General features: G+C 71.4%; 51 protein-coding genes and 1 tRNA gene (1 of these 52 only partly in view). 22 read left to right on the top strand and 30 right to left on the bottom strand.

Annotated features, from left to right (window positions below; translation table 11 throughout):
- From VLF38_RS10425 to VLF38_RS10415, 3 genes are all read right to left on the bottom strand, one after another.
- Window positions 1-79: transfer RNA gene (locus tag VLF38_RS10425), tRNA-Ser, on the bottom strand (it extends 11 nt beyond the left edge of the window).
- A gap of 38 nt (window positions 80-117) precedes the next feature.
- The gene (locus VLF38_RS10420) at window positions 118-552 is read right to left on the bottom strand and encodes a nucleoside deaminase (RefSeq protein WP_325271213.1); all 435 of its coding nucleotides are present in this window, start codon (window positions 550-552) and stop codon (window positions 118-120) included.
- 26 nt (window positions 553-578) lie between these two features.
- Window positions 579-1,061 (bottom strand): tRNA adenosine deaminase-associated protein, encoded by a 483-nt coding sequence (locus VLF38_RS10415; protein WP_325271195.1) that lies wholly within the window; start codon window positions 1,059-1,061, stop codon window positions 579-581.
- A 71-nt stretch (window positions 1,062-1,132) separates the two neighbouring features.
- Here VLF38_RS10415 and upp point away from each other — a divergent pair, with 71 nt between their 5' ends.
- On the top strand, window positions 1,133-1,774 hold the full coding sequence (upp, locus tag VLF38_RS10410) for a uracil phosphoribosyltransferase (RefSeq protein ID WP_325271194.1): 642 nt from the start codon (window positions 1,133-1,135) through the stop codon (window positions 1,772-1,774).
- Window positions 1,775-1,784: 10 nt separating this feature from the next.
- Here upp and VLF38_RS10405 read toward each other — a convergent pair whose 3' ends face one another.
- Both VLF38_RS10405 and VLF38_RS10400 read right to left on the bottom strand, forming a co-directional pair.
- A complete protein-coding gene (locus VLF38_RS10405) occupies window positions 1,785-3,956 on the bottom strand; it encodes a HelD family protein (RefSeq protein ID WP_325271193.1) in 2,172 nt (723 codons plus the stop codon).
- Between the two features lie 192 nt (window positions 3,957-4,148).
- Window positions 4,149-4,910 (bottom strand): enoyl-CoA hydratase family protein, encoded by a 762-nt coding sequence (locus tag VLF38_RS10400; RefSeq protein ID WP_325271192.1) that lies wholly within the window; start codon window positions 4,908-4,910, stop codon window positions 4,149-4,151.
- 125 nt (window positions 4,911-5,035) lie between these two features.
- Between VLF38_RS10400 and VLF38_RS10395 the strand changes: the two genes are divergently transcribed.
- The 9 genes from VLF38_RS10395 (at window position 5,036) to VLF38_RS10355 (ending at window position 14,590) form a co-directional block, all read left to right on the top strand.
- Window positions 5,036-6,655, top strand: coding sequence for a molybdopterin-dependent oxidoreductase (locus VLF38_RS10395; protein WP_325271191.1), 1,620 nt, complete (start codon window positions 5,036-5,038; stop codon window positions 6,653-6,655).
- Between the two features lie 83 nt (window positions 6,656-6,738).
- A complete protein-coding gene (locus VLF38_RS10390; protein ID WP_325271190.1) occupies window positions 6,739-7,353 on the top strand; it encodes a fasciclin domain-containing protein in 615 nt (204 codons plus the stop codon).
- Window positions 7,354-7,381: 28 nt separating this feature from the next.
- Complete coding sequence (sigK, locus tag VLF38_RS10385; RefSeq protein WP_325271189.1) at window positions 7,382-7,981, top strand: ECF RNA polymerase sigma factor SigK; 600 nt, start codon at window positions 7,382-7,384, stop codon at window positions 7,979-7,981.
- Window positions 7,978-8,685, top strand: a complete 708-nt coding sequence (locus VLF38_RS10380) for an anti-sigma factor (RefSeq protein ID WP_325271188.1) — start codon at window positions 7,978-7,980, stop codon at window positions 8,683-8,685. Before sigK ends, VLF38_RS10380 begins: the two co-directional genes overlap by 4 nt.
- Window positions 8,685-10,685, top strand: coding sequence for an FAD-dependent oxidoreductase (locus tag VLF38_RS10375; RefSeq protein ID WP_325271187.1), 2,001 nt, complete (start codon window positions 8,685-8,687; stop codon window positions 10,683-10,685). The genes VLF38_RS10380 and VLF38_RS10375 overlap by 1 nt, the downstream gene beginning before the upstream one ends.
- Window positions 10,682-11,998, top strand: coding sequence for a cyclopropane-fatty-acyl-phospholipid synthase family protein (locus VLF38_RS10370; RefSeq protein ID WP_325271186.1), 1,317 nt, complete (start codon window positions 10,682-10,684; stop codon window positions 11,996-11,998). The genes VLF38_RS10375 and VLF38_RS10370 overlap by 4 nt, the downstream gene beginning before the upstream one ends.
- Window positions 11,995-13,290 carry a cyclopropane-fatty-acyl-phospholipid synthase family protein gene (locus tag VLF38_RS10365; protein ID WP_325271185.1) on the top strand — a complete coding sequence of 432 codons (1,296 nt, stop codon included), beginning with the start codon at window positions 11,995-11,997 and terminating at the stop codon, window positions 13,288-13,290. The genes VLF38_RS10370 and VLF38_RS10365 overlap by 4 nt, the downstream gene beginning before the upstream one ends.
- Before the next feature lie 2 nt (window positions 13,291-13,292).
- Entirely contained in the window at window positions 13,293-14,099 is an 807-nt protein-coding gene (locus VLF38_RS10360; protein ID WP_325271184.1) for a DUF1295 domain-containing protein, read from the top strand.
- The gene (locus VLF38_RS10355) at window positions 14,096-14,590 is read left to right on the top strand and encodes a glutathione peroxidase (RefSeq protein WP_325271183.1); all 495 of its coding nucleotides are present in this window, start codon (window positions 14,096-14,098) and stop codon (window positions 14,588-14,590) included. Before VLF38_RS10360 ends, VLF38_RS10355 begins: the two co-directional genes overlap by 4 nt.
- A gap of 63 nt (window positions 14,591-14,653) precedes the next feature.
- On the opposite strand, the gene VLF38_RS10350 is transcribed toward VLF38_RS10355, so the two are convergent.
- Complete coding sequence (locus VLF38_RS10350) at window positions 14,654-15,127, bottom strand: GNAT family N-acetyltransferase (RefSeq protein ID WP_325271182.1); 474 nt, start codon at window positions 15,125-15,127, stop codon at window positions 14,654-14,656.
- 137 nt (window positions 15,128-15,264) lie between these two features.
- On the opposite strand from VLF38_RS10350, the gene VLF38_RS10345 reads away from it, so the two are divergent.
- Entirely contained in the window at window positions 15,265-15,597 is a 333-nt protein-coding gene (locus tag VLF38_RS10345; protein ID WP_325271181.1) for a hypothetical protein, read from the top strand.
- Window positions 15,598-15,703: 106 nt separating this feature from the next.
- Here VLF38_RS10345 and VLF38_RS10340 read toward each other — a convergent pair whose 3' ends face one another.
- Genes VLF38_RS10340 through VLF38_RS10310 form a run of 7 tightly spaced genes read right to left on the bottom strand, consistent with a single transcriptional unit; the run spans window position 15,704 to window position 24,913 of the window.
- On the bottom strand, window positions 15,704-16,870 hold the full coding sequence (locus VLF38_RS10340) for an acyl-CoA dehydrogenase family protein (RefSeq protein WP_325271180.1): 1,167 nt from the start codon (window positions 16,868-16,870) through the stop codon (window positions 15,704-15,706).
- On the bottom strand, window positions 16,870-18,909 hold the full coding sequence (locus VLF38_RS10335) for an acetyl/propionyl/methylcrotonyl-CoA carboxylase subunit alpha (RefSeq protein ID WP_325271179.1): 2,040 nt from the start codon (window positions 18,907-18,909) through the stop codon (window positions 16,870-16,872). The genes VLF38_RS10340 and VLF38_RS10335 overlap by 1 nt, the downstream gene beginning before the upstream one ends.
- Before the next feature lie 11 nt (window positions 18,910-18,920).
- Window positions 18,921-20,546 (bottom strand): acyl-CoA carboxylase subunit beta, encoded by a 1,626-nt coding sequence (locus VLF38_RS10330; RefSeq protein ID WP_414689385.1) that lies wholly within the window; start codon window positions 20,544-20,546, stop codon window positions 18,921-18,923.
- Window positions 20,543-21,712 carry an acyl-CoA dehydrogenase family protein gene (locus VLF38_RS10325; protein WP_325271178.1) on the bottom strand — a complete coding sequence of 390 codons (1,170 nt, stop codon included), beginning with the start codon at window positions 21,710-21,712 and terminating at the stop codon, window positions 20,543-20,545. Before VLF38_RS10325 ends, VLF38_RS10330 begins: the two co-directional genes overlap by 4 nt.
- Window positions 21,709-23,457, bottom strand: a complete 1,749-nt coding sequence (locus VLF38_RS10320; RefSeq protein WP_325271177.1) for an acyclic terpene utilization AtuA family protein — start codon at window positions 23,455-23,457, stop codon at window positions 21,709-21,711. The genes VLF38_RS10325 and VLF38_RS10320 overlap by 4 nt, the downstream gene beginning before the upstream one ends.
- Entirely contained in the window at window positions 23,454-24,305 is an 852-nt protein-coding gene (locus tag VLF38_RS10315) for a TIGR03084 family metal-binding protein (RefSeq protein ID WP_325271176.1), read from the bottom strand. The genes VLF38_RS10320 and VLF38_RS10315 overlap by 4 nt, the downstream gene beginning before the upstream one ends.
- Window positions 24,302-24,913: a TetR/AcrR family transcriptional regulator gene (locus VLF38_RS10310; RefSeq protein WP_325271175.1), complete on the bottom strand. Its 612-nt coding sequence runs from the start codon at window positions 24,911-24,913 to the stop codon at window positions 24,302-24,304. The genes VLF38_RS10315 and VLF38_RS10310 overlap by 4 nt, the downstream gene beginning before the upstream one ends.
- Window positions 24,914-25,110: 197 nt before the next feature.
- On the opposite strand from VLF38_RS10310, the gene VLF38_RS10305 reads away from it, so the two are divergent.
- The 3 genes from VLF38_RS10305 (at window position 25,111) to VLF38_RS10295 (ending at window position 27,283) form a co-directional block, all read left to right on the top strand.
- Entirely contained in the window at window positions 25,111-25,623 is a 513-nt protein-coding gene (locus VLF38_RS10305; protein WP_325271174.1) for an RDD family protein, read from the top strand.
- A 125-nt stretch (window positions 25,624-25,748) separates the two neighbouring features.
- Window positions 25,749-26,348: an RNA polymerase sigma factor gene (locus VLF38_RS10300; RefSeq protein ID WP_325271173.1), complete on the top strand. Its 600-nt coding sequence runs from the start codon at window positions 25,749-25,751 to the stop codon at window positions 26,346-26,348.
- Window positions 26,345-27,283 (top strand): hypothetical protein, encoded by a 939-nt coding sequence (locus VLF38_RS10295; protein WP_325271172.1) that lies wholly within the window; start codon window positions 26,345-26,347, stop codon window positions 27,281-27,283. The genes VLF38_RS10300 and VLF38_RS10295 overlap by 4 nt, the downstream gene beginning before the upstream one ends.
- Before the next feature lie 174 nt (window positions 27,284-27,457).
- Here VLF38_RS10295 and VLF38_RS10290 read toward each other — a convergent pair whose 3' ends face one another.
- The 3 genes from VLF38_RS10290 to VLF38_RS10280 are packed head-to-tail and all read right to left on the bottom strand — an operon-like array spanning window position 27,458 to window position 31,466.
- Complete coding sequence (locus VLF38_RS10290) at window positions 27,458-30,151, bottom strand: ABC transporter permease (RefSeq protein WP_325271171.1); 2,694 nt, start codon at window positions 30,149-30,151, stop codon at window positions 27,458-27,460.
- Window positions 30,148-30,876 carry an ABC transporter ATP-binding protein gene (locus tag VLF38_RS10285; protein ID WP_325271170.1) on the bottom strand — a complete coding sequence of 243 codons (729 nt, stop codon included), beginning with the start codon at window positions 30,874-30,876 and terminating at the stop codon, window positions 30,148-30,150. The genes VLF38_RS10290 and VLF38_RS10285 overlap by 4 nt, the downstream gene beginning before the upstream one ends.
- Complete coding sequence (locus tag VLF38_RS10280; RefSeq protein ID WP_325271169.1) at window positions 30,873-31,466, bottom strand: PadR family transcriptional regulator; 594 nt, start codon at window positions 31,464-31,466, stop codon at window positions 30,873-30,875. Before VLF38_RS10280 ends, VLF38_RS10285 begins: the two co-directional genes overlap by 4 nt.
- A 53-nt stretch (window positions 31,467-31,519) precedes the next feature.
- Here VLF38_RS10280 and VLF38_RS10275 point away from each other — a divergent pair, with 53 nt between their 5' ends.
- From VLF38_RS10275 to VLF38_RS10265, 3 genes are all read left to right on the top strand, one after another.
- Window positions 31,520-31,696 (top strand): hypothetical protein, encoded by a 177-nt coding sequence (locus VLF38_RS10275; RefSeq protein WP_325271168.1) that lies wholly within the window; start codon window positions 31,520-31,522, stop codon window positions 31,694-31,696.
- Window positions 31,668-32,582: a serine protein kinase RIO gene (locus VLF38_RS10270; RefSeq protein ID WP_325271167.1), complete on the top strand. Its 915-nt coding sequence runs from the start codon at window positions 31,668-31,670 to the stop codon at window positions 32,580-32,582. Before VLF38_RS10275 ends, VLF38_RS10270 begins: the two co-directional genes overlap by 29 nt.
- A 99-nt stretch (window positions 32,583-32,681) precedes the next feature.
- The gene (locus VLF38_RS10265; RefSeq protein ID WP_325271166.1) at window positions 32,682-33,191 is read left to right on the top strand and encodes a hypothetical protein; all 510 of its coding nucleotides are present in this window, start codon (window positions 32,682-32,684) and stop codon (window positions 33,189-33,191) included.
- Window positions 33,192-33,273: 82 nt separating this feature from the next.
- On the opposite strand, the gene VLF38_RS10260 is transcribed toward VLF38_RS10265, so the two are convergent.
- From VLF38_RS10260 to VLF38_RS10240, 5 genes are all read right to left on the bottom strand, one after another.
- A complete protein-coding gene (locus VLF38_RS10260; protein ID WP_325271165.1) occupies window positions 33,274-35,451 on the bottom strand; it encodes a 3-hydroxyacyl-CoA dehydrogenase NAD-binding domain-containing protein in 2,178 nt (725 codons plus the stop codon).
- Between the two features lie 29 nt (window positions 35,452-35,480).
- Window positions 35,481-36,692: an acetyl-CoA C-acetyltransferase gene (locus tag VLF38_RS10255; protein ID WP_349255579.1), complete on the bottom strand. Its 1,212-nt coding sequence runs from the start codon at window positions 36,690-36,692 to the stop codon at window positions 35,481-35,483.
- A 211-nt stretch (window positions 36,693-36,903) separates the two neighbouring features.
- Window positions 36,904-38,487, bottom strand: coding sequence for an acyl-CoA carboxylase subunit beta (locus VLF38_RS10250; protein WP_325271164.1), 1,584 nt, complete (start codon window positions 38,485-38,487; stop codon window positions 36,904-36,906).
- Window positions 38,484-39,089, bottom strand: coding sequence for a TetR/AcrR family transcriptional regulator (locus VLF38_RS10245; RefSeq protein WP_325271163.1), 606 nt, complete (start codon window positions 39,087-39,089; stop codon window positions 38,484-38,486). The genes VLF38_RS10250 and VLF38_RS10245 overlap by 4 nt, the downstream gene beginning before the upstream one ends.
- 46 nt (window positions 39,090-39,135) lie before the next feature.
- The gene (locus VLF38_RS10240) at window positions 39,136-39,684 is read right to left on the bottom strand and encodes a TIGR03086 family metal-binding protein (protein ID WP_325271162.1); all 549 of its coding nucleotides are present in this window, start codon (window positions 39,682-39,684) and stop codon (window positions 39,136-39,138) included.
- Between the two features lie 46 nt (window positions 39,685-39,730).
- Between VLF38_RS10240 and VLF38_RS10235 the strand changes: the two genes are divergently transcribed.
- Window positions 39,731-40,627: an NAD(P)H-binding protein gene (locus tag VLF38_RS10235; RefSeq protein WP_325271161.1), complete on the top strand. Its 897-nt coding sequence runs from the start codon at window positions 39,731-39,733 to the stop codon at window positions 40,625-40,627.
- A gap of 57 nt (window positions 40,628-40,684) precedes the next feature.
- Here VLF38_RS10235 and VLF38_RS10230 read toward each other — a convergent pair whose 3' ends face one another.
- Window positions 40,685-41,371 carry a type II CAAX prenyl endopeptidase Rce1 family protein gene (locus tag VLF38_RS10230; RefSeq protein WP_325271160.1) on the bottom strand — a complete coding sequence of 229 codons (687 nt, stop codon included), beginning with the start codon at window positions 41,369-41,371 and terminating at the stop codon, window positions 40,685-40,687.
- 31 nt (window positions 41,372-41,402) lie between these two features.
- Here VLF38_RS10230 and VLF38_RS10225 point away from each other — a divergent pair, with 31 nt between their 5' ends.
- Window positions 41,403-42,269, top strand: a complete 867-nt coding sequence (locus VLF38_RS10225; RefSeq protein ID WP_325271159.1) for a prephenate dehydratase — start codon at window positions 41,403-41,405, stop codon at window positions 42,267-42,269.
- 141 nt (window positions 42,270-42,410) lie between these two features.
- Here the strand turns inward: VLF38_RS10225 and VLF38_RS10220 are convergent, their stop codons facing one another.
- The 7 genes from VLF38_RS10220 to VLF38_RS10190 all read right to left on the bottom strand — a co-directional run bounded on the left by VLF38_RS10220 (window position 42,411) and on the right by VLF38_RS10190 (window position 50,967).
- Window positions 42,411-43,892: a DEAD/DEAH box helicase gene (locus VLF38_RS10220; protein ID WP_325271158.1), complete on the bottom strand. Its 1,482-nt coding sequence runs from the start codon at window positions 43,890-43,892 to the stop codon at window positions 42,411-42,413.
- 291 nt (window positions 43,893-44,183) lie between these two features.
- Window positions 44,184-45,146 (bottom strand): family 43 glycosylhydrolase, encoded by a 963-nt coding sequence (locus VLF38_RS10215; RefSeq protein WP_325271157.1) that lies wholly within the window; start codon window positions 45,144-45,146, stop codon window positions 44,184-44,186.
- A gap of 235 nt (window positions 45,147-45,381) precedes the next feature.
- A complete protein-coding gene (locus VLF38_RS10210; protein WP_325271156.1) occupies window positions 45,382-46,944 on the bottom strand; it encodes a flotillin family protein in 1,563 nt (520 codons plus the stop codon).
- A 39-nt stretch (window positions 46,945-46,983) separates the two neighbouring features.
- Window positions 46,984-47,496, bottom strand: a complete 513-nt coding sequence (locus VLF38_RS10205; protein ID WP_325271155.1) for a hypothetical protein — start codon at window positions 47,494-47,496, stop codon at window positions 46,984-46,986.
- A gap of 59 nt (window positions 47,497-47,555) precedes the next feature.
- The gene (locus tag VLF38_RS10200) at window positions 47,556-48,350 is read right to left on the bottom strand and encodes a crotonase/enoyl-CoA hydratase family protein (protein WP_325271154.1); all 795 of its coding nucleotides are present in this window, start codon (window positions 48,348-48,350) and stop codon (window positions 47,556-47,558) included.
- A 165-nt stretch (window positions 48,351-48,515) separates the two neighbouring features.
- The gene (locus tag VLF38_RS10195) at window positions 48,516-49,754 is read right to left on the bottom strand and encodes an acyl-CoA desaturase (protein WP_325271153.1); all 1,239 of its coding nucleotides are present in this window, start codon (window positions 49,752-49,754) and stop codon (window positions 48,516-48,518) included.
- 19 nt (window positions 49,755-49,773) lie between these two features.
- On the bottom strand, window positions 49,774-50,967 hold the full coding sequence (locus VLF38_RS10190) for a ferredoxin reductase (protein WP_325271152.1): 1,194 nt from the start codon (window positions 50,965-50,967) through the stop codon (window positions 49,774-49,776).
- 98 nt (window positions 50,968-51,065) lie between these two features.
- On the opposite strand from VLF38_RS10190, the gene VLF38_RS10185 reads away from it, so the two are divergent.
- Both VLF38_RS10185 and VLF38_RS10180 read left to right on the top strand, forming a co-directional pair.
- Window positions 51,066-52,250: a helix-turn-helix domain-containing protein gene (locus tag VLF38_RS10185; protein WP_325271151.1), complete on the top strand. Its 1,185-nt coding sequence runs from the start codon at window positions 51,066-51,068 to the stop codon at window positions 52,248-52,250.
- 162 nt (window positions 52,251-52,412) lie between these two features.
- Window positions 52,413-53,591 carry a hypothetical protein gene (locus tag VLF38_RS10180; RefSeq protein WP_325271150.1) on the top strand — a complete coding sequence of 393 codons (1,179 nt, stop codon included), beginning with the start codon at window positions 52,413-52,415 and terminating at the stop codon, window positions 53,589-53,591.
- Window positions 53,592-53,629: 38 nt separating this feature from the next.
- On the opposite strand, the gene VLF38_RS10175 is transcribed toward VLF38_RS10180, so the two are convergent.
- Window positions 53,630-54,472 (bottom strand): DUF72 domain-containing protein, encoded by an 843-nt coding sequence (locus VLF38_RS10175; protein ID WP_325271149.1) that lies wholly within the window; start codon window positions 54,470-54,472, stop codon window positions 53,630-53,632.
- Between the two features lie 33 nt (window positions 54,473-54,505).
- Here VLF38_RS10175 and VLF38_RS10170 point away from each other — a divergent pair.
- On the top strand, window positions 54,506-55,851 hold a 1,346-nt coding region (locus VLF38_RS10170), incomplete at its 3' end, for an NAD(P)/FAD-dependent oxidoreductase (protein ID WP_325271148.1).

Raw genomic sequence — 55,851 nt, 5'->3', positions numbered from 1 at the left:
GAGGGATTTGAACCCTCGGTGGGCTCACACCCACAAACGCTTTCGAGGCGTTCTCCTTAGGCCGCTCGGACACGGCACCGTGCGGAACCTTACCGGAGGCGCGCCGCGGGTCGAAAATCAGGTCCGCTGTGCGCGGAAGAAGTCGTCGAGCAGGCCGGAGGCCTCGCGCGCGAGCACGCCGGCCACGACCTCGGGCCGGTGGTTGAGGCGACGGTCGCGGACGACGTCCCAGAGGGAGCCGACGGCGCCGGCCTTGTCGTCGTACGCCGCGAAGACGAGGCGCGAGAGCCGGGAGAGGACGATCGCGCCGGCGCACATGGTGCAGGGCTCGAGGGTGACCAGGAGGGTGCAACCGGAGAGCCGCCACTCCCCCACGGCCGCGGCGGCCTCGCGGAGCGCGACGACCTCGGCGTGGCCCGTGGGGTCACCGGTCGCCTCGCGGATGTTGCGCCCGCGCCCGATCACCTCGCCGTCGGGTGCGAGCACCACCGCGCCGATCGGGACGTCGCCGGTGACCAGCGCCCCCCGCGCCTCGTCGAGGGCCAACCGCATCGGCTCGACCCACTGCTGGTGCGGGATCACGCGCTGGCCAGCCCCACGAGGTCGTCGAACCGCCCACCGAAGCCGAGCCGGTCGGCGATCTCCGACAGCATCTCGTCGGGGTAGAGCTCCATGTCGTCGATGAGCTCACCCAGCGCGTCGGCGTGCATGCCGAGATCCGCCACGATGCCGAGGTCACCGGCGGGCACGGGCTCGTCGTCCTCCTCGGGATAGGGCAGTGCCAGGAGCTCGATCGCCTCCCGCGCGAGGTCGAAGATGTCGGCGGCGGTGACGTCGGAGAGCAGCAGCCGGACGCGGGGACCGATCACGCGGACCAGCAGGAAGACGTCCTCGTCGAGCGCGAGCAGCCCGAGCGCGCCGCCATCGCCCGGGAAGCGGCGCAGCCCTGCGATCACCGTGTCGAGGCTCGTGAGCACCGGGTCCGCCAGCTCCTCGAGCTGCCAGACCCCCTCCTCGCGGTAGGCCGCGAGGGCGATGTCGACGTCGTCGGGGCTCGCCATGGGCCCAGCGTGACAGGTTCGTGACCGGTGACCAACCCTGTTTGTGTTACGACCATGGGAAAGTTCCGTGCATGCAGACCGTCGTCGTCGACCACCCGCTCGTCGCCCACAAGCTGACCACCCTCCGCGATGTCGGCACCGACTCGCCGACCTTCCGGCGCCTCGCCGACGAGCTGGTCACGCTGCTCGCCTACGAGGCCACCCGTGAGGTGCGGGTCGTGCCGCGCGAGATCGTCACGCCCGTGGCCCCGACCACCGGCACCGCGCTCGCCTCGCCGAAGCCCCTCGTCGTCCCGATCCTGCGCGCCGGTCTCGGCATGCTCGACGGGATGATGCGGCTCCTGCCCACGGCCGAGGTCGGCTTCCTCGGGATGGTGCGCGACGAGGAGACGCTCGAGGCCACGACGTACGCCGAGCGGCTGCCCGCCGACCTCTCCGGTCGGCAGGTCTACGTGCTCGACCCGATGCTCGCGACGGGCGGCACGCTCGCGGCGGCCATCAGGTTCCTCGTCGATCGCGGTGCCGACCACATCACCTGCGTCGTCCTGCTCGCCGCGCCCGAGGGGTGCGACGCGCTCGAGGCGGGGCTGGAGGGGGTGGCGGTGCCGGTCACGATCGTCACCGCCGCGATGGACGAGAAGCTCAACGAGAACGGCTACATCGTCCCCGGCCTCGGTGACGCCGGCGACCGGCTCTACGGCCTCGCCCACTGAGCGCGAGTGGTCAGGAGACGACGGAGAGCAGCTGCGTCGCACGGGTCAGGACGACGTAGAGCGTCGCCTTGCCGGTCGATGCCTCGTCCTCGATCTCCTGCGGGCGCACGACGACGATGCCGTCGAACTCGAGGCCCTTCGTGTCGAGGCCGGTGAGGACGACGATCCGGTCGTTGGAGGTGTCGCGACCGGTGCCGGCGTTGGGCGCCTCGTCGGCGACCTCGGACCAGCCGGCCAGCCAGCGCTCGACCTCCCCCCGACGCGCGGCTGGCACCACGATGCCGACGGTGCCCTCGACCTCGCCGGCGAGGCGCACGACCTCGGCGCGCACACCCGCCTCCAGGTCGTCCACGCGCACCTGCACGGGCTCGACACCGGTCGACCGCACGGCCGTGGGGAGGTCGGCGTCAAGGCCGACCCGGGCGGCGTAGGCGGCGGCGTACGCGTAGATCTCGGAGGAGTTGCGGTAGTTGGTCGAGAGGTGGAACTCGTGCAGCTCCTTGCCCGAAAGGGCTTCGCGGCGGGCCTCGTCGGCCTCGGCGCGGATCGGCCACGAGGACTGCGCCGGGTCGCCGACGATCGTCCACGAGGCGGTGCGACCGCGCCGGCCGACCATGCGCCACTGCATCGGGGTGAGGTCCTGGCACTCGTCGATGAGGACGTGGGCGAACGGGTCGTCCTCGATCCGGTGGGTGGGCGCGGTCCAGGCGCGGGCCGAGCGGTACTCACGCTCACCGGCCGTGGTCAGCTCCTGGATGTCGGAGCCGACGAAGTCGCCATAGCCGGAGTCCTCGTCGCTTGCCTGGGGCACGTCGCCGATGGCGTAGCGGAGCTCGTCGAGCAGCGGCACGTCCTCGATGCTCAGGTCGGCCGCGACGGACCACGACTTCACCAGCAGCGCCTGCTCGTCGGCGCTGAGGATGCCGTCGGCCACCCGCGCCAGGAAGTCGGGCTCACGGAGCCAGCCGAGCACCGTCCGCGCCTCGAGCGGCGGCCACCAGGCGTTCGCGAACTCGAGGAAGGCGTGGTCGTCGAGCAGGTCGTCCTCGAAGGCCTTCCGCCCGCGCTCCTTGCCTCGCTCGCTGCGCACCTGGCGCCACAGGGCGTCGAGCAGCGTCGAGGCAACGCGCGGGATCTGCTTGTTGCGGCGGCCCTGGGAGAGCATCTGCCGGCGCAGCTGGCCGAGGATCCGGTTGTCGAGCAGCAGCACGTTGTCGCGGTAGAACATCCGGAACTCACGCGGCGCCCCGGGCACGGACTGGCGCGCGGCCCGGCGGAGCACCTCGGCCATCCGGATGCTGCCCTTGACGTCCGCGAACGCCGGGTCGTCGTGGCGCGAGGCCTTCACGCCGTCGACGACCTCACCGAGCGAGCGCAGCGCGATCGCGGTCTCGCCGAGCGACGGGAGCACACGCTCGATGTACCGCATGAAGACGCCGGAAGGGCCGACGATCAGCACGCCGCCGGTCTCGTAGCGACGGCGGTCGTTGTAGAGGAGGTACGCCGCACGGTGCAGCGCGACGACCGTCTTGCCGACGCCCGGGCCACCGGAGATCGAGGTGACGCCCTTGCCGGGTGCGCGGATCGCCTTGTCCTGCTCGGCCTGGATGGTCGCGACGATCGAGTGCATCCGCCGGTCACGGGCGCGGGAGAGCTGCGCCATGAGCGCCCCCTCGCCGACGATCGGCAGCTCGGTCGCGCGGGGGTCCTCGGCGTCGATCAGCTCGTCCTCGACGCCGAGGACCGTGGTCGCCTTCGAGCGCAGCACCCGGCGGCGTACGACGCCCTTCGGGTCGGCGGCCGTGGCCTGGTAGAAGACCGCGGCTGCGGGGGCGCGCCAGTCGATGAGGAGGGAGTCACGGTTCTCGTCGCGCAGACCGATGCGGCCGACGTAGCGCGGCTCGGGGTCGAGCTCGGCCGAGAGGTCCAGGCGGCCGAAGACGAGGCCCTCGGCGGCGGCGTCGAGCTGCGCGATCCGCTTGGCGGCCTGGTAGACCATCGCATCACGCTCGACGAGCCCTCCCTCGTGGCCGAGGGCACCGCGGCCACGGCCCTCCTCCGCGAGGGCAGCGGCCTGGGCCTGCGAGGCCGACAGCTGGGCCTGCACGCGGTCGACGAACGCCTGCTCCGCCGCGATCTCGGCGGCGGCGATCTCTTCGGCGGACTGGGCGTCAGTCGACACGTGAACCCCTGCGGTGACTCAGAAAACGGAAGCCCCCAAGACTACGGGCACCACACGGGAACGTCGTCACCGGGCCATGCTCCGGCGTCGTCGGTCCGCCCTGCTCGCCCCGGGCCGGCTGTAAACCCCGTTTACCTCCGCGAGGCCCGCGTTGCAGGACACACCTCGCGCCAGTAAACGGGGTTTACAGCTCTACTTCCCGCGGGTCAGGAACGCCATCATCGCCTCGCGCGCCTCGTCGGTGCCGAAGAGGCGGGCGGAGAGCTGGGCGAGCTCCTCGCCGCGGGCGTCGATGTCGGCCAGCAGAGCGCGATTGAGCAGCTTCTTCGTCTCGCGCAGGCCCTGCGGGTGGCCGGTCGCCAGGCTCGCGCAGACAGCCTCTACCCGCGCGTCCACCTGGTCGGCCGGAACGGCCTCCGTCACCAGCCCGTACGCCGCCGCCTCAGCAGCGCTGAACTTCTCACCGCCGAGGCAGGTCAGGGCGGCCGCGCGGTCGTTCAGCCGCGGCAGGACCGTGAGTGAGATGACCGCCGGAGTGACGCCGAGCTTCACCTCCGTGAGCGCGAAGTGAGCGTCCTCGCTGGCGATGGCCACATCGGCGGCCGCGACGATGCCGGTGCCGCCCGCACGGACCGGGCCGTCGAGCCGCACGACGACCGGCTTCTCCGCCGCGACGATGCGGCGCTGCAGCTCGACGATCGCGCGTGCCCCCTCCTCCATCGAGGTGGTGGCGGCCTCGGAGAGGTCGGCACCGGAGCAGAAGACCCGGTCGGCGCTCCGCAGCAGGATCACCCGGACGGCGTCATCGGCCTCCGCGCGCGCGAGCCCGTCGAAGAGCTCGGTCACCAGCTTGCGCGACAGCGCGTTGCGGTTGTGCGGCGAGTCGAGGGTGAGGGTCGCGACGGCACCGTCGACGGAGTAGCGGACGAACGGGGTCTCTGCCTGGTCGGTCATGGGCCCATCATGTCGGGGACAGTGCGTACCCGGAAGGGTCGTCCGCCCGCGTGTCACCACGAGGTGACGTCGGCGCGGACGTCCTCGACTCCAATCCGCGCGGGCGGCCGCGACGAACCACCCGCATGGCCACCCTCCTGGAACCGACCTCCCGCGCGGCGTACGCCGGCGCGGGCCTGCTCGCGACCACCGCCGGCATCGCCTTCGGCCACCTCGCCGCCGCGCTGACCAACCCGGCCGCGTCCCCCGTCCTGGCAGTCGGCTCGACCGTCATCGACCTGACCCCGACCCCGCTGAAGGAGTGGGCGGTCCGCGAGCTCGGCAACGCCGACAAGCCGATCCTGCTCGCCTCCGTCGCCGTCGGCACGCTGGTGCTCGCGGGTGGCGCGGGTGTGCTCGTCCGTCGCTCGTTCGCGCTCGGCGCGGCGCTGTTGATCGGCCTGGTCGCGCTCGCCGGTGTCCTCGCGGTGACCCGCCCCGCGGCCGGAGCCACCGAGGCGATCCCCGCCGTGGTCGCTGGGCTCGTGGGCGTCGCCGTCCTCGCCTTCGTCACCACTCGGCTGCACGCGCTCGCCGGAGCACGCCCGACCGGCGCACCCACGGCGGACACCTCGCCGGCGACCGAAGCCGTCGACAGCGCACCCCTGCCCGGCACCGCCCAGGCCGTCCTCGGCGCCCGCCACGCCCGCACTGGCCGCCGCGGGCTCCTCGTCGGCGTCGGAGCAGTGGCCGCACTGAGTGGCGCGGCTGCCGCGACCGGCCAGTGGCTGGTCCGCACCGGGACCCGGATCGCCGACGTCGTCCTGCCCCGACCGACCGAGTCCCTCCCGCCGCTCCCGGCCGGCCTCGAGGTGAAGCACGACGGGATCAGCGCGTTCCGCACCGCCAACCGCGACTTCTACCGCGTCGACACCAACCTGGTCGTGCCGCGCGTCGACGTCGACCGCTGGTCGCTGACCATCGACGGTGACGTCAGGGAGCGGCTCGAGCTCAGCTTCGACGACCTGCTCGCGATGCCCCTGGTCGAGCGCGACATCACCCTGACCTGCGTCTCCAACGAGGTCGGCGGCAAGTACGTCGGCGCCGCGCGCTGGCTCGGCGTACCGCTGAAGGACCTGCTGGACCGCGCCGGCGTGGGGACCAAGGCCGACCAGCTGCTCAGCACCGCGGTCGACGGCTTCACGATCAGCACCCCGCTCGACGTGGTCCGCGACGGACGCGACGTCCTCGTCGCCGTCGGCATGAACGGCGAGCCCCTGCCCGCCGACCACGGCTTCCCGGCCCGGCTCGTCACCCCCGGCGTCTACGGCTTCGTGGGCGCGACCAAGTGGCTCGAGCGGCTCACCCTGACGACGTACGCCGCCAAGAAGTCCTACTGGACCAAGCGCGGCTGGGCGACCGATGCGCCGATCAAGGTGTCGGCCCGGATCGACACCCCCAAGCCGTTCTCCACCGTCGACGCGGGCACGACCGTCATCGGCGGCGTGGCCTGGGCGCAGCACCGCGGCATCGCCCGCGTGGAGGTGCGCATCAACGGAGGCGCCTGGCAGGTCGCCCGGCTCGGACCGGACGCCGGCCTCGACTACTGGCGCCAGTGGTACCTGCCCTGGGACGCGCCCAAGGGGCGCCACCTCGTCGCGGTCCGCGCCATCACGAAGGACGGCGACGTCCAGACCCCCGTGCGCCGTACGCCGTTCCCCGACGGCTCCAGCGGCATCCAGGAAGTCGTCGTGAACGTGTCGTGACCCAGGCCACGAAAAAGATCCAATCCGGTCTTCCCGCCGCTCCGAATCACCGTCACAAGCTCACCCACCAGAAAGGCACCACCATGAACCTCCGTCGCACCGGCTCCGCCGCCGTCCTGCTCGGCACGCTCTCCCTCTCCCTGATGGCGTGTGGCTCCGACAGCAACAACGACGACGCCGCTCCGTCCGCCCCCGAGACCACCGCCTCCGACACCATGAACGCCGGCGCGGACACCTTCGGTCCCGGCTGCTCGGCGATCCCGAAGGAGGGCGCCGGCTCGTTCAACGGCATGGCCACCGCTCCGGTCGCCACCGCCGCCAGCGCCAACCCGCTGCTCGAGACCCTGGTCGCCGCCGTGGGCGCCGCCGAGCTCGGCGACACGCTCAACAGCGCCGACGGCATCACCGTCTTCGCGCCGACGAACGACGCCTTCGGCAAGATCCCGAAGAAGGACCTCGACGGCGTGCTCGCCGACAAGGCGCTGCTGACCAAGATCCTCACGCACCACGTCGTCGCCGGCCAGCTGTCGCCGGACGAGGTCGCGGGCACCCACGAGACCCTCGCGGGCGACAAGATCACCGTGAAGGGCTCCGGCGAGGAGTTCACCGTCGCCAAGGAGAACGCCGCCGTCCTCTGCGGCAACATCCCGACCGCCAACGCCACGGTGTACGTCATCGACACCGTTCTGATGCCCTGATCCTCACGGATCGGCAAGGATGAAGCACATGAGTGGGCTTCGCTCCGTCCCCTCCGGCGACTCGTCGCCGGAGGGGACGGCCTCCCCCGACCTGGCAGGACTGCTGCGCCTCTCCGCCCGCGGAGACGAGGCAGCGTTCGCCACGCTGTACGACGCCATGTCCGCTCGCGTCTACGGCCTCCTGCTCCGCGTGGTGCGCGATCCCGCGCAAGCGGAGGAGGTGACCCAGGAGACCTTCCTGGAGATCTGGCGCACGGCCTCCCGGTTCGACCCGAGCCGCGGCAGCGCGGTGGCCTGGATGCTGACCATCACGCACCGCAAGGGCGTGGACCGGGTCCGCTCTGCAGAGGCGGCCTCGCGCCGCGACGCGACGTACCACCGCGAGACCGAGCCCGTCGAGCGTGACGTCACCGCCGAGGCGGCGACCGCCTCGCTCGAGGCCGGCCGGGTCCGGCAGGCCCTCGAGACCCTCACCCCGACCCAGCGCGAAGCCGTCGAGCTGGCCTACCTCGGGGGTTACACGCACACGGAGGTGGCATCCATGCTGGAGCTGCCACTCGGCACAGCCAAGACACGAATCCGAGACGGACTGATCCGTCTCCGCGACACGATGGGAGTCGGACAATGAGCGAGATCCATGCCCTGTCCGGGGCCTATGCGGTCGACGCCCTCGACGAGCACGAGCGTGCCCAATTCGAGCGCCACCTGGCCGAGTGCGCGGAGTGCCGCGCCGAGGTCGACAGCCTGCGCGGTGCCGCCGCCTCCCTCGCCGAGACCACCGAGGCCGTACCTCCGGCCCACCTCCGCGCCGACGTCCTCAGCGCCATCAAGACGGTCCGCCCACTCCCGCCGCTTCCCCGACAGGACCCGGCCGCCGGCCGTACCGCAGGAAGAGGGCGCCGATTTCGCGGACTCCTCGTGGCAGCAGCGGCGGTGGCCGTGGTCGGCACCGGGACGCTGGTGACCCAGCCCTGGGAGGACCAGCCGAGCACGTTCGACCAGGTCCTCGCCGCCTCCGACGTGGACACCGCGTCGGTGCCGATGAACGGTGGCAAGGTCACCGTCTACCGCTCGGAGTCCGTCGGCCGCGCGGCCCTCAAGGCCGACGACATGCCGGCACCGCCCGAGGGCAAGGTCTACGAGCTCTGGCTCCAGGTCGACGGCGAGATGGTCCCCGCGGGCCTGATCGACGCGTCCGGAGACCAGGAGCTCGTCCTCACCGGCGACGCCTCCCAGGCCACGGCCGCCGGCATCACCGTCGAGCCCGACGGTGGCTCACCGCAGCCGACGACGACCCCGATCGCCCTCTTCGATCTGACCCAGGAGACCTGATGTCAGCCTCCTCACCGGCCCGGGAAACCCCGCGCCGGGTGGCTGTCGTCGGCTCAGGCGTCGCCGGACTGACCGCTGCACACGTGATCGCGAAGTCCGCCGACGTCACGCTCTTCGAGGCCGACGACCGCCTCGGCGGCCACGCCGACACCCATCGGGTCCGCGACGCCGACGGTCGCGAGCTGGCCATCGACACCGGCTTCATCGTCCACAACGAGCGCACCTACCCGACCCTGCTCCGGCTCTTCCGGGAGCTCGGCGTGGAGACGCAGCCGTCGGAGATGTCCATGTCGGTGCGCGACGACGCCACCGGCCTGGAGTACGCCGGCGCGCTGGGCCTCCGCGGCCTCTTCCCGACCCGCGCCAACCTGGGCCGGGCGGCGTACCTGCGGATGCTGGGCGAGATCCCACGCTTCCACCGGGCCGCCCGGCGCCTGCTCGCGTCGCCCGCGGACGGCGATGACGAGACGCTGGCTCTCTTCCTCGAGCGCAACGGCTTCTCGGCGTACTTCCGCCAGCACTTCATGGAGCCGATGGTCGCCGCGGTCTGGTCCTGCGACCCCGACACCGCGCTGGCCTACCCGGCGCGCTACCTCTTCACCTTCCTGCAGCACCACGGCATGCTCCAGATCTGGGGCTCGCCGCAGTGGCGCACCGTGACCGGCGGCTCGCACACGTACGTCGAGCGCGTCGCCGCCCGGCTGCACGACGTGCGGACCAGCACCAAGGTGACGGCCCTGCAGGAGGTCGCGGGCGGGGTGGAGGTCACCGACGGCAACGGCCGCACCGAGCTCTTCGACGCAGTCGTCGTGGCCACGCACCCCCACCAGGCGCTGGCGATGCTCGCCGAGCCGTCCGCGGAGCAGTCCGAGGTGCTGCGGGCGATCGAGTACTCGCCCAACACCGCACAGCTGCACACCGACAGCTCCCTGCTGCCGCACGCCCGCCGGGCGCGGGGCTCATGGAACTTCCGGCGGCGGACCGATGCTGCGGGTCGGGTCACGGTCACCTACGACCTGACCCGGCTGCAGCGGCTCGAGACGGAGACCGCCTACCTGGTGACCCTCGGCGGCACCGACCTCGTCGACCCGGCCACGGTCATCGCCACCCGGGAGTACGAGCACCCGCTCTACACACCGGAGTCGGTCGCCGCCCAGCGCCGACTGCGCGCGTGCGACACCGACCGGATCGTCTTCGCCGGCGCCTGGCACGGGTGGGGCTTCCACGAGGACGGCGCGCGCTCGGGCGCGCACGCGGCGGAGCGGCTCGGGTTCACGTGGGCGGCACCCGTGGCGCTGCCCAAGGGCGGACGGGTCTACACGACGACGATCCGCCACGCGCGTCGCGCGCCGCGGCGTACGTTCAGCTACCGCTCGCGGACCTGGCTCGTCGACCTCGACGCCCTGCCGCCGGCCCGGGTCCACCGCGAGTTCCGGGCCGCGGACCACCTCGGCGATCCCGACCGCACGATCCGGGAGAACGTCGTCGCCTTCCTGGCCGGACGTGACATCGCCGTCGACGGGACGATCCTGATGCTCGCGCACCCGCGGGCATTCGGTCACTGCTTCAACCCGATCTCGGTCTTCTGGTGCCACCGCGCGAGCGGCGAGCTGGCCTGCGTCCTGATCGAGGTGCACAACACCTACGGCGACCGGCACGCGTACGTCGTCCACCCGGACGCCGCAGGACGCGCCACGGCCCCGAAGCAGATGTACGTCTCGCCGTTCCACGACGTCTCGGGCGACTACCAGATCAGCGTGCCCACCCCGGGCGAGCAGGTCGCGGTCGGCATCACCCTGCAGCCGCACGGCTTCGCCGCCACGTTGACCGGTACGGCGTTGCCCCCCGGCCGGCGCGCTGCGCTCGGCACCCTCGTCCGCACCCCCTGGCCAGCACTGCTGGGCCGGCTCCGCATCCAGTTCCAGGGCCTCCTGCTCTGGCTGCGCCGCGTGCCGATCCAGCCCCGGCCCGACCACGACTCCCAGGAGGGAATCCGATGACCGTCACCTCCAGCCGTTCCGTCGGCCGCGCGCCACGTCCCGACACCGAGCTCTGGCCGGACCTGGCCACCGTGCCCTCCGGCACCCGTCCCCGTGTCTCGGCGGCCATCGCCAGCAGCCTGCTCGGCGCCGTCTGCCGACGCCTCGAGATCCAGCTGGTGGGCGCTGACACCGCCGTCCTCCCGGACCGTCCCGCGATCGTCGTCCACGACGAGGACGAGTTCCTCAAGCGGGTGGGCACCGACGGCCTGATCGGCTTCGGCGAGGCCTACCTGACCGGCGCGTGGGACTCCCCCGACATCGCGCTCCTGGTGACGACGCTGGCGGCCCGGGTCGACCAGCTGGTCCCCCAGTGGATGCAGCGGCTGCGCCGCGTGCACGTACGCCGCGAGCCGCGCCGCCACCGCAACACCGTGGACCAGAGCCGGTCCAACATCTCGCACCACTACGACCTCTCCAACGACCTCTTCACGCTCTTCCTCGACCGGACGTTGAGCTACTCCTCCGCGCTCTTCCCCACGGAGCTGGTGTGCTCGGGCGATCACCTGGTCGCCGTCGCACCGGTCCCCACGGGCGCCGACGTGGCGGGCGCGGAGCTGGAGGCTGCCCAGCAGCGGAAGATCGACCGCCTCCTCGACGAGGCCGGCGTCGGCGACGGCACCCGCCTGCTCGAGATCGGCACCGGCTGGGGCGAGCTCGCCCTGCGTGCGGCCGCCCGTGGAGCAACGGTCCGCACGGTCACGCTCTCCCAGGAGCAGCTGGAGCTCGCGCAGCAGCGGATCGCGGCGGCCGGACTGGCTGACCGGGTCTCCGTCGAGCTGCTCGACTACCGGCTCGTCGAGGGCGAATACGACGCGGTCGTCTCGGTCGAGATGATCGAGGCGGTCGGCGACGAGTACTGGTCGACGTACTTCCGCAAGGTCGACGAGCTCCTGGTGCCCGGTGGACGGTTCGCCCTCCAGGCGATCACCATGCCGCACCAGCGGATGCTCGACACCCGTGACGACTTCACCTGGATCAAGAAGTACATCTTCCCCGGCGGCCTCCTGCCCTCGGTCGAGGCGATCGAGAAGATCACCCGTCGCGAGACGCGGCTCCGCGTCACGGAGCGGCTCTCGATGGGCGCGCACTACGCCGAGACGCTGCGCCTGTGGGACGAGACCTTCCGCGCCAACATCGACGAGGTCCGCGCCCTCGGCTTCGACCCGACGTTCGTGCGGATGTGGCACTTCTACCTCGCCTACTGCCAGGGCGGCTTCGCCGCCGGCTACACCGACGTCCAGCAGATGACGTTCGTCAAGGAGATCCGATGACCACCACGCTGCACCCCGTCACGGCCCCCGCCGGTGCCGGCATCGCCGCGGAGCTCGCACGCGGACTCGAGCCCGTCGTCGGCGGCGAGCTGCCCGTCCGGCTGCGGGCCTGGGACGGCTCCGAGGCCGGCCCTGCGGACGCTCCGCTGGTGGAGATCCGCAGCGCCGATGCACTCCGCCGGATCTTCTGGCACCCCGGTGAGCTCGGCGCCGCCCAGGCCTATGTCACCGGCGAGCTCGAGGTCCACCACGATCTCGACGCGGCGCTGACCCACGTGTGGGAGGTGGTCCGCCAGCGCGGCCTCGAGGGCCGACCGACGCTCGCCGCGCTGGCCCGCGCCCTCGGCGCCGCCGCCCGGGCCGGTGCGCTCGGCCGCCCGCCGGCACCGCCCGCCACGCAGGCCCGCGTGCGCGGCCGGCTGCACAGCAAGCTCCGCGACCGCGCCGCGATCAGCCACCACTACGACCTCTCCAACGAGTTCTACGGCCTGATCCTCGACGAGACGATGGCCTACTCCTCGGCGTACTGGCGGAAGGCGCCGGGCACCTCGGGCTACACGCTCGCGGACGCCCAGCGCGACAAGCTGTCGCTGATCTGCCGGAAGGTGGGACTGGAGCCGGGCATGAGCCTGCTCGACGTCGGCTGTGGCTGGGGCTCCCTCTCGCTCCACGCCGCCGAGCACTTCGGCGCCCAGGTCACCGGCGTGACGATCGCCGCCGAGCAGAAGGCCTACATCGACGAGCAGATCCGCCAGCGCGGCCTGGAGGACCGGGTCACCATCCTGCTGCAGGACTACCGCGAGGTCGTCGGACGCTGGGACGCGGTCGCCTCGGTCGAGATGGGCGAGCACGTCGGCCAGGCCAACTACCCCGAGTACGCCGCCGTGCTGGCCGGCTCGGTCCGTCGCGGCGGCCGCGTGCTGGTGCAGCAGATGTCGCGCCGCGGCCGCTTCCCCGGCGGTGGCCCGTTCATCGAGTCCTTCATCGCCCCCGACATGCACATGCGACCCGTGGGCGAGACCGTCGACCTGATCGAGGGCTCGGGCCTGGAGGTCCGGGACGTCCACGCCCTGCGCGAGCACTACGTGTGGACCGTCGACGCGTGGATGGAGAACTTCACCGAGCACCGCGCGCACCTGCGCGGTCTGGTCGGCGAGGAGGCCATGCGGGTCTGGGAGCTCTACCTCGTCGGCGGCCGGATGGCCTTCCGCGACGGCCGCATGGGCGTCGACCAGATCCTCGCGGTGCGCCCCGGCGAGGCGCACGACCTCGCGCCGGTCCGGGGCTGGTGACGATGGACTTCCTCGTGGTGCTCGCCGCGCAGGCCGGGGTCGCCGCCGCTGCCATGGCCGTCACGGCGTACGCCGCCCGGCGCGCGGGGCGCTACTCGGTCGTCGACACCACCTGGGGCCTCGCCCTCGCGGCGGTCGCGCTGACCGCCGCAGTCGTCGGCGGCCTGCTCGACGCCGGCGCGCCCTGGCGCTCATGGCTGATCGCGGGCCTGGTCACGATCTGGGGCGCCCGCCTCTCGTGGCACATGCACCGGCGCAACGCCGGCCACGGCGAGGACCCGCGCTACGCGGCGATGCTCGAGGGCACGACCCCGCTCCAGCGGGTGCTGAAGGTCTGGGTGACTCAGGGCGCGGCAGTCGTACTGGTGGGACTGCCGGCCACCGCCGCGGCGGTGTCCTCGGGCGGGTGGGGACCGCTGGTCCCCCTCGGCCTGGCGCTCTGGCTGCTGGGCGTCTCCTTCGAAGCCATCGGGGACGCCCAGCTGGCCCGGTTCAAGGCCGACCCGGCCAACCGGGGCCGGATCATGGACCGCGGCCTGTGGGCCTGGACACGGCACCCGAACTACTTCGGCGACGCCTGCGTCTGGTGGGGCGTCTGGCTCGTGTCGCTGACGACCTGGTGGTCGGTGGCGACCATCGTGGCCCCTCTCGCGATGACGTACTTCCTAGTCTTTGCCACCGGCGCCCGGCTTCTCGAGAAGCACATGGCCGGCCGCCCGGGGTGGGCTGACTACGCTGCCCGCACCTCGTTCTTCGTGCCGCTGCCTCCGCGCCGTGGCTCTCGCCGTCAACTCCCGGAGGATCGATGAACACCCTGTCCGACTTCACCGCCACCACCCTCGCGGGGCAGGAGCAGCCGCTCTCGGCGTACGCCGGCCAGGTGGTCCTCGTGGTCAACACTGCCTCGCAGTGCGGCTTCACCCCGCAGCTGGCCGGCCTGCAGCAGCTCCAGGAGACCTTCGCCGACCGCGGCTTCACGGTGCTCGGCTTCCCGTGCAACCAGTTCGGCAGCCAGGAGCCCGGGACCGCCGAGGAGATCGGCGCCTTCTGCCAGCGCAACTACGGCGTCGACTTCCCGATGTTCGCCAAGGTGGACGTCAACGGGAAGCAGGCGCATCCCCTCTTCCGGTGGCTGACCCGGGAGCGGCCCGGGCGGCTGGGCCGCAAGATCCGCTGGAACTTCACGAAGTTCCTGCTCGATGCCGAGGGCAACGTGCTTGCCCGTTACGGCAGCACCACCAGCCCCGAGCGGATCGCTCCGCGGATCGAGGACGCGCTGAGCGAGGCGCTCCTGCGCTGAGCCCCGGGGCTGTCCGCCTGAGGCCGACCACCTTGGCAGGCCTCACGCGGACGACCCCCGGGTTCAGGAGGCCCTGAGCATCATCAGGTTCGTCTTGCCGGCGTGCTCGAGCTGGCCGACCTCGAGGTAGCCGCGGCGCCGGTGGAACTCCAGCGAGGGCTCGTTGGTGTCGTAGACCTCGAGCGCGACGGGGAGGTTCGCCTCCACCGCGTCGTACAGGCGGGAGGCGACGCCCTTGCGGCGGTGGTCGCGCGAGACGACGATCCGGTCGAGGTAGACGTAGTCGTCGAGGCGCTTCTCGAACCAGTCGTAACGGCTGGAGTCGTAGACGGAGCCCGGCGGCAGGGTGATCACGAAGCCAGCGATGTCTCCGGTGTCCTCGCAGACGAGCGCCTGGTCGGCCTGCTTCACGAGCAGCGCGAGGCCCTCGTGGTCGAGCTCGCCGACACCTTCGAGGGCGCTCTGGTTGAGCTCGATGATCGAGTCGAAGTCCTGCTGGCGGATGGGGCGGAGGGTGGCGCTGTTCGGTTGGGTCATCCCGTCGACCGTAGGCAGAGAAGGGCGCTGACCTGCAACTTTGGTGGCAGGTCTCACGCGGCAAACCCGGAGGACTCCGGGCATTCCGGACTCCTGAAAGCCATGTGCACGGGCCTCTGCGCTGCCAGACTCGGGCCATGACCGACACCCCCACGTCGCGCGTGCCGTTGGCGGCGCGGATCGTGCTCAGCGTCCTGGCGCTCGGCGTCCTCGGCTACTGGGCGCTCATCTCGTACGTGCTCTTCGCGATCGGGTGCAGCGACGAGTACTGCACCGGCGGCGTCTGGAGCCACGACCGCTGGCGGTACACCGCGCAGTTCCTCTTCGTCGCGCCCGCGGCCACGGTCGGGATCGCCGGCCTGGCCCTGGGCTTCACGCACCGGCAGGAGCTGGCGCGTCGCCTGCTGGCGGTCGCTGCTGCGGTCGGCCTCGGGTGGCTGGTCGTGGTGCTCGGCTCAGGCACCTTCTGACGCGCGCCGCCCACAGCTGTAACGCGGTGTCCTCGTGGCTTCTGCGCCTCTGCAGACCCGCAGAAGCCCCGGGAACACCGCGTTACAGCTGGGCGGCTGACTGACCTCAGTAGGACTTCGGCAGGCCGAGCGAGTGCATGGCCACGAAGTTGAGGATCATCTCGCGCGACACCGGGGCGATCCGGCCCAGGCGGGCTGCGACCAGGAGGTTGGCCAGGCCGTACTCCTCGGTCATCCCGTTGCCACCGTGGGTGTGGACAGCGACGTCGGTGATGGTGCAGGAGACCTCGCCGCCGGCGTACTTCGCCATGTTGGCGTACTCGCCCGCCCCGAAGTCGTCGCCCGCGTCGTAGAGCGCTGCGGCCTTCTGCCAGAGCAGACGCGCCTGCTCGAGCTCGATCTTTGCCTTCGCGAGCGGGTGCTGGATGCCCTGGTGGGCGCCGATCGGGGCGTCCTTCCAGACCGAACGCTCCTTCGCGTACGTGACCGCCTTCTCGAGCGCGTAGCGGCCGAGGCCGCACGACATCGCGGCACCCATGATCCGCTCCGGGTTGAGACCGGCGAAGAGCTGCCAGAGCCCGCCGTCCTCGTCCCCGACGAGCGCGTCAGCGGGCACGCGGACGTTGTCCAGGAAGAGCGTGAACTGCTTCTCCGGGGCCTTCCACGCCATGGGGATCACCTGCTTGCTGAAGCCCGGCGCGTCCGTCGGCACCATGAAGAGGGCCGGCTTCAGCTTGCCGGTCTTGGCGTCCTCGGTGCGGCTGACGATCAGGATCACCTGCGCCTCGTCGACGCCGGAGATGAACGTCTTCTGGCCGTTGATCACCCACTCGTCGCCGTCACGCGAGGCGGTCGTGGTGATGTTGTGCGCGTTGGAGCCGGCGTCGGCCTCGGTGATGCCGAACGCCGCCGTCACCTCGCCCGACGCGATCTGCGGGATCCAGTGCTTCTTCTGCTCCTCGGTGCCGCAGCGGGCGATGATCGAGCCGACGATCGCGGGGCTGACCACCATCATCAGCAGCGGCGCACCGGCGGCCGCGGCCTCCTCGAGGACGGCCGCGAGGTCGCCCATGCCACCGCCCCCGCCGCCGTACTCCTCGGGGAGGTTGACGCCGAGGAAGCCGTTGCGGCCCATCTCGTTCCAGAGCTCGGTGGTCTTGCCGCCCTCGCGGGCCTGCTTCTCGACGTACTCGCGGCCGTACGTGCCGGCCAGCTTCCGCACGGCCTCACGCAGGGCGACGCGCTCCTCGGGCTCGGTGAACATGGTGCTCATCAGTTCTCCTCCTCGGAGCTCTCGGGGGTGGCTTCGACGACGGCGAGCACGGTGCCCGCCTCGACCTGCTGGCCCGCGCTGACGTCCAGCTCGGTGACCGTGCCGGCGTACGGCGCGGCGATGGTGTGCTGCATCTTCATGGCCTCCATGACCAGCAGCGGCTGGCCCTCGGCGACAACGTCACCGACGGCGGCGTGGACGGCGACGACCGAGCCGGGCATCGGCGCGAGGAGTGACCCCTCGGCAACCTGGCTCGACGGATCGACGAACCGCGACTTCTTCCGCAGCGCGACGTGGCCGAGCGACGACTCGACGTCGACGGCGTCGCCCTCGGCGAAGACGGTGAAGGTACGCCGCACGCCACCCGCCTCGAGGAGGACCTCGACCGGGCCATCGGTGGCGACGCGCACCCAGCCGACCCGCAGGTCGGGGTGGGCCGGCGCAGCGAACGAGCGGCCACCGAGCCACTCGACGACCACCTCGTCGTCACCGCGCAGGAAGACCGTGCGCTGCGGCTGCGAGACCACGTTGCGGAAGCCGGCCGGGATCCGGCTCTGGACAGGGCTCGCGAGGCGTGCCCGCTCGGCCAGCGCCACGGCGGCAGCGAAGCCCGAGAGCGGTACGGCGTCGGCGCCACCGACGGGGGCACCGAGGAGAGCGAGGTCTGCACCGTCGAGCCAGGTGGTGTGCATGGTCGCCTGGGTGACCTCCTCCGAGCGGAGCAGGTTGACCAGCAGGTCACGGTTGGTCGTCAGGCCGTGGAGCTCCGCCTTCGCGAGGGCCCCGGCGAGCTGGCGCAGCGCCTGCTCGCGGGTGGGCGCGAAGGCGATCACCTTGGCGATCATCGCGTCGTAGAAGGTGCCGATCTCGTCGCCGGCGCCGACACCCGAGTCGAGCCGGATGCCGTGGCGCAGGGTCTCGAACTCGCTGACGACCCCGGGCAGCTCGAAGCGCGTGATGCGACCGGACTGCGGCTGGTAGCCGTTGGCCGGGTCCTCGGCGTAGAGGCGCACCTCGATGGCGTGCCCCTTCGGGCCTTGAGTGCCGGGCCCTCCGCCGGATACATCAACACCAGCACTCAAGCCGGAGAGGTCACGGCCCTCGGCGACGGCGATCTGCAGCGCGACCAGGTCGACTCCGTACACGGCCTCGGTGACCGGGTGCTCGACCTGGAGCCGGGTGTTCATCTCCAGGAAGTAGAAGCGGTCCTTGGCGACGTCGTAGAGGAACTCGACCGTGCCGGCACCCCGGTAGTCGATCGCCTCGGCGGCCGACTTGGCCGCCTCGTGGAGGGCCTTGCGCGTGGCGTCCGGGAGCGCCGGGGCCGGCGCCTCCTCGATCACCTTCTGGTGGCGGCGCTGGACGGAGCAGTCGCGCTCACCGAAGACGACCGCGCCGTCCGGCGTACCCATGACCTGGACCTCGATGTGGCGGCCGGTCTGGATGTAGGGCTCGACGAAGACGGTGCCGTCGCCGAACGCCGAGGCCGCCTCGGAGGAGGCCTTCTCGATCTCGCCGGGGAGGTCGACGAGCGCCTGCACGATCCGCATGCCACGGCCGCCACCACCGGCGGAGGCCTTCACCAGCAGCGGCAGGTCGGCCTCGGTCGCCGTGTCGGAGGTGAGCGAGCCGAGCACCGGGACGCCGGCGGCTTCCATGAGCTTCTTGGACTCGATCTTCGAGCCCATCTTCTCGATGGAGTCCGGAGCCGGGCCGACCCATGTGAGGCCGGCGTCCACGACGGCGCGGGCGAACGCGGCGTTCTCCGAGAGGAAGCCGTAGCCCGGATGGATGGCGTCGGCACCGGTCGCGAGGGCGGCCGCGATGACGAGGTCACCGCGCAGGTAGGTCTCGGCAGGGGTGTTGCCGGCCAGGTGCACGGCCTGGTCGGCGTCGCGCACGAACGGCATGCCCTCGTCCGCGGACGAGAAGACCGCGACCGTGTCGATGCCGAGCTCGCGGCAGGTGCGGAAGACGCGGCGCGCGATCTCGCCACGGTTGGCGACAAGGAGACGCGTGATCGTTCGGGTGTCAGTCACGTGGTGCCCCATCACATGCGGAAGACGCCGAAGTTCATGGCGCCCTCGATCGGCTGGTTGTCGATGACGGAGAGGCAGATGCCCAGCACCGTCCGGGTGTCACGCGGGTCGATGACGCCGTCGTCGTAGACGAGGCCGGAGAGGAACTCGGGCAGCGACTGGTCCTCGACCATCTGCATGACGAAGGCCTTGATCCCCTCGAACTCCTCCTGGTTCCACGGCTGGCCCTTCTTCTCCGCGGACTCGCGGGCCACGATCTCCATGACGCCGGCGAGCTGCGCCGGGCCCATCACCGCGGACTTGGCGGAGGGCCAGGTGAAGAGGAAGCGCGGGTCGTAGGCCCGGCCGTTCATGCCGTAGTTGCCGGCGCCGAAGGAGGCGCCCATGATCACCGTCAGGTGCGGGACCTTCGAGTTGGAGACCGCGTTGATCATCATCGCGCCGTGCTTGATGATGCCGCCCTGCTCGTACTCCGCGCCGACCATGTAGCCGGTCGTGTTGTGCAGGAAGAGCAGTGGGGTGTCCTTCTGGTTGGCGAGCTGGATGAACTGGGCCGCCTTCTGGGCCTCCTCGCTCATCAGGACGCCGCGCGCGTTGGCGATGATGCCGATGGGACGGCCGTGGAGCTTCGCCCAGCCGACGCAGAGTGCCGTGCCGTAGAGCGGCTTGAACTCGTCGAACGGCGTGCCATTGGTCGCCGACGTGCCGTCGACGATGCGGAGGATCGCGTCGCGCGGGTCGAACGGCTCCTTGAGGTCCTCGGGGAAGAGGTCGAGCAGCTCCTCGGGATCACCGTCGGGATCGGCGTACGACGTGGGGTCGGGCGAGGTGCCCTTCTTGCGCCAGTTGAGGCGGGCCACGCAGCGGCGGGCCAGCCGGAGCGCGTCGTGCTCGTCGACGGCGAGGAAGTCGGAGGAGCCGGAGATGCGGGAGTGCATCTCGGCGCCGCCGAGGCTCTCGTCGTCGGACTCCTCGCCGGTCGCCATCTTGACCAGCGGCGGGCCGGCCAGGAAGACCTTCGCGGCCTCCTTGACCATGATCACGTAGTCGCTCATGCCGGGGACGTAGGCGCCACCCGCGGTCGAGTTGCCGAAGACCACCGAGATCGTCGGCTGCTTGCGGGCACTGGCCCGGGTGAGGTCGCGGAACCCCTTGCCACCCGGGATGAAGATGTCCTTCTGGGTGGGCAGGTCGGCGCCGCCGGACTCGGTGAGGTTGATGGTCGGCAGCCAGTTGCGCTCGGCGATCTCGGCCGCGCGGAACGACTTGCGCAGCGACATCGGGTTGAGGGCGCCGCCCTTCACCGTGGGGTCGTTGGCGACGATCATGCACTCGACGCCCTCGACGACGCCGATGCCGGTCACCATCGAGGCGCCGACCGCGAAGTCGGAGCCCCAGCCGGCGAGCGGCATCAGCTCGAGGAACGCCGATCCCTCGTCGACGAGGAGCTCGATCCGCTCCCGCGCGGTCAGCTTGCCGCGCTCGTGGTGCCGGGCGATGTACTTGCCGCCGGCCTCGACAGCCTTCTGGTTCTGCTCGTCGATGTGGGCGATCTTGGCCAGCATCGCCTCGCGGCGGCGCTGCTCGGGGGTCAGCTCGGGGGTGACCTCCACTGCCTCCGACACCTCGGCGCTCATGCCTTCTTCCCTGCCGCGTAGCCGAAGAGCCGGGCTGCGAGGTCGGTGAGGACCTCCGTCGATCCACCGCCGATGGGCAGGAGCCGTACGTCGCGGTAGTGCCGCTCGACCTCCGCCTCGCGCATGTAGCCCATGCCGCCGTGAAGCTGGACCGCCTCGTTGGCGACCCAGACCGACGTGTCGACCGCGGTCTGCTTGGCGATGCAGGCCTCCGCGATGACGTTCTCCCCGGCGTCGTACCGGCGGGCGACCTCGAGCGTGTAGGTCCGGGCGATCTCGACCTGGCGGCGCATCTCGACGAGCTTGGCGCGGACCACCTGGTTTGCCGCGAGCGGCTTGCCGAACGTCGCGCGGTCCTGGCAGTACTGCGCCGTCAGGTTGAGGCAGCGCAGCGCGTGGCCGTAGCCCATCAGCGCGAGCCAGATCCGCTCGGTGACGAAGTTGTTGGCGATGTAGTAGAACGCGTGGTTCTCCTCGCCGACGAGGTTGGTGACCGGGACGCGCACGTCGTCGTACGTCAGCAGGCCGGTGTCGGAGGCGAGCCAGCCCATCTTGTCGAGCTTCTTGTCGACCGAGAAGCCGGGCGTGCCCTTGGGGACGACGATCAGCGAGATGCCGTGGGCACCGGTGTCGGCGGTGCGGCAGGCGGTCGTGACGAAGTCGCCGCGCACGGAGGAGGTGATGAACATCTTCGATCCGTTGATCACCCACTCGTCACCGTCGCGCACGGCGCGGGTGGTGATGCCGGCGACGTCGGAGCCGGTGCCCGGCTCGGTCACACCGAGGGAGCCGATCAGGTCCCCGGTCAGGACCGGGCGCACCCACGTGTCGATGAGCTCCTTCGAGCCGTTCTGGATGATGTGCGGGATCGCGATGCCGTGCGTGTACGCCGAGGCCATCAGGCCGCCGGACCAGCCGGCCTCCATGAAGCCCTCCTGCATGGCGCAGACGTCGACGAGGGTGCCGCCGTCGCCGCCGACCTCCTCGGGGACGCCGACGCCCATGAGCCCGGCCGCGGCGAGCTTCTTCTGGAACTCGCGCGGGATCTCGCCGTCCTTCTCCCACCGCTCCAGGTACGGCGTGACCTCGCGCCGCGTGAACTCCATCGCGGAGTGCTTCAGCGCGAGCTGCTCCTCGGTCCAGCCGTAGGTGGGCGAGTAGTTCACAGGAGGCTCCCTTCGATGTTGGCCATGCGTCCGCGGACCCACTCCGCGAGGCCCTTGGCCTGCGGGTCGAACCGGGCGGTGGCCGCGACTCCCTCGTCGAGGAGGCCGTGGATGAGGATGTTGACGCCGCCCAGGTTGGGCAGCGGGTAGACCTCGATGTCGAGGTCGGCGGCTTCGGGGATCAGCTCGCGCACCTTGCGCGGGCTCAGGTACTTCGTGAGCCAGGTGACGCGCTCGGCGTACCTCGGGTGCCCGTCGCGCTTGACCCAGAGGCCGATGTTGGCGTCGCCGCCCTTGTCGCCCGAGCGGCCGTGGACGAAGGTCCCCAGCGGGAGGCGCCGGGTCAGCGTGTCGGCCGGCGAGGGGAACGGCGACGGCCGCAGCCCCTGGGTCCGGTCGAGCGGCTGGTCGCTCACCTTCGGGTCCGCGATCACCTCGACCGAGCCGTCGTGGTGGACCACCGTGTGCTCGACGACGCTGCGCTCGACGTACGCCGGGGTGTAGACGCCGTACGCCGTGCCGGGGCCGGGCATCCGCGTCGGGGCGAAGCCGGGGTAGGAGCCGAGGACCTGCTCGATGATCGGGCCGGTGAACCCCTTGGCGACCTTGGCCGCGTCGGTGTCGAACGCCGTGATCCGCAGGATCGCGGAGGCCGCCTCCTGGGTCGTGGCGTCGGTGTCGGGCTGGACGACGTCGGACCAGACGACGCGCGCCGGGCCCTTCTCGCCGAACGCCGCGGTCGCCTGCGCCTGGATCCAGGCCGCCTTCTCCGTGACGTCGAGGCCGGTGAGGATCAGTTCCATCGAGTTGCGGTAGCCGGCGAAGTAGTTGAGGCAGGCCTTCAGCTTCGCGGGCGGGAGGTCACCGGTGACGCCCTCGACCCTGACCCGGTCGGGTGCCTCCTGCGAGAGTGCCATCGTCGTGAGGTCGACGGTGACGTCGGGGTTGAGGTACTTCGTCGTCTGGATCTCGTAGACCAGCTGGGCGGTGACCGTGTCGACCGTGACGGCGCCGCCGGTGTCCTCGTGCTTGGTGATCACCATCGAGCCGTCCGCGGCGATCTCGGCGATCGGGAAGCCGAGCGGCTTGCTCCGGGCCCCCTCCGGCAGCTCGAGGAAGCCCGAGAAGTTGCCGCCGCAGGCCTGGGTGCCGCACTCGATGATGTGGCCGGCGATGACCGCGCCGGCGAGCGCGTCGTACGACTCTGGCGTCCAGCCGTGGTGGTGGATCGCGGGGCCGACCACGACGCTCGCGTCGGTGACCCGGCCCGTGACGACGAGGTCTGCGCCCTTGTCGAGCGCGCTGGCGATGCCGAAGGCGCCGAGGTAGGCGTTGGCCGTCAGCGGGTTGCCGTACTGCTCGTGCGCGAGGCCCAGCGCCTCGGTCTGGCTGCGGATGTCGTCGCCTGCGACGTAGGCGATCTTCGGGGAGAGGCCGAGGCCGTTGCTGACCTCGGCGAGCTTCTCCGCCAGGCCCTTCGGGTTGAGGCCGCCGGCGTTGACGACGACCTTGACGCCCTTCTCGAGCGCAACGCCGAGGGCGTCCTCCGCCTGCCGCACAAAGGTGCGCGCGTAGCCGAGGTTCGGGTCCTTGAAGGTGTCCTTGCCGAGGATCAACATGGTCAGCTCGGCGAGGTAGTCACCGGTCAGGTAGTCGAGCTGGCCGCCCTCGAGCATCTCGCGGAACGCCGAGAGGCGGTCGCCGTAGAAGCCGGAGCAGTTGCCGATGCGGACGGGGTTCGTCATGCCGTGCCCTCCTCGGTGGATGCGGTCTTCGGTGCGCGGCCGCCGCCGGTGGGGCCGGCGAAGGCCTGCGCGATGGTCAGCCACGTCTCGGCGTCGGCGCCGGTGGCCACGAGGTCGGTGTCGTCGCGGTGCACGCGCTGGGTGGCCAGCGCCGCGAAGTCGTACGCCGACCCGGTCACCGTCTGTCCCGACCAGTCTGCGTCGTCCGGTCCGAAGACCAGAGGCGCGCCCGACGGCAGCGTGAGCTCGAGCCGAATCGGCTCGGCCGGCGCCTCGAGCCCGTTCTGGGCGAAGGCGAAGTTGCGGGTGCGGAAGCCGATGCTGGCCACGTGGCGGATCCGGTCGGTGACCGAGTGCGCGGCACCGACGGCGTCGGCGACGTCGAGGCCGTGTGCCCACGTCTCCATCAGGCGTGCGGTCGCCATCGACGCGGGTGCCATCGGCGGGCCGAACCACATCAGCTTCTGGCCGTCGGGGACGGTGCGGAGCGCGGCGGCCAGCGCGGCCTTGGAGGCCCGCCAGCGCTCGAGCAGCTCCGTGCCGGTGTGGGTCTTGGCGATCGTGAGGGCGGCGGTGTCGACGAAGCCCGTCGGGTCGCCGAAGGCGTCCATGACCAGGGCGTCCCACGGCTCCTTGTCGGCCTCGCCGTTGACCAGCAGCGTGCCGGCGATCGCCTTCACCGAGGACTCGTCGGTCCAGAGCAGGTGGGCGACGGTGGTGGCGACGTCCCAGCCCTCCGCGGGGGTCGCGGTGCGCCAGCCCGCCTCGTCGAGGTCGGCGAGCAGCGACTCGACGTACGCGCTCTCCTCCTGGAGGTCCGCGAGGACCCCCTCCAGCACGGCGTTCATCCGAGCTCCTTCAGTTCACGGTCGAGGGCCTGGGCCCACTGGTCGAGGATGCGGGCGCGCCGGGCGGAGTCGTCGCCGAGCGTGTTGGCGAGGCCGAGGCCGCGCAGCAGGTCGAGGGTCGCCTGGACGAGCACGCGGACACCCGGACGCGACTCGTCGACGCCGAGCAGCTCCACCGCGATCCGGTGGAGGCCGCGGCCGGTCTCGATCTCGAGCGGCGCCACGGCGGCGAGGAGCTGCTCGTCGCTCCGCGCCGCGACCCACAGCTCGAGGGCGGCGGTGAAGAACGGCGACGTGACGTACTCCGCCAGCGCGCCGAGCACGGCGCGGGTCCGGCCGTCGCCGACCGGGAGGTCGCGCTGGGCCGCCTCGAACTCGGCTGCCCGCTGGTCGTAGAGGTGCCGCACCGCGGCGACGACGAGGTCGTTCTTCGTCGGGAAGTGGTGGAGCTGGGCACCGCGGCTGACCCCGGCCATCTTCGAGACCAGGGTCGTCGACGTGCCAGCGAAGCCGGCATCGATGAGGCACTGGATGGTGGCCTCGAGGAGCCGGGCCCGCATCGCCCGGGTGCGCTCCTCCTGGGGAACGCGCGCGGTCGTCTGGGTCACGGGTACAGGGTGTCCCACCCACTTAGAAACAGTCAAGCCTGACTTTTACTGATGCGCTCGTGCGCCGAGGCGGCCCGAACCTGCACGCGATGTACGCCGAGGCGGCGTGAACCTGCACGCGATGCACGCCGAGGCGGCGTGAACCTGCAGGGTTCGCATCGGCTGCGCACGCAGGCCCGACGTGAGAAGGTGCGGCCATGACCGAGCAGCCCCTCCCGTACGGCGCGCCCGCCCCGCAGCCCACCTCGACGTACGCCACGTGGGGCGACCGCGCCCTCGCGACGCTGTGGGACCTCGTCTACCTCTGGCCGGCGTTCGTGACGATGCTGGCCGGCGTCGTGCTGCTGACGCTCGGCATCGCCAGCAGCAGCGACTACGACACCGACGGCGCCGCCACGGCGATGCTCTTCGCCGGTGTCATCGCCATCCTGGTCGGCTATGTCTGGCTCTTCGTCCGGCAGGTCCGCAACTACGTCGTGCGCCAGGGCCGCACCGGCCAGACCTGGGGCAAGGCGAAGAAGGGCCTCTGGGTCGTCGACGAGAACACGGGCGCCGCGCCCGGCTGGGGCAGCTGCCTGGGCCGGTGGCTGCTGCACGCGCTCATCAACCAGGCCGTCTACCTCGACTACCTCTGGCCGCTGTGGGACAAGCCGAAGGTGCAGACGCTGACGGACAAGGTCCTGACGACCGTGGTGGTCAAGCGCGCCTGACAGCCAGCTGTAAAGCGGAGTTGCCTGCACTTCGGCGCCCGCACACGGGCGCCGAAGTGCACATAAGGGCGCGGTAGTCGGCGGCGCGCGTGAACACGATCGCCTCGAAGTGCGATGGACTGGTCATGAGATCCCACGACCTGGCCCTGAGCCCACCGGAGGACCCCGTGCAGCCAGCTGACGACCACGCGGTCATCGCGCTGTCGCTGACGCACCCGGACGCCTTCGGCACCCTCTTCGAGCGCCATTCACGCGAGCTGCACCGCTTCCTGGCCCGCCGGCTCGGCGACCTCGCCGACGACCTGCTCGGCGAGCTCTTCGTCACCGCCTTCGAACAACGCCACCGCTACCGGGCCGAGCTCGCCGACGCCCGTCCCTGGCTCTACGGCATCGCAGCCAACCTGGTCCGCCGGCACCATCGCGCCGAGGCGACCCGCTACCGCGCCCTTGGCCGTACGCCGCTCGCGCTCGTCTCGCCCGACGCGTCCCACGATGCCGTCGCTCTCGCCGACGCGAGCACCCTGCGCCCACGACTCGCCGCAGCACTCGGAGAGCTCAAGCCGGCCGACCGCGACGTGCTCCTCCTCCTGGCCTGGGCCCAGCTCGACCAGACCGAGGTGGCCGCCGCCCTCGGCATCCCCCTCGGGACCGTGCGGTCCCGCCTCCACCGGGCGCGCCAGCAGCTGCGCCCCGTCCTCGACGACCTGCAGGGAGAACTGCGATGAACGACCTCGACCTCCTCGACACCTTCGGCCCCTCGGCCGTGGAGCCCAGCGACACCACGCTCGCTGCCGCCCGCGCCCGCCTCGCTGCCGCGATCGACGCGCCCTCCCCCGCCGTACGCCGGACCCGCCGGCTGCCGCTCCTCGTCGCCGCCTCGGTGGTCGCTGCAGGCGCCGTCGGCGTCGCCGTGACCCCTGCGCTGGTGGGCTCCGACGACTCGATCGCCCTCGCCGCCGTCGACCCGCTGACCTTCCCCTGGACGCCGGCCACGGTGCCCGCGGGGCTCGGGGACCCGGTCTTCGACAAGGACCTCGGCCACTTCGGGGTGGTCTACGGCGAGAGCGGAAGCGGCTTCAGCATCTTCACGCAGATCGAGAGCGACTGGGACCTGCCGTCGAACGCCCGTGACGCCGAGGTCAACGGCGAACCGGCCAAGGTCTTCGAGCGGGAGCGCAACGGCGCCCCCGCGGTCACCGTCGCCTGGGAGGACGACACCGAAGGCGAGACGTGGGTGACCGGCAGCGGCCCCTACGCCGAGCCCGACACGGTGCTCTCCTTCGTCGAGGCACTGCGGGAGAAGCCGCAGCCCGTCGACCTGAGCCTCACCGTCGCTCCGTCCGGCTGGATGCCGACGTTCTACAAGGCAGATCGCATCCTGACGCTCACGCAGTCGGGCGAGTACGGCCCCGAGCGGCTGACCGTGGCGCTGCTCGACCAGCTCACCGCGGACTTCGCCGGCGCGTACGCAGCCACCGGCGTGGAGCGGACGACGATCGACGGCCGGCCCGCCACGTTCGGCCAGCAGGAGACCGACGGCGGCACGCAGTGGGTGCTGGAGGCGACGGCTCGCGATGGGCAGCCGTTCCAGGTCCAGGCGCCGGGCGCCCTCACGGAGGCGCAGCTGCTGGGGATCGCCGCCGGCGTCCGACACCGCTGATCCGCCCGCCGCCGGCGGGAACGCGCTGTACTCGTGGCCCCTGCGCCTCTGCAGAGGCGCGGTGACCACGACAAGGGCGCGGAGGCAAGGTGAAAGCCGACGCGGGCGAGGCCCTCCCCCGAGGAGCCCCGCCCGCGTCGTGTCCATGCCCCCGCTGGTCCGGGTGCAGCGCGCTCAGTCGATGCGCGCCACCAGCGGGAGCCGCGACCGGGCGCAGAGCCCGACCACGAGTGCGGTGAGGAGCGGGAGCCCCACGACGACGCCGAGGATCAGCAGCCACGGGATGTCGAGGTAGTGGCTGGGAGCTCCGTACTCCCATGAGTGCCCCGTCATCGGCCACGTGGCCGCGATGCCCGGCACGAGGCCGACCAGCGCACCCAGCACTGCTCCGACCCCGCCGACGACGAGGGCGTAGCAAGCCGCCACCAGGCGTCGTTCCCGCGGAGCCGCACCGACGGCCGAGAGCGTGGCGAGGTCGGGCGCCGCGTCGGAGAGCGCGAGGAAGGTCGCCGTCAGCGTGCCGCCGACCATCAGCAGCCCACCGACCGCGGCCAGCACGAGGAGCATCAGGAGCGTCTCCCGGCTGTCGCTGTAGCCACGCTCGACGTACATCCCGGCGTCGGGCACGCCGGCCGCTCCGAGCGCCGCCTCCAGCGCCTGCTCCTCGGCCTTCGACACCGGGCCCGGCACCGAGATCGCCACCTGCTCGACGGGTACCCCGAAGCGCGCGGCCATCGCGGTCGGCAGGATGCCGGTCGTGCGGGCGTGGTCCACCTCGACCACGGTCGCGGGCACGGTGACGCCGGGACCGGACTTGCCCCGGCCGTAGCCGTCGTACTTCCAGGTCTCCAGCACCGCGGAGGTGAGGTCGACGTCGGGGGCCGGGAGGTCCATCTCCTTCGCCATCGCGGCCGCGTCGCCATCGGTGAAGAGGACGAGCTTGCCGGCGGCGAGCGCAGTCGACGCCTCCTTCCGCTCGTCGGCATCCACGATGCCGAGGTCGGCGTCCGGCACCGTGTCGGAGACGACCCACTGCCCGTAGTCGCTGCTCCAGCCGCTGAGCAGCCCGGGCCCGTCACCCTCCTCGAGGCTGAGGGTCGTAGCGGGGCCGCCCATGCCGTCCTCCAGACGCAGGCCACGGACGACGCTCGCCCCGGGGAAGGCCTTCAAGGTGACCTCGTCGACCTTCTTCCAGACCTCCGGTCGGGCGGAGGGCTCGTAGGAATCGGTGCCGTAGCTGACGTAGCCAGCGCCGAGCGCGGCCGACGGCTGGTACGTCTCGCGCGACTGCTCCGCGTCGCTGGCGTTGGCGATGCCGAGGGCGACGACTCCGGTCACCGTCGCCATCACCGCTCCGATGGCCGGCACGGTGCGCGCACGGTGCCGTGCAGCATCGCGCGCCGCGTAGCGCAGCGGCAGCGGCGCCCGGCCGGCGAACCGGCTGACCAGCGCGACCACCGGCGAGAGCAGCAGCACCGCGCCCACGACGACCAGGACGGCGGAGCCGGCGACCCAGACCTCGCCCCACATGTTCTGGCGCGTGCCATGCACCGCCACGCCGACGCCCGCAGCGAAGAGTGCGGCGCCGACCACCGGCGACGCCTTGCTCGGAGCGCGGTCGCCACGACGGCCGGCGAGCACCTTCACGACGTCCTGGCGCGAGGCGATCCAGGCAGGCACGAACGCCGCGACCACGGCGCTGATCCAGCCCAGCAGCGCGATGCCGAGCAGCTGGGTCCAGACCAGGTCGAAGGGACCGAAGACGGACTTGTCGAAGTGCTGGGCGATCGGTACGCCGAGGCGCCCGACGAGGATGCCGCCGAGCAGGCCGATGCCTGCCGCGATGCCACCCAGGACGACGGCGGTGGCCAGCACCGCCCGGCGTACCTGTGCGGGTGTGCCGCCGGTCGCGGCGACCTGGGCGAGGTGGCGCTGCATGCGCCGGGCACCGACGGCGAACGCCGGACCGGCGAGCAGGATCACCTCGAGCAGCGCCATCGTCACGACCAGCACCACCGTCGCGGCGATCATCCGGTCGTCGTAGTCGTCGTACGCGAGTTCCTCGGGGAGCTGGCTCTTCGACGGCGGGTCGGCGACGACGTCGCGGCTGAGCACCTGCACGCCGATCGCGTTGAGCGCGCGGACCTGGGTCCAGTCGACCCCGCCCTCGGTCTCGACGAGATAGTTGTCGACATTGTGCGAGAGCCGCTGGCGCGGGTCCGCTGTGAGGCTGCCCGGGAATGCCCAGGCAGACGGCTCACCGCGGTAGCCCGCGTCCTCGGCCTCGCCGACGACCTCGAGCCCCTTCGCACCCGGCAGGTCGAGGGTGTCGCCCATCGCAACGCCCCGGTCCACCAGCTCCTGGTTGACCAGGATCTCGCCCGTGCGCTCGGGGACACGGCCCGACGTCAGCTCCCACATGCCGTCGAACGCGGGCTCCCGCAGGTCGGCCGACATCACGGAGACGTTGACGAGGCGACTGTCGAGGACCGTGTTGACCCAGTCCTGGCGCCAGGGCACCAGCTTCGTGTCGGGCCCGAGCACGTCCGCGATGTCGGCCGGAGTGGCCGCCCGGTCGGGTCCACCGTCCTCGTCACCGGCCCAGCCGCCCCCGTCGTGCGGGTCCGCGCCCTGGATGACGCGGCCGCCGGCCTGCACCTCCAGGAGCGCGTCGGCCGTGCCGATCCGGCGGTCCAGCCCCTCGACGGTGTTGACATCAGCGGTCGAGATGACCGCGTGCGCCGCCGTCACGCCCAGCACCGGCAGCGCGATCATGACCAGGATCAGCGCGGAGCGCCCCTTGTTCCGCAGGACGTCACGCCACGCGATGCGCAGCAGCACCCGCCAGCCGGTGAGCGGCCCGTTCACCGCGCACCGTCCACCGCGAGCAGGTCCTCGGGACCCGACGTACGGCCCGACTCGTCGACGACGACGCCGTCGCGGAGGAAGACCACGCGGTCGGCCCAGCCCGCGTGCCGGGGCTCGTGGGTGACCATGACGACAGCGGCGCCGGCGTCGCAGCGGGAGCGGAGCAGCTGCAGGATCTCCTCGCCCGTGGCGGTGTCGAGGGCGCCCGTCGGCTCGTCCGCGAGGATCAGGCGACGCTCACCGACCAGCGCACGAGCGATGGCGACGCGCTGCTGCTGACCACCCGACATGTCATCGGGGAACCGGTCCGCAGCGGCGGCGACGCCGACCTCCTCCAGCGCAGCCAGCGCTTCCTTCCGCGCCACGGCAGAGCTCACCCCGTCGAGCTCGCGCGGCAGGGCGACGTTCTCCAGTGCCGTCAGCGCCGGCACGAGGTTGAAGTCCTGGAAGACGTAGCCCACCGCCGTACGCCGCAGCTTCGCGCGCTGCGCGACGGAGAGGCCGACGAGCGAGCGTCCCTCGACGATGACGTCGCCGGAGGTGGGCAGGTCGAGGCCGCCGGCGAGGTGGAGCAGCGTCGACTTGCCCGAGCCCGAGGGGCCCATGACCGCGACGAGCTCTCCGGGGGCGGCGGTGACGGTGACCCCACGGAGGGCGTGGACCTCGGCGGCGCCGCTGCCGTGGACGCGGGTGACGTCGGCAAGGGTCAAGATCGGAGCAGTCATCGCGTTGCCTCCTCGGCGACGGTGGAGAGGGACGTGGCGCGGCGCGCAAGTCGCGCCTCGCAGTGGTCGAGCCAGCGGATCTCCGCCTCGGCGTTGAAGATGAGGGAGTCGAGGACCAGGCTCCAGGCCAGGTCGGCCGGCTCCTCGGTCCCCACGTCCCGCTTGAGGCGGGTGTAGTCGTGGAGGGCGTTCATCGTCGCGGTGCGCTGGCGCTGGACGAGGCTCGCGACATCCACTCCGGGGATGGTCACCGCGATGGCCAGCTTGATCGCCAGCTCGTCGCGCGGCGGCTCGCCACGGCCGACCGGCTCGTCGAACCACGTCGCCACCTCGACGCGGCCGTCGGTCGTGATGGCGTAGCGGCGCTTGCCGCCGTCGCCGTTGGTCTCGCTGTCGGCATCGACCTGGCCCTCCTCCGAGGAGGCAGCCTCGATCATGCCGTCGCGCTCCAGGCGCGCCAACGTCGTGTAGACCTGCCCGATGTTGAGCGGCCACGTGGAGCCGGTGCGCCCCTCGAACTCGGTGCGCAGCTGGTAGCCGTACATCGGCCCCTGCTCCAGCAGCGCCAGCAGTGCGTGTCGTACTGACATCTCTTCCCCCTTCCGGAACCCCGGTGGATGCATACTAGGTATGCATACCGAGTATGCGCAAGAAAATCAGTGGCACGGCGTGGCGCCGGCGTCGTACGGTCGGCCTCTCGCTCCGCCAGGAGCTGCCCGAAAGGAGAAGTGACATGTCCATCGCTGTCTTCGGCCTCCCCGCCGACCACCACTTCTCCCGCAGGAGCACCCATGCAGCTCGAGGAGCTCTCCTCACCTGAGCCGTCGCACCCCCGCGACAGGTTCGCCGGCATCGACCCGGCCTTCATCACCTCCTTCGTCCCGTACGACGAGGGCGATCCCGACAACGACGACGCACTCGGCCCGGGGCGCCGATGGTCCACGTGGCTCGACGTCGACCCCCTCTGCCGCGGACCCGAGCCCCGACCTTCCTGGGTCGTGACCAGCCAGGGCGCCATCGACACCGAGCTCGGCGTCCTCAAGTCCGGCAAGGAGGCCGACGCCTTCCTGCTCGAGCGCGCCGACCCGCACGATCCTGACCAGGCCACCGTGATGGTCGCCAAGCGCTACCGGACCAGCGACCACCGCAGCTTCCACCGCTCGGCGGCCTACACCGAGGGCCGGTCGACGAAGCGGAGCCGCGACGAGCGCGCCCTCAAGCGGAAGTCGACCTGGGGCCGCACCGTCGCGAACGCCGAGTGGGCGGGCGCCGAGTGGAGCGCCCTGGTCCGCTGCTGGCAGCTGGGCCTCCCCGTGCCCTACCCGGTCCAGCTCGACGGCACCGAGCTGCTGATGGAGTGGATCAGCGTCGAGGGCGACGACGGGCCCGAGACCGCGCCCCGGCTCGCCCAGACCCGGCCCGGTCACGACGTCCTGGAGAGCTACTACGAGCAGCTCCGCGACGCGCTCCACACGCTCACCCAGGCCGGCCTCGTCCACGGCGACCTGTCGGCGTACAACCTGCTGGCCGCGGGCGAGCGGCTGGTCGTGATCGACCTCCCGCAGGTCGTGGACCTGGTCGGCAACGCGGCGGGCATGGAGTTCCTGCTCCGTGACTGCACGAACGTCTGCGGGTGGTTCCGCAGCCGTGGCCTCGCCGTCGATCCCCAGGACCTGTACGCCGAGCTGGTGGCACATGCCTTCTGAGCCCGGCCGCGCGGCAACTGGTCCTGAAACCGCGTCGACAGGCCGGATCTGGCCTCGTTCAGGACCAGTTGTTGCGCGGGACGTGGTTGACTCCCCGCCATGCACCTGACCACTTCCGCCCTCGGCCTCGCCCTCCTCACCTCGGCCTTCGGGCTGACCGCGTGCGGAGGCGGCAGCGACGACGAGATCGCGATCGCCGCCCTGGGCTCGCAGATCGCCTTCCAGCTCCCGGCCGAGCAGGCCGAGTGCACCGCGAAGCAGATCGTCGAGACCATCGGCGTGGACGAGCTCACCAAGGCGGGTGCGCTCACCGAGGAGCACATCGCGCAGCTCAACGGCCAGTTCGACAAGGACGTCGCCACGAAGATCGCCGACGCCACCGTCGACTGCTGGGACTGGCGCAAGAACACCGAGGCCTGGGCATCGTCCTACCCCACCGCCGACTCCGCCGCGTGGGACAAGTACGTCGCCTGCGCCGAGAAGCTCGACGACGAGCTGCACGCCTCGGTCCTGGCAGCCAACCTCAAGGGGGCATCCGCTGCGCCTCGTGATGCCTTCGGCAAGGCGCAGGAGAAGTGCCGCAAGGTGCTCGGCCCGGCCGCCAACTGAGCGCGCCGCCGGAACCCGGGTCTGAAGACGCCGAAACCCGGGTTCCGGCGGACCAGAACCCGGGTTTCGGGTGTGCTGTGGATCAGGCGGGGAAGGACTCGCCGTTCTTCGCCATCTCGCGCAGCTTCGCGGTCGGGCGGAGCTGCTCGCCGTACGTGTCGGCCAGCTCGTCGGCGCGCTTGATGAACGCCTCGATGCCGTAGGTGCCGTCAGCGGCGTCGTAGCCGGTGATGAACTGCGCGGCGCCACCGGTCAGCGGCGGGAAGCCGATGCCGAAGATCGAGCCGATGTTCGCGTGGGCGGCGGACGTGACGACACCCTCCTCGAACGTCTTGGCCGTCTCGATGGCCTCGCGGAACATCATGCGGTCGCGCATGTCCTGGATCGGGTACTGCTCGTCCGCGAGCGGGAAGAGCTCGGCGACGACCGGCGAGATCGAGCCGCGCTTGCCGTCGACGTACTCGTAGAAGCCCGCGCCCTTGAGCTTGGACGGACGACCGGCCTCAATCATCTTGTTGACGACCTTCTCCGTCGTGGTCAGCTCCTCCTGGCCGAGCGCAGCGCGCGTGGCCGTGGCGATCTTGACCATGAGCTCCATGTTGAGCTCGTCGGTGATCTGGAGCGGGCCGACCGGGAAGCCGGCCGACGTGGCAGCGCGCTCGATCGAGAGCGGGTGCTGACCCTCGAGCAGGAGCGCGAGGCCCTCCTCGATCTGGGTGCCGATGACGCGCGAGGTGTAGAAGCCACGCGAGTCGTGGGCGATCATCGGGGTCTTCTTGATCAGCAGCGTGATGTCGTACGCCTGGGCGAGCGACTCGTCCGACGTCTCGCCACCGCGGATGATCTCGACCAACGGCATCTTGTCGACGGGCGAGAAGAAGTGCAGGCCGATGAAGCGGGCCGCGTTGCCCTCGCCGTCGATGCCCTTGGCGAGCTCGGTGATCGGCAGGGTCGAGGTGTTGGAGCAGAGCAGGGCGTTCGGCGCGAGGAACGGGATGACCTCGTTGAAGACCTTCTGCTTGAGCTCGACGTTCTCGAAGACCGCCTCGACGACGGTGTCGCAGTCCTTGGCGTCCGCCGGGTCGATGGTCGGCGTGATCCGGTTGAGGATCTCGTCTGCCTTCTCCTGGGTGAGCTTGCCGCGCGAGACGGCCTTCTCGTTGATGGCGGCCGTGTAGGCCTTGCCCTTCTCGGCGGCCTCGATGGTGACGTCCTTGAGGACGACCTCGACACCCGCGCGCGCCAGGACGTAGGCGATGCCCGCGCCCATCATGCCCGCGCCGAGGACGATCGCCTTCTGGGGAACGTACTTCTCGACGCCCTCCGGACGCTCCTTGCCCGCGTTGATCGAGCCGAGGTCGAAGAAGAACGCCTGGATCATGTTCTTCGCCTGCTGCGAGGTGACCAGCGAGGTGAAGTAGCGCGACTCGATGCGCGAGGCGGTGTCGAAGTCGACCTGCAGGCCCTCGGTGGCAGCCGCGAGGATCGCCTTCGGGGCCTTGTAGTCAGCCTGCTTGATCTGCTTCTTCAGCATCGGCGCGAACGCCGGCAGCATGCCCGCGAGCGACGGGTGCGCGGGGGTGCCACCCGGGATCTTGTAGCCCTTGGTGTCCCACGGCTGGGCCCACGCCTCGGGGTTGGCCTTGATCCACGCCTTGGCGGCCGGGATCAGCTCGTCCTGCGTGGCGACGATCTCGTTGACCAGGCCCTTGGCCTGGGCAGCGGCCGGCTTGAACTCCGTGCCCTGGCCCAGGATCTCCATGAGCGCGGTCGCCAGGCCGAACATGCGGGTGATGCGCGTGACGCCACCGCCGCCGGGCAGCAGGCCCAGCTTCACCTCGGGGAGGCCGATGGAGTACTTGCCGTCGACCGCGATGCGGTAGTTGGCGGCGAGCGCGATCTCGAGGCCACCGCCGAGCGCGGCGCCGTTGATGGCAGCGACGACGGGCTTCTGGAGGAGCTCGAGCTTGCGCAGGCTCGCCTTGACGCCCTCGACCATGTCGAAGACTTCCTGGGCGTTCTCCTTGCGGATGGCCATCATGCCCTTGAGGTCACCGCCGGCGAAGAAGGTCTTCTTCGCGGAGGCGATGACGACGCCGGTGATCTTGTCGGCGTCGGCGACGAGCTGGTTCACAGCAGCGTCCATCGAGCTGACGTACAGCTCGTTCATCGTGTTGGCCGACTGGTTGGGGTCGTCCAGGGTCAGCGTGGCGATGCCGTCGGCATCGATCTCAACGCGAACAGCGGTCTGCTCAGTCATGTCTGTGTCTTTCCTTCTCAGTCCGCTGCTCAGAGAGCTTCGACGATGGTCGCGATGCCCATGCCGGCACCGATGCAGAGCGTGGCCAGGCCGTAGCGCTTGCCCTGGCGCTGCAGCTCGTCGACGAGCGTGCCGAGGATGATCGCGCCGGTGGCACCGAGCGGGTGACCCATGGCCATGGCGCCGCCGTTGACGTTGGTGACGTCCTGGCTGATGCCCATGTCCTTCATGAAGCGGAGGGCAACAGCGGCGAACGCCTCGTTGATCTCCCACAGGTCGATGTCCTCGACCGTCAGGCCGGCCTTCTCGAGCGCCTTGTACGCCGCCGGGGCAGGACCAGTGAGCATGATCGTCGGCTCGGAGCCGATGACGGCGGTGGCGACGATGCGGGCCTTGGGGGTCAGGCCGTGCTTCTTGCCCGCCTCCTCGGAGCCGATCAGCATCAGCGAGGCACCGTCGACGACGCCGGAGCTGTTGCCGCCGTGGTGGACGTGGTTGATCTTCTCGAGCTGGGTGTACTTCGACAGCGCGACGTCGTCGAAGCCGGCGTCGACGCCCATGGCGACGAACGACGGACGGAGGCCGCTCAGGCCCTCCACGGTCGTGTCCGGGCGGATGGTCTCGTCCGTGTCGAGAACGACGAGGCCGTTGGCGTCGGTCACCGGAACGACGCAGTCGTCGTAGTAGCCGTTGGCCCAGGCCTTGGCAGCGCGCTGGTGCGACTGGGCGGCGAGGGCGTCGCAGTCCTCACGACTGAAGCCGTCGAGGGTGGCGATCAGGTCGGCGGAGACACCCTGCGGCACGAAGTACGTGTCGAGCGAGGTCTTCGGGTCCATGGCCCAGGCGCCACCGTTGGAGCCCATCGGCACGCGGCTCATCGCCTCGACGCCACCGGCGAGGATCAGGTCCTCCCAGCCGGAGCGGACGCGGGCCGCAGCCTGGTTGACGGCCTCGAGCGCGGAGGCGCAGAAGCGGTCGATCTGGACGCCGGCGACGGACTCGGCGAGGCCGGCCTTCACGGCGGCGACGCGTGCGATGTCGGAACCCTGGTCACCGATCGGCGTGACGCAGCCGAGGATGACGTCGTCGATGCCGGCGGTGTCGAGGCCCTCGTTGCGCTCCTCGATCGCCTTCATGAGCGTGACGACGAGGTCGATCGACTTCACCTCGTGGAGCGAGCCGGTCTTCTTGCCACGGCCACGCGGCGTACGCACGTGGTCGTAGATGAATGCTTCAGCCATCAGGGTTCCTCACTGAGTGGATTGGTACACCGTGTACCCGGTGAATGGTAGCCCCACCTCCGCGGAAGGTGTACCCGTGCTTCCGGTCACATCTCCGAGCCCTGGAGATCGAGCGTCGCGCATGCGTGACCACAAGGCCCACTTCGGCGCACCACAAGCCACACTTCGGCGCCGAGGTGGGGCTTGTGGTCACGCGAGCCTGGCCTTGTGGTCAGGCCGGCGCGATCGTACGGCGCTTGCCGGGCACGCGGGGAGCGCGACGGGGCACCACCCGGGCGAACGTCTCGATCAGCAGGCGCCGGGTCTGGCTCGGGAGCACCACGTCGTCGATGCCGAAGCCGTCGGCACCGAGCAGCGGGTCGATGTTGGCCCGCATCAGCTCGATGAACTCCGCCCGCTTCTTCTCCGGCTCGGGGTCGTCGAGGTAGACGGACTTGAAGGCGATGTCGACCGCGCTCTCGACCGGGATCGCGCAGAGCTCGGCGGTCGGCCAGGCCAGGCTCAGGTCCGCGTCGATGCTGCGGCCGCCACCCATCACGACGTACGCCGCGCCGTACGCCTTGCGGGTGGTGATCACCACGCGGGGGACCGTCGCGTTGGCCAGTTCGAAGGCGATGCGCGCGCTGCGGCGTACGAGCCGGCTCTCCTCGGCCGCCGTGCCGACCTGGAAGCCGGGCATGTCGATGAGGACGACGACCGGCAGGCCGAAGGTGTCGCAGACCGCGACGAAGCCGCCGAGCTTCTCCGACGCGGGGCCGTCGATGGCGCCGCCGAAGACCTGCGGCTGGTTGGCGACGATGCCGACGGGACGGCCGGCGAGACGGACGAAGGCACAGACCATGTTGGGGGCGTAGCCGGGCTTGATCTCGAAGACCGTCTCGTCGTCGGCGAGCCCCTCGATGACGTCGCGGACGTCGTAGGCCTGGCGCATGTTTGCCGGGATCAGGGTGTCGAGGCGGTCGGCGAGGTGGCCGGGACCGGCATCGGTGTCGCCGAGGTTCTGCGCGCCGTCCTGCCAGGAGGGAAGGTAGGAGAGGTAGAGCCTGATCGCGTCGAGCGCCTCGTGCTCGTCGTCGACGGCGAGGTCGACCACGCCGCGGCGGGCGCAGTTGTCGGCCCCGCCGAGCTCCTCGTTGGTCGCCTCCTCACTGGTGCCGTTCTTGACCAGGAAGTCACTGGAGAGGCCCATCGTGCCCTGGCCCCGGACGATGACCACGAAGTCGCAGCAGGCCGCCAGGTTGCCCGGGGCCCCGAAGCCGGGCCCGAGCATCGCGGAGACCAGCGGGACGTAACCGGAGAGGTCGCACATCTTCATCAGCAGCTCGGAGCCGGGGGCCGCGAGACGCGAGTCGAGCGCCTCCTGCATCCGGTGGCCGCCTCCATCGTGGAGCAGCACCATCGGGATCCGGTCGTGGAGCGCCCGGTCGGCGATCCGCATGACCTTCGCCATCCCGACCGCACCGTTGCTGCCGCCGAGCACCGTGAAGTCGAACGCCGCGATCGCGACCGGGCGGCCGTCGACGTACCCGATGCCGGTGATGACGCCGTCGGCCGGCGCCACGAGCGGCGCGGACCCGTTGTTGGACGGGCCAGGCCCGGCGAGACCTCCGAACTCGACGAACTCCTCGCCTGCCAGGTAGGCGATCCGCTCGCGCGCGGTCAGCTTGCCGCGGGCGTGCTGCTTGGCGACCTTGTCAGCGCGCGCCTCGTCGCTCAGGGCGGCCTTGGCGGCCTGCACGCGGTCGACGAGGGCCTGCTCGGCGGTCTGCGCTTCGAGGGCGACATCGGCAGTCATCGGGGATCCTCCGAGGTGGTGGTGGCGGTGAAGGTGGTCAGCAGCAGGGGCTTGAGGGAGCGCCAGTCGGCGTCGAGGTCGACATCGACGTAGAGGGCGCGTCGCATGGCGAGGCCGCGCATGGTCGCGACGGCGTGACGGCCGGCGAGCGCACCCGCCGGCGTGGTCAGCTCCGGCGCGATCGACGCGGCCAGGGCGACTCCCTCGCGATCGATGCGCTCCTCGACGGCGAGCAGGTGCTCGCGCAGGTCGGGGTTGGTCCGCGCAGCGACCCAGAGCTCGAGGGCGATGACGAAGGTCGGGCCGGCGTAGAACTGCCAGACCACGTCGAGCGCCGCCGCCACCCCGCGCCGGGGCTCGCGCTCGAGATCGGCCCGTACGTCGGCGATCCGCCGGGCGGCGAGCGCGTCGACAGCGGCTGCGACGAGCGCCGCCTTGGTGCCGAAGTGGTGCAGGTGCGTGCCCACCGAACGGCCGGCCCGCTGGCAGACCTCGGCCACGGAGACGCCGGCGTAGCCGACCTCCTCCATGAGCTCGAGCGTCGCCGCGATCAGGTCGGCGCGACTCGCTTCACGGCGTTCGGCCTGGGTCCTGCGGGTCATGGCGAGGACGGTAGCCCATTTCCGTTATGGACGTAATGTTTCTGGCTCAGACAGCGCGGCCGATGAAGGCCATCAGCTTCGTGGTCGGGTCCGCGTCGTCGGCCACCGGCGTCCGCGGCCCGTAGTGACCGCTGGAGCGCAGCGCCTCGTCCCACGGCTCCATGCCCGCGAGCATCGCCGCACAGCGCTCGGGGTCGAGCGCCTCGTCCTGACCCGTCGCCCGCGCGAGGTCCCACGTGTGGAGGAAGACGTCGCTGACGAAGAACTGCTCGACCGCCTGCGGCAGTGGGTGCTCGCCCGCGCGGCCGCGGTAGGTGACGTCGGCGCTCGCGGGATCGTCGAGCAGTGCCTGGACCTGCGCGGCGAAGACGTCCCAGGCGGCAACGGGGTCCTCGTCGACGCTCGGCCCCGGCTCGAGGCGAATGCCTGCCCCGCTCTCGAGGAACCCCGGGAGCCACTCCACCAGATGGCGTACGACGTCGCGCGCGACCCAGCCCTCGCACGGTGCCTCGTTGTCCCAGGAGTCCGGCCGTGCGCCGTGCACCCGGGCGGCGAAGGCGGCGTTGACCTGGCGGAAGGAGTCGGCGGCGCTCATGTCGTGAGCGTAGGCCTCGCTTGTCGTCGTGCGGGAGGATGACGAGGTGAGCGCCTCCCGCACCGCACTCGTCACCGGCGCGACCGGCTTCGTCGGTCGCCACCTCGTCCCCGCACTGCAGGCCGAGGGCTGGACGGTCCGCGCCCTGACGCGCCGCCCCGCGGCGTACGACGGACCCGGCGAGGTCGTCGGTGGCGACGTCTCCGACCCGGCATCGGTGGTCGAGGCACTGCGTGGCGTGGACGTCGCGTTCTACCTGGTCCACTCCCTCGACCACACCGACTACGCCGAGCGCGACGCCGCTGCGGCCCGCGCGTTCTCCGCGGCCGCGGAGGCAGCGGGGGTCGGCCAGATCGTCTACCTCGGTGGCCTCGGTGCCGACGGCGACCAGCTCTCGGAGCACCTGCGCTCGCGGCGCGAGGTCGAGCACCTGCTGGCCCGGACGTCTGTTCCCGTGACGGCGCTGCGCGCGGCCATCGTCGTCGGCGCGGGCGGCATCTCGTGGGAGATCACCCGGCAGCTGGTGAAGAACCTGCCGGCCATGATCGTGCCCCGGTGGGTCAGCACGCGGACCCAGCCGATCGCCCTCGACGACGCGGTGCGCTACCTCGTGGGCGTGGCCGGCAACCCCGCGGCGCACGGCCGCACGTTCGAGATCGGCGGCCCCGACACCCTCACCTACGAGGAGATGCTCCAGCTCGCCGCCGAGCAGATGCTCGGCCACCGCCTGCCGATCGTGCGCGTGCCCCTGCTGACCCCACGCCTCTCGTCGTACTGGCTGGCGCTGGTCACCGACATCGACACCCGCACGGGCCGCAACCTCATCGACTCGCTCGGCACGGAGGTCGTGGTCACCGACACCTCCATCCGCGACATCGTGCCCGGCACTCCCACCAGCTACGCCGAGGCCGTACGCCGCGCGCTGGCGCAGCCGCGCGGCTGACGCGGGGCTCCGGCGTCAGGTCTCGCTCGTCAGGTGCCGCTCGTGAGGTGCCGCTCGTCAGGAGAAGACGAGGGGCAGGCCGAAGAGCATCGCCAGCGCCCAGGTGACGTGGGTGATCGCGGGCCCGAGGATGCCGCCGGACGCCCGGCGCTCCAGTCCCACCACCAACCCGAGCACGAGGGCCGCCACCACGAGCAGCAGGTTGCCCGCTGCGACCGTCGTCAGGGTGTAGGCCGCGGTGGAGACGAGCACCGGTCGCCGGGGGACGGCGGCGTACACGGTGCCGCGGAAGAAGAGCTCCTCCGCGATGCCGTTGACCACCGTGACGACAGCGACGAGCGCGAGCGACCCCTCGGCGGCATGGTCGAGGACGTCGGTCACCTGGTCGGCGACGAACGGCACCGGCTGCAGCGCGACCGCCGCGACGAGGAAGCCGGCTGCCATCCCGCTGCCGATCAGGAACGGCGCCAGCACCGGCCGCCGCAGCTCGTCACGCACGAGGATCCTGCCGAGGTGGAGCCGGCCCGACGCCAGCGCGCCGATGACCCAGACGCCGGCGAGCGCGAACGTCGCCGGGTAGAACCAGACGCTGCCGGGCTCGATCCGCAGCGAGACACCCAGCAGCGCCGCGCCGACCAGGACGGTCACCATCGCCACCACCTGCCGACGCCGGAGCCCCGCGGTCGTGTCGCGCTGGTCGCGCGGGACCAGGTCCCACAGCGAACGCCGCAGCCAGGTGCGCACCGGTCCTCCTCGCCTCATGGATGATGTCTCCGTGACTGCGAAGATCATCGCCTACCAGGGCGAACCCGGCGCGAACTCCGACATCGCCTGCCGTGACGCCTACCCGGACTTCGAGCCGATGCCGTGCGCGTCGTTCGAGGACGTCTTCGCTGCGGTGCAGGAGGGGCGTGCCGAGCTCGGCATGATCCCGATCGACAACTCGCTCGCCGGCCGCGTCGCCGACATCCACCACCTGCTGCCCAAGTCGGGGCTGCACATCGTGGGTGAGTACTTCATGCCGATCCACTTCCACCTGATGGGCGTGCCCGGAGCGACTCGTGAGGGAATCCGGACCGTGCACTCGCACGTGCACGCGCTGGGCCAGTGCCGCCGGATCATCGCGGCGCTGGGTGCCCGGCCCGTGATCGCCGGAGACACCGCCGGCTCCGCGCGCGAGGTCGCGGAGTGGGGCGACCCGTCGCGCGCCTGCCTCGCCCCGCCGCTGGCCGCGTCGGTCTACGGCCTCGACGTGCTCGCCGAGAACGTCGAGGACGAGGACCACAACGCGACGCGCTTCGTCATTCTGTCGCGGGAGTACGTCGAGGCGCCGGCACCCACCTCGGACGACGAGATGGTCGTGACAACCTTCGTCTTCCGCGTGCGCAACCTGCCCGCCGCGCTCTACAAGGCGCTCGGCGGCTTCGCGACCAACGGCATCAACATGACCAAGCTCGAGGCCTACATGGTCGATGGCGAGTTCACCGCGACGATGTTCCTCGCCGACGTCGAGGGTCACCCGTCCTCGCCGGAGCTGGCCCGCGCGCTCGAGGAGCTGGAGTTCTTCACCGACGAGCTGACCGTGCTCGGCGTGTATCCCGCCGCCGAGTTCCGCATCGAGGGCGAGCACCAGCCCAAGTAGGACGCCGACGCGGCGCAAACCTGCACGCCGTCTCAGCGCTCAAGTTCTGCAGGTTTGCGCCGTCTCAGCCGGAAGAGGAACAAGGGGTGGACTTCTCGTCAGCATGTGACGAGAAGTCCACCCCTTGTGGAGCGCGAAGGGTCAGCGACCGCGGCTGAAGTTGGCAGCGCTGTGGCTGCCACCGCTGCCACCGGCGCGGCGCTGGCCACCCTGGCCACCGCCACCCGAACGACGCTGGCCGCCGTTGCCCGAGCCGCCGGAGCGCGCCTGGCCGCCGTTGCTGGAGCCACCATTACCACCCGAACGGCGCTGGCCGCCCTGGCCGGAGGCGGATGCACCCGAGCCGCCGGCATTGCCGCCGTTGCCACCGCGCGAGCGGGAGCGGGACCGGTTGCGGCCGCCACCCGAGCCGGAGCCAGAGCCGGAGCCGCCACGGCCAGCAGGCTGGGCCGGAGCCTCGACCTTCAGACCACCGGGGACCTCGACGCGCTCACCGGGCGCCAACTGGCGAAGCACCGGATGCGACGCGTCACCGACGACGGTGGTGGTCGGCTTGATCCCGGCTGCCCGTGCCAGGGCCCGCACGTCGCGGACCTGGTCGTCGGTCATCAGCGTGATGACGGTGCCCTCGGCGCCGGCCCGCGCCGTACGGCCGGAGCGGTGGAGGTAGGCCTTGTGCTCGGCCGGCGGGTCTGCGTGCACGACCAGGGCGACGTCGTCGACGTGGATGCCGCGGGCGGCGACGTCGGTCGCGACGAGCGTGGTGGCGGCCCCGGAGTGGAAGGCCTCCATGTTGCGGGTACGGGCGTTCTGCGACAGGTTGCCGTGCAGGTCCACGGTCGGTACGCCGTTGGCGTTGAGCTGACGGGCGAGCGCCTTCGCGCCGTGCTTCGTGCGCGTGAAGACGACCGTGCGACCGGGAGCCCGGGTCAGGTCGACCAGGATCGGCAGGCGCGACTCGCGGCGTACGTGGAAGACGTGGTGGTCCATCTTGGCGACCGGCGACTGCGCCGAGTCAGCCTCGTGGGTGACCGGGTCGTTGAGGAACTTCTTGACCAGCTGGTCGACCGCGTTGTCGAGGGTCGCCGAGAAGAGCAGGCGCTGCGAGCGCGGCGGCGTCGCCTGGAGCAGGCGGCGTACGGCGGGCAGGAAGCCGAGGTCCGCCATGTGGTCGGCCTCGTCGAGGATCGTGATCTCGATGTCCTTGAGCGAGCAGTGACCCTGCTGGATCAGGTCCTCGAGGCGGCCGGGGCAGGCGAGGACGACGTCGGCTCCACGGCGGAGGCCGGCGACCTGGGGGTTCTGGCCGACGCCGCCGAAGACGGTCTGCGTCGTGAGGCCGAACTCGGCCGCGAGCGGCTTGAGGGAGGCCTCGATCTGCCCGACGAGCTCACGCGTCGGCGCGAGGATCAGCGCGCGGGGAGCACCCGCGCGCGGCTTGCGGCCCGAGGCGGCGAGGCGCGCGACCATAGGGAGCAGGAACGCGTAGGTCTTGCCGGAGCCGGTGCGGCCACGGCCGAGCACGTCGCGACCCGCGAGGGAGTCCGGCAGCGTCGCCTTCTGGATAGGGGTGGGAGAGGTGATGCCCTGGACAGCCAGGACGGTGGCCAGTGGCGTGGGCACGCCAAGGCTGGAGAAATCAGACAAGGGGAAACTTCAATTCGTTCGGTGTCTCACCAGAACGCCCGCAGTGATGCGGAGGTGGGCCTCGAGTGCGAGGCGCAGCCAACGAGGGCTGCCGGTCCGCGGCAAGACTGGGCGGACTCCTTCACTGTACGCGACCCGGCCCTGACCAGCGAAAACGCCGCACGTGAGATCGCCCACCCCTGCAAGTCCGCGCCGCCTCGGCGTACGCCGCGTGCAAGTCCGCGCCGCCTCGGCGTACGCCACGTGCAAGTCCGCGCCGCCTCGGCGTCAGCGACGGGCGACCACGGGCCGGCCGTTGCGCCACACGAGCTTCGCAACGAACGGCACACGCCGCCCTCCGGTGTACTCGGTGCCGCCGCGCCACGCGTGGAAGTAGAACCGCACCGTCCGCCGGGTCTTCAGCACCTCACCGCCGCCGGCGCCGCAGAGCACCCGCCCGGCCCGCGAGCGCAGCACCAGCCGCCCGTGGTCCGGGCCCGCGGGACGGAAGCGGCCATCCGGCGTCCGTGCGCGGTAGACCTCGGTGCGGTAGCCGCACCCACGGTAGGAGTAGCGGCTGACGAAGAGCCAGGTGCGGCCGCGGTGCGTGAGCATGCTCGGCGCCTCGGTGATCGTGCGGCCGTTCTGCACGAGCACCCGCGACCGGGCACCGGGACGCAGGCGCATGCCGTACTTCCCGAGACCGATGATCCGCACCTGCCCGATCCCGGTGACGCGATCTCGGCGGACGTAGGTGAGCCACCGGCGACCGTGCGGCCCGACATACAGCGACGGGTCGATGATGGTGGCGCGCCGGCCGGCGCAGACCAGCGGCGGGCCGGCCGCGCGGAAGCCACGGGCCGGTCGTGACGAGCGCGCGACACCGACACAGTCCCAGCCCCCACGGCGCGTGGCCGTGAAGTACATGACGTACCCCGGGCCCCGCGGCCCGCGGACGCGCGCGACGTGCGGGGCCCACAGGTGACGGGTGCCCCCGGTGCCGGTGCCGTGCCAGCGCGGGAGGCCGCTGCGCGGCATCGCGCGGCCGCTCACCCGGAAGCCACGGGCGACCCGCTTCGAGGACAGCGTCGGGAAGCCCGGGCCGGTGCCGAAGAGATGGGTCTGTCCACCTGTCCGGAGCGGCGATGGATCGGCCAGCTGCCGGTCGGAGAGCTGGGCCACCGCATGGTCCCGCCGGTGCGCGGAGGCGGATCCCTCTCCCACGACGCCGACCATCACGACCACTGCCACCAGGACCCCGAGCGTCCGTCGTACTGCCTGCACTGCTGCCCCAAACCGAGAGTCCCCCGGCACGCGATGCGCGCGCCGCGAGAAGGGTCCGTCAGCAGTGGTCCGGGCGTCTCGGGAATGGCGAAACGCCACCCGTTCGGACCATGCGATGGCCCGAACGGGTGGCGTCGATCCGTCCGGCTTGCGGGAGTTCGCCCGGCTTTGCCCGAGGCGACGTCCGGCGCTACCGGCAGCGTCAGTTGAGCCCGTCGACCGGCGGCTCGCCGGCGACGACCGGGACCACCGGAGCGGTCGGCGCAACGGGGGCCGCGCCCGCGTCACCCCGCGCCACGTAGCCCTTGACCAGACCCTCGATGTCGACGCCGGTGGTGTTCTTCAGCATCTCGATCGTCTGCAGCATGTTGTTGGTGACCTGGCGCGGCAGCTCCGCCGTGCCATCCGAGGAGATCACCGTCAGCTTGTCGATCGCCGCGAGCGGGCCGGCGATGGCGGCGGCCATCTGCGGAAGCGTCTCGATCAGCATCTGGAGGACCGCGGCCTCGTTGTACTGGCCGAAGGCGGCCGCCTTCTTGTCCATCGCGGTCGCCTCGGCCTCACCCTTGGCGAGGATCGCGGCACCCTGCGCCTCACCCTCGGCGCGGAGCGCGTCGGCCTCGGCGACACGGCGGGCCTTCTCGGCCTCACCGCGCTTGGCGCCCTCGATCGCCTCGGCCTCCGCGAGAGCGGAGCGGCGGGACTTCTCGCCCTCACCGGTGAGGCGTGCCTGCTCGGCGTCGGCCTCGGCGGCGGCGATCGCGGCGGCCTTGCGGGCCTCGGCGTCGAAGATCGCGGCCTGCCGGCGACCCTGCGCCTCGGTCTCGACGCGGTAGCGCTCGGCGTCGGCCGGCTTGCGGACCTCGGTGTCGAGCTGGCGCTCCTTGAGCGCGGCCTGACGGACGGCGACCTTCTCCTGCTCGAGGAGGATCGCCTGGTCGCGGTCGGCCTGGGCGAGCGGACCGGCGGCGGCGGCCTGCGCCGTCGCGGCGTCGGTCTCCGCCTTGATCTCGGCGTTCTTGAGGGCGAGGGCGCGGTTCGCGATCGCGATCTCCTGCTCGGAGGCGAGGCGGGCCTGCTCGGCTGCCTGGCGAGCGTTGGCCTCCGCGATCGCGGCGATCTGGCCCACCTTGGCGGCCTCGGGACGACCGAGATCGGCGAGGTAGGAGCCGTCGTCAGTGATGTCCTGGATCTGGAACGTGTCGAGCACGAGGCCCTGCCCCGACAGCGAGGTCTCGGACTCGTCGGCGACGCGCTGGGCGAACGCCGCACGGTCACGGATGATCTGCTCGACGGTCAGCGAGCCCACGATCGAGCGCAGCGAACCGGCGAGGGTCTCCTGCGTGAACGTCTCGATCTCGCCCTGCTGCGAGAGGAAGCGCTGGGCAGCGGCGCGGATGGAGTCCTCGTTGCCGCCGACCTTCACGATCGCCACACCGTCGAGGTTGAGCTTCACGCCCTGGCCCGAGACGGCACCGCGGATCTGGATCATGATCCGGCGTGAGGAGAGGTCGAGGACGTGCAGCTTCTGCACGAACGGCACCACGAAGATGCCGCCACCCATCACGACCTTCTGACCCGACAGGTCGGTGGAGACCGCACCGGTCTCGGCGTTCTTCACCGCCTTGCCCTTGCGGCCCGTGACGATGAACGCCTCGTTGGGGCCGGCGACCTTGTAGCGCGTGGTGATGAGCGCACCGAGCAGCACCACGAGGACCACGAGGCCGACGATGCTGATCAGGAGCACGGGGACTTCACCGAACATGGGGGACCTTCCGAGAGGAGTGAGGAGTGCGACGGCGGGTCAGGCGCGCGGGGCGACCTGGACCGCGGTCGGGGAGAGGACGGCGGTGATCGTCACCGGCGTACCCGCAGAGAGCGCGGTCGCGGACCGGGCGTTCATCCGGGTGATGTGGCCGGCGACGGTGAGGGTGACCTCGCCGTAGCCATCGGCCGGGATGGCGTTGAGGACGGTCGCGTCATGACCGGCGAGCTCACCGCTGCGCACGGTGGCCTCGTCGCCACCGCGTGCGAGCCGGGTCGCCGCCCAGCCGGCAGCAGCGCCCACCAGGACGCCCGCAAGGGCGCCGATCCCGATCGCCACGGGCGTCGAGGCACCCTGGTCGAGCGCTATCGCGCCGACGAAACCGAGCGCACCGAGGAAGCCGGCGATCGCGGCGCCCGAGAGAAAGTCGGGACCGAAGTCGAGCAGCCCGTCGAGGAGGTCACCGAGGACCAGGCTGACCAGGAGCAGGGCGATGCCCACGCACCCGATGACGAGGAAGAACAACACGCCGGAAACCCCCAAGATCGACATTCATCGCGATCCTAGGGTTCGGGACCGACCGCCGGTGCGGAATTTCCCCAAACGCCGGCTCAGCGCTGGCGCGGACCGTACGACGGGGTCGACTTCTTGAACGCCGCGTTGCGGGCAGCCGCAGTGTTGCGCGCGAAGAGGAGGAAGAGCTGCTCGACCCGCTCGCGGGCGAACGTACGACGCGGCGAGGAGCTCCAGGTGTCGTTGAAGAGGCGCTTGGCCGCAGCGAGCTGGTCGGGCGAACGGCCCTTGAGCTGCTCGGCGAGCGCGAACGCCGCAGCCAGCGGGTCCGCGTCGATCTCGGTCACGAGGCCGATGTCCCTCGCCTCCTTGCCGGAGAGCATCTCGGCGGTCATCGTCAGCTTCTTGGCGGTGTCGATGCCGACAAGCTCCTTGAGCGCCTGCACGCCGGACATGTCGGGGATCAGGCCCCACTTGCCCTCGAGCACCGACCAGGTCGAGTCGGGCGTCGCGAACCGGAAGTCCGCCGCGAGCGCGATCTGCAGGCCGCCGCCGAGGCAGTTGCCGTGCACCGCCGCGATCACCGGGACCGGGATCCGGCGGAAGCCCCACGGAGCCTCCTGGAAGAGGTTGGTGCCGCGCAGCGGGTTCGGCACGAAGGCCTTGAAGACCCCGGCGGGCGTCTTGAGCACCTTCGCGAAGTCGAGTCCGGCACAGAACGAGGCACCCTGCCCACTCACGACCACAGCCCGCAGCGTCTTGTCCTTGCTCAGCTTCCGCGTCGTCCGGTGCAGGTCGGCGAGGAGGTCGAGGGTCAGCGCGTTCATCTTGTCCGGGCGGGCGAGCTGGACGTGGGCGATGCCGTCGACGGTGGTGCAGGAGACATAGGACATGGCTCGAGGCTACTTGCCGGTACGCCGGGTGGCGAGGGTCGCCTGCGTCACGCCGCGGCGACCACAAGCCCCACCTCGGCGCACCACAAGCCCCACCTCGACACGCCACAAGCCCCACCTCGACGCCGAGGTGGGGCTTGTGGTCACGCGAGGTGGGAGTTGTGGTCAGGCAGCGGGCGTGAACTCGCGCCCCACAACGGCGGCGTCGAGCTCGGCCTGGATCGCCTTGCGGGCCTTCCGGCCACCGGTCGACATCTTGTAGAGCTGCGCGACGCGCTTGGGGGCGTTCTTCGGCGTGGTCGTTGCCAGCCAGCCGTTGGGCAGCGACAGGCGGAAGACCTTGTGCCAGGCCGAGCCGAGCTGGCGCGGCAGCGAGCCGGCGACGTACGGCAGGCCGTACTTCTCGAAGACCGCCTTCACCTGCGGGGCGACCTCGGCCAGCCGATTCGAGTTGAGGTCGGGGAAGAGATGGTGCTCGATCTGGTGCGACAGGTTGCCGCTCATGATGTGCATGAGCTTCGAGCCGGTGATGTTGGCCGACCCGAGGCCCTGGCGGAGGTACCACTCGGCCTTGGTCTCGCCGTCGATCGACTCCTTCTCGAAGACGGCGACGCCTTCGGGGAAGTGGCCACACATGATGACTGAGTGGCTCCAGACGTTGCGACCGACGTTGGCGATGAAGTTCGCCGCGAGCGTCGGCAGAAAGCCGCCGAAGGGCAGGGCGAGCAGCGGGTGGACGAGGTAGTCCTTGCCGGCCTGCTTGCGCATCTTCTTCAGCGCCGCCTTCGCACCCTTGGTGAAGTGCTCGGGACGGTCCTCCTTCTTCATCGGGAGGTACTTGCCGAGCTGCAGGTCGTACGCCGCGATGCCGTACTCGAAGAAGCAGGCGTTGAGCGCGTTCCAGAACGGCTGGGCCAGGAAGAACGGGTGCCAGCGCTGGTCCTCGTCGACGCGCATGATCGAGTAGCCGAGGTCGTTGTCCTTGCCGAGCACGTTCGTGTACGTGTGGTGCAGCTCGTTGTGGCTGTGCTTCCACGCCTCGGCCGGCGTCGCGTTGTCCCAGTCCCAGGTGGTCGAGTGGATCTTCGGGTCACGCATCCAGTCCCACTGGCCGTGGAGGACGTTGTGGCCGATCTCCATGTTCTCGAGGATCTTGGCGACGGTCAGGCCGGCGGTGCCGAGCACGAACGCCGGCGGGAAGACGCTCGCCAGCAGCGTCGCGCGCGAGCCGACCTCGAGCCAGCGCTGGAAGGCGATCAGGCGCCGGATGTACGCCGCGTCGGACGCGCCGCGCTTGGCGAGGACCTCCTGGCGGATTGCCTCGATCTCGGCGCCGAACGCCTCGATGTCCTCGGGGCTGAGGTGGGCGATCGGGTTCTCGTCGAGCTTCTGGATGGCAGTCATGGTGTCTCCCTGTCCGAGATCAGTGGTCGAGGTGGCAGGCGCCGGCAGCGGCGCTGATGCAGGTCTGGATGTTCATGGGGCCGGTCATCGCGTCGGCCGCGGTGACCTCACCGGTGCGGAGGTCACGGACGGCGCCCTCCTTGAGCGGCAGGACGCAACCCATGCAGATGCCCATCCGGCAGCCGCTGGGCATCAGGACGCCGGCCGACTCGGCGGCATCGAGGACCGTGGTCGCGCCATCAGCCTCGATCTCCTGACCGGCCACGTGGACCGTGCCGCCCTCGCCTGCGACGACGGTCGCGGCGCGGAACTGCTCGGTCTGCAGCGGCAGGCCCTTCGCCGCGTGGTGCGCCTCGAGGGCCGCGAGGAGCCCGCCGGGCCCGCAGGCGTACGTCGTACGGTCGTCGAGGTCGGGGACCAGCTGGCCGAGGGCGTCGACGTCGAGAACCCCGTGCTCGTCGTCGTAGCGGGCGAGCAGGCTGATCGCGCCGGCCGCGTCGAGCGCCTGCAGGTCGCGCAGGAAGATCGAGTCGGGCTGCGTCGGTGCGACGTGGACCACGACGATGTCGAGCTCCTGGCTGCGCGCCGGGCGCAGGACGCCGGAGTCGGTCGAGGGGAAGAGGTTGCGCAGCATGCCCACGACCGGGGTCACGCCCGAGCCGGCCGTGACGAAGAGGAGCCGACGGTGCGACTCCGGGGTCACGCCATGCTCGTCGGCGGGCAGGACGAACTCGCCGGCGGCCTGCTCGAGGTGGACCATCGTGCCGCGCTGCGTGCGGTGCACGAGGTGGTTGCTGACCTTGCCGTCCGGCACGGCCTTCACGGTGACGGAGATGAGTCCGTCGCGCCGCGGGCCGTGAGTCAGCGAGTAGGCACGCCAGTGGCGAACGCCCTCGACGTCGACGCCGATCCGGACGTACTGGCCGGGCACGTGGCCGGCCCAGTCGGCGCCTGGCTTGATGACGATGGTGGCGGCGTCCGCGGTCTCCGGCTCGACGGAGACGACCCGGCCACGCAGGTCGGCGCCCGCGCGCAGCGGGGCGACCAGGTCCAGGTAGTCGGCGGGCAGCAGCGGCGTGGTCGCGGTCTCGACGAGGCGCGTGATGCGGTCGGCCAGTCGGCGCTTGCGCGGCCCGGCGGCATCGACCGCGGCAGCCTCGGCGAGGCGGCCGGCAGTGCTACCGGTCGGCGGGGTGAGAAGCAGCGAGCTCATGCCCTCCAGTCTGGCGACCGGAGGGGTTAAACTCCTGACCCGTGCCGGTGAATCCGGCCGCCCTTCTTGTTCGCATCGAACAAAAGTCGAGGAACGCCATGCCCACGCCCGCGGACGACCCCACGCTCGCCTTCACCCCCGAGCAGATCGCCTCGCTGCGCGCGCGCCTCCCCCGCCTGGCAGAGAAGGTCGTCGCGGCGATCATGGAGGAGGTGCCGAGCTACTCGGTGCCGTTCCAGGGGCGCATGGGGCGCACCATCGAGATGGCGGTCGCACTCGCCCTCGACGGCTTCCTCGACATGGCCGCGACCGTCGAGGCCGATGGGGCCGGCCCCACCAACCGGCCCGAGCAGGTCTTCGCCGCGGCGTACCAGCTGGGCAAGGGCGAGGCCCGGGCCGGACGTTCGATGGACGCGCTCGCCGCGGCGTACCGGATCGGCACCTCGACCTCGTGGCGCGAGCTGAGCCGCACGGCCGTCGAGCACGGCCTGCCCGCCGAGGGGCTGGTCCGCTTCGCGGAGCTGGTCTTCGACTACCTCGACCAGCTCTCGGCCGTCAGCGTCGCCGGCCACGCCGAGGAGCTCGCCCGGGAGGGGCGGCTCCGCGAGCGGCACCTCGCCCAGCTCGCTGTTGCCCTGATCGGTGGGCGCGAGGAGGAGCGGCTGGTCAAGCTCGCCGAGCAGGCCAACTGGCGTACGCCGGCCCAGCTCACGGCCGTCGTGCTCCCCCAGGTCACTGCAGGCACCGTGCGGCCCCGCCTCGACGCGCGAACCCTGGAGCTGGCCGGCGACGTCGAGGCACTGGAGGAATGGCCCGACCACGTGGTCCTGCTGGCACCGGGCACGCGGCCCGCGGTGCTGCGGGCGCTCGCGGGCACGGTGGCGGTGATCGGGCCCACGGTGGCCTGGACGGCCGTGTCCGGCTCCTTCGACCGAGCGCTGCGAGCGCTCGCGCTCGGCCTCGCCGACGACGAGGCAGGGCAGCCGCTCGACACCGAGACCCACCTGGCGACCCTGGTCGTCCGGGCTGACCCTGCGGCACGCGCCGACCTGCGCGCGCGGGTGCTGGCGCCCCTCGACGACCTCCGCGAGGCCCAGCGGGAGAAGCTCGTCGAGACACTCGGGGCGTGGCTCCTCCACCAGGGCCGGCGTGACGAGATCGCCGCCTCCCTCTTCGTGCACCCACAGACGATCCGCTACCGGATGGGCCAGCTGCGCGAGGTCTTCGGCGACCGGCTCGACGACCCGGCGTTCGTCCGGGAGGCGACGATCGCGCTCGCCTGAGCCTGCACCCCGCCGCTGCACCTGCCCCGACTCCCGACCGTGCGGGGGCAGCGACCGACCCCGGCCCTGACCCCAGCCCGTTCGTACTACCCCGCGACTGACCACCCCAGACCCGGGCGCGAACCGCTGCGCCCCGCCCCGTGCCCCGTGAGCATCGAAGGCATGAAGCGGTCCCGGCTCGCAGCTGTCCCCCTCGGTCTCCCGATCGGCCTCCTGGGCGTCATGGCGACGGGGGCGCCCGCCCAGGCGGCTGGCGAACCCGAGCCCGTCGATGCCACCACCGTCGCGGCACCGCCCGCGTGGCGGCCGCTGCCCGATGTCGGGCTGCCGGCCAGCGGCACACCCGTGGACGAGGACCTGATGGACATCCCCCAGCAGGCACTCGCCGCCTACCAGCGCGCAGCGACAGTGCTGGCCGAGGCACTCCCCACGTGCCACCTCGATGCCGCGCTCCTCGCCGGCATCGGCAAGGTCGAGACCGACCACGGCGGTGTCGGAGACTGGCGGCTCGGCCGTGCCGCCGTGATGCGGCCCTACCTCTTCGGCACGCCCGCGCCGGACCCTGCCCACCCTGTGCCCCCGCTAGCCGACACCGATGGTGGCGCGTGGGACCGCGACACCTCCGCCGACCATCCACTCGGCCCGCTGCAGATCACTCCCTCCCTCTGGCAGCAGGTCGCCGTGGATGGCGACGGAGACGGCCTCCGGAGGCCCTTCGACCTGGACGACGCAGCCCTCGCACTGGGTGTCGCGCTCTGCGGCCGGGGCGCCGACCTCGCGGACTCCGCCGAGCGCACCGCTGCGCTGCGGACCCTCAACGACAGGGCGGTCTACCTGAAGGCGGTGGAGGCGTACCGCGCCGCCTACGCAGCGCCCGTCATCCTCCCCCCGGTGTACGTCGCGACCGTCGGGGTCGTGGTGTCGCCCCCGCCTCCGCCGGCACCCGCTCCTGAGCCCGCGGCCGCCACGAAGCCCGCGCCCAAGCCGGCCACCTCGCCGGCCGGCCCGAAGCCAGCTCCCAAGCCGGCGACGCCGAAGCCCACCGCACCGAAGCCGGCCTCACCCAAGCCGCCGAAGTCCACGCCCGCGCCGCAGCAGCCGGCGCCGACGCCCCCTCCCGCTGCCGCGCCGACACCTCCGCCGCCAGCACCGGTCACCCCGCCTCCGGCCCCCGAGCCGACGCCTCCGCCGGCCCCCACGCCCCCGCCGGAGCCGGTCACCCCGCCGGCTGCACCTGCACCGGCGCCCGCCGATGCTCCGGTGGCCGCTGCCGCCCCCGAAGCGGCGACCGGACTCTCCTCCGCCGTGCCCGGCGAGGCACTCGCCGCTACGGTCTCCTGACTCCGGGTGCAGCAGGCAGCACAACGGCGCCAGCGCCGTCAGGCCGAGTCCGCCTCGACCCCGATGGGCGCGAGGCGGCGGAGGAGACCGGCTGCGTCGTGCGGCGCCCGTCCGCGCGCGTCGTTGTCGAAGTAGACGAAGACGTCGTCCCCCTCGGCTGCCCAGAGACGGCACCGCGTGGCCCAGGTGTCGAGCGACCGCCCGGAGTAGCCGCTGGCGTAGAGCTCGGAGTGCCCGTGGAGCCGGACGTAGCGCAGCGAGGACGTGCGTGCCTCCGAGTAGGGCCAGCGTCCGGGGCTGTCGGCGACGACCAGCCCGACGTCGTACGCGCGGAGCAGCTCGAGCGCGGGCTCGCTGAGCCAGGAGTCGTGGCGCACCTCGAGTGCGTGGCGCACCGGCCGCTGGACAGTCGGCGCCAGGACGACCTGGTCAGCGGTGAGGCGGTCGTCGTGGAGCCGGGCCAGGTGGGCCAGCTCGTACGTCGTGCGCGGCAGCAGACCGAGGAAGGAGCGGGCGAGGAGCTCGTCGTACGCGAGGGAGGGCGGCAGCTGCCACAGCAGCGGCCCGAGCTTCGGGCCGAGGGCGAGCAGGCCGGACGCCAGGAAGTTGGCGAGCGGGACCTCCACGTCGCGCAGCCGCTGCAGGTGCGTGATGAACCGGCTCCCCTTCACCGCGACCATGAAGTCGTCGGGCGTCTCCGCGGCGATCCGGGCGTACGTCGAGGGGCGCTGCAGCGCATAGAACGAGCCGTTCAGCTCGACCGACGACGTGCGCGCCGCGAGGTATTCGAGCTCACGCCGTTGCACCAGCCCGCGCGGATAGAAGTCACCTCGCCAGCTCGTGTAGCGCCAGCCACTGGTCCCGACCCGGATCTGTCCCATGCAGGTCCTGTACCCAACCGCTAGCGTGCACTCATGGCGAGCCCCAGCATCGCGATCATCGGCAGTGGTTTCGGCGGTCTGGCCGCAGCGATCGAGCTGAAGAAGCGCGGTCACCACGACCTGGTGATCCTCGAGAAGGCGCAGGACGTCGGTGGCGTCTGGCGCGAGAACACCTACCCCGGCGCGGCGTGCGACGTGCCCTCGCCGTTCTACTCGTACTCGTTCGAGCCCAACCCGCGCTGGCCGCACCGCTTCTCGCGCCAGCCCGCGATCCTCGACTACATCCACCACGTCGTGGAGAAGTACGACCTCCGTCGGCACCTCCGGTTCGGCGCCGAGGTCACCACTGCGGCGTACGACGATACGAGCGGCCGCTGGACGGTGACCCTCGCCGACGGCGAGACGCTCATCGTCGACGTGCTCGTCTCCGCCGTGGGCCAGCTCTCCCGGCCGGTCGTCGCCGACATCCCGGGGCGCGACAGCTTCGCGGGGCCGACCTTCCACTCCGCAACGTGGGACCACGACGTCGACCTGTCCGGCAAGCGCGTCGCGGTGATCGGCACGGGCGCGAGCGCGATCCAGTTCGTGCCCGCGATCCAGCCGGTCGTCGGGCACATGACGGTCTTCCAGCGCACCGCGCCGTACCTCCTGCCGCGGGCGGACCGGAAGTTCTCCGAGCGCCACCACAAGGTCTTCGAGAAGGTGCCGGTGACCGAGCTCGCCGAGCGCGGCACGTGGTACTCCGTCGTCGAGTCGCTGAGCATCGCGTGGGTCTACGCCAAGCCGTTCGCCAAGACGCTCCGCGGGATCTGCCACCTCCACATGCGCCGCCAGGCGAAGGCGAAGCCGGGCCTCTTCGAGAAGATCTGGCCGACCTACCCGATCGGCTGCAAGCGCGTGCTCTTCTCCAACGACTACGTGCCGGCCCTGACCCAGCCCAACGTCGACCTGGTGACGACCCGGATCTCCTCGATCACGCCGCAGGGCGTGCTCACCGACGACGGCACCCTGCACGAGGCGGACGTCCTCGTCTGGGGCACCGGCTTCGCGGCGACCGAGTTCCTCGCGCCGATGTCGGTCACCGGCGCCGGCGGGCGCTCGCTGCACGACGATGCCTGGAAGGACGGCGCCCACGCCTACTACGGCATGAGTGTCCCCGGCTTCCCGGGCCTGCAGATGCTCTACGGCCCCAACACCAACACCGGGGGCGGCTCGGTCATCTACTTCCTCGAGGCGCAGGCGAAGCACCTCGGCGCGTACGTCGACGCGATGGTCGCCGCCGGCCGGCCGCTCGACGTGAAGCCCGAGGTCGAGGCGGCGTACGACGCGGAGGTGCAGGCCGAGCTGACCGGCTCGGTCTGCACCTCCGCGTCGTACGC

It is taken from the genome of Nocardioides sp. (assembly GCF_035481145.1).
Lineage (GTDB): Bacteria > Actinomycetota > Actinomycetes > Propionibacteriales > Nocardioidaceae > Nocardioides.
The sequence above is the reverse complement of the archived record's forward strand: the minus strand, read 5'-3'. Positions and strand labels throughout refer to the sequence as shown.

Bases quoted from the DNA above. Each gene is read 5' to 3' on its own strand.
- VLF38_RS10420 (WP_325271213.1), bottom strand. From the start codon at position 552: ATGCGGTTGGCCCTCGACGAGGCGCGGGGGGCGCTGGTCACCGGCGAC.
- VLF38_RS10415 (WP_325271195.1), bottom strand. From the start codon at position 1,061: ATGGCGAGCCCCGACGACGTCGACATCGCCCTCGCGGCCTACCGCGAG.
- upp (WP_325271194.1), top strand. From the start codon at position 1,133: ATGCAGACCGTCGTCGTCGACCACCCGCTCGTCGCCCACAAGCTGACC.
- VLF38_RS10400 (WP_325271192.1), bottom strand. From the start codon at position 4,910: ATGACCGACCAGGCAGAGACCCCGTTCGTCCGCTACTCCGTCGACGGT.
- VLF38_RS10395 (WP_325271191.1), top strand. From the start codon at position 5,036: ATGGCCACCCTCCTGGAACCGACCTCCCGCGCGGCGTACGCCGGCGCG.
- VLF38_RS10390 (WP_325271190.1), top strand. From the start codon at position 6,739: ATGAACCTCCGTCGCACCGGCTCCGCCGCCGTCCTGCTCGGCACGCTC.
- sigK (WP_325271189.1), top strand. From the start codon at position 7,382: ATGAGTGGGCTTCGCTCCGTCCCCTCCGGCGACTCGTCGCCGGAGGGG.
- VLF38_RS10380 (WP_325271188.1), top strand. From the start codon at position 7,978: ATGAGCGAGATCCATGCCCTGTCCGGGGCCTATGCGGTCGACGCCCTC.
- VLF38_RS10375 (WP_325271187.1), top strand. From the start codon at position 8,685: ATGTCAGCCTCCTCACCGGCCCGGGAAACCCCGCGCCGGGTGGCTGTC.
- VLF38_RS10370 (WP_325271186.1), top strand. From the start codon at position 10,682: ATGACCGTCACCTCCAGCCGTTCCGTCGGCCGCGCGCCACGTCCCGAC.
- VLF38_RS10365 (WP_325271185.1), top strand. From the start codon at position 11,995: ATGACCACCACGCTGCACCCCGTCACGGCCCCCGCCGGTGCCGGCATC.
- VLF38_RS10360 (WP_325271184.1), top strand. From the start codon at position 13,293: ATGGACTTCCTCGTGGTGCTCGCCGCGCAGGCCGGGGTCGCCGCCGCT.
- VLF38_RS10355 (WP_325271183.1), top strand. From the start codon at position 14,096: ATGAACACCCTGTCCGACTTCACCGCCACCACCCTCGCGGGGCAGGAG.
- VLF38_RS10350 (WP_325271182.1), bottom strand. From the start codon at position 15,127: ATGACCCAACCGAACAGCGCCACCCTCCGCCCCATCCGCCAGCAGGAC.
- VLF38_RS10345 (WP_325271181.1), top strand. From the start codon at position 15,265: ATGACCGACACCCCCACGTCGCGCGTGCCGTTGGCGGCGCGGATCGTG.
- VLF38_RS10340 (WP_325271180.1), bottom strand. From the start codon at position 16,870: ATGAGCACCATGTTCACCGAGCCCGAGGAGCGCGTCGCCCTGCGTGAG.
- VLF38_RS10330 (WP_414689385.1), bottom strand. From the start codon at position 20,546: ATGAGCGCCGAGGTGTCGGAGGCAGTGGAGGTCACCCCCGAGCTGACC.
- VLF38_RS10320 (WP_325271177.1), bottom strand. From the start codon at position 23,457: ATGACGAACCCCGTCCGCATCGGCAACTGCTCCGGCTTCTACGGCGAC.
- VLF38_RS10315 (WP_325271176.1), bottom strand. From the start codon at position 24,305: ATGAACGCCGTGCTGGAGGGGGTCCTCGCGGACCTCCAGGAGGAGAGC.
- VLF38_RS10305 (WP_325271174.1), top strand. From the start codon at position 25,111: ATGACCGAGCAGCCCCTCCCGTACGGCGCGCCCGCCCCGCAGCCCACC.
- VLF38_RS10300 (WP_325271173.1), top strand. From the start codon at position 25,749: ATGAGATCCCACGACCTGGCCCTGAGCCCACCGGAGGACCCCGTGCAG.
- VLF38_RS10295 (WP_325271172.1), top strand. From the start codon at position 26,345: ATGAACGACCTCGACCTCCTCGACACCTTCGGCCCCTCGGCCGTGGAG.
- VLF38_RS10285 (WP_325271170.1), bottom strand. From the start codon at position 30,876: ATGACTGCTCCGATCTTGACCCTTGCCGACGTCACCCGCGTCCACGGC.
- VLF38_RS10280 (WP_325271169.1), bottom strand. From the start codon at position 31,466: ATGTCAGTACGACACGCACTGCTGGCGCTGCTGGAGCAGGGGCCGATG.
- VLF38_RS10275 (WP_325271168.1), top strand. From the start codon at position 31,520: ATGCGCAAGAAAATCAGTGGCACGGCGTGGCGCCGGCGTCGTACGGTC.
- VLF38_RS10270 (WP_325271167.1), top strand. From the start codon at position 31,668: ATGCAGCTCGAGGAGCTCTCCTCACCTGAGCCGTCGCACCCCCGCGAC.
- VLF38_RS10265 (WP_325271166.1), top strand. From the start codon at position 32,682: ATGCACCTGACCACTTCCGCCCTCGGCCTCGCCCTCCTCACCTCGGCC.
- VLF38_RS10260 (WP_325271165.1), bottom strand. From the start codon at position 35,451: ATGACTGAGCAGACCGCTGTTCGCGTTGAGATCGATGCCGACGGCATC.
- VLF38_RS10255 (WP_349255579.1), bottom strand. From the start codon at position 36,692: ATGGCTGAAGCATTCATCTACGACCACGTGCGTACGCCGCGTGGCCGT.
- VLF38_RS10250 (WP_325271164.1), bottom strand. From the start codon at position 38,487: ATGACTGCCGATGTCGCCCTCGAAGCGCAGACCGCCGAGCAGGCCCTC.
- VLF38_RS10245 (WP_325271163.1), bottom strand. From the start codon at position 39,089: ATGACCCGCAGGACCCAGGCCGAACGCCGTGAAGCGAGTCGCGCCGAC.
- VLF38_RS10240 (WP_325271162.1), bottom strand. From the start codon at position 39,684: ATGAGCGCCGCCGACTCCTTCCGCCAGGTCAACGCCGCCTTCGCCGCC.
- VLF38_RS10210 (WP_325271156.1), bottom strand. From the start codon at position 46,944: ATGTTCGGTGAAGTCCCCGTGCTCCTGATCAGCATCGTCGGCCTCGTG.
- VLF38_RS10205 (WP_325271155.1), bottom strand. From the start codon at position 47,496: ATGTCGATCTTGGGGGTTTCCGGCGTGTTGTTCTTCCTCGTCATCGGG.
- VLF38_RS10200 (WP_325271154.1), bottom strand. From the start codon at position 48,350: ATGTCCTATGTCTCCTGCACCACCGTCGACGGCATCGCCCACGTCCAG.
- VLF38_RS10195 (WP_325271153.1), bottom strand. From the start codon at position 49,754: ATGACTGCCATCCAGAAGCTCGACGAGAACCCGATCGCCCACCTCAGC.
- VLF38_RS10190 (WP_325271152.1), bottom strand. From the start codon at position 50,967: ATGAGCTCGCTGCTTCTCACCCCGCCGACCGGTAGCACTGCCGGCCGC.
- VLF38_RS10185 (WP_325271151.1), top strand. From the start codon at position 51,066: ATGCCCACGCCCGCGGACGACCCCACGCTCGCCTTCACCCCCGAGCAG.
- VLF38_RS10180 (WP_325271150.1), top strand. From the start codon at position 52,413: ATGAAGCGGTCCCGGCTCGCAGCTGTCCCCCTCGGTCTCCCGATCGGC.
- VLF38_RS10175 (WP_325271149.1), bottom strand. From the start codon at position 54,472: ATGGGACAGATCCGGGTCGGGACCAGTGGCTGGCGCTACACGAGCTGG.